Origin of the sequence: Thalassobaculum litoreum DSM 18839, from assembly GCF_900102465.1 — a bacterium.
GTDB lineage: Bacteria > Pseudomonadota > Alphaproteobacteria > Thalassobaculales > Thalassobaculaceae > Thalassobaculum > Thalassobaculum litoreum.
Window position 1 is genome coordinate 1 of sequence record NZ_FNBW01000019.1, and the last position, 56,834, is coordinate 56,834.

The 56,834-nt window shown below is 67.8% G+C and carries 48 protein-coding genes, 1 pseudogene and 1 riboswitch (1 of these 50 running past the window's edge); of the genes and pseudogenes, 25 read left to right on the forward strand and 24 right to left on the reverse strand.

Features of this window, described 5'->3' with window-relative positions:
• Nucleotides 1-222 precede the first annotated feature (222 nt).
• The 4 genes from groL to BLS34_RS22700 all read right to left on the reverse strand — a co-directional run bounded on the left by groL (nt 223) and on the right by BLS34_RS22700 (nt 3,552).
• A complete protein-coding gene (gene groL, locus BLS34_RS22685; protein WP_093154105.1) occupies nt 223-1,857 on the reverse strand; it encodes a chaperonin GroEL in 1,635 nt (544 codons plus the stop codon).
• Nucleotides 1,858-1,937: 80 nt separating this feature from the next.
• Complete coding sequence (locus BLS34_RS22690; protein ID WP_028795146.1) at nt 1,938-2,255, reverse strand: co-chaperone GroES; 318 nt, start codon at nt 2,253-2,255, stop codon at nt 1,938-1,940.
• Between the two features lie 265 nt (nt 2,256-2,520).
• Nucleotides 2,521-3,090 carry a PAS domain-containing protein gene (locus BLS34_RS22695; protein WP_093154106.1) on the reverse strand — a complete coding sequence of 190 codons (570 nt, stop codon included), beginning with the start codon at nt 3,088-3,090 and terminating at the stop codon, nt 2,521-2,523.
• 9 nt (nt 3,091-3,099) lie between these two features.
• A complete protein-coding gene (locus BLS34_RS22700; RefSeq protein WP_093154109.1) occupies nt 3,100-3,552 on the reverse strand; it encodes a hypothetical protein in 453 nt (150 codons plus the stop codon).
• A 16-nt stretch (nt 3,553-3,568) separates the two neighbouring features.
• Here BLS34_RS22700 and BLS34_RS22705 point away from each other — a divergent pair, with 16 nt between their 5' ends.
• Nucleotides 3,569-3,847 (forward strand): Usg family protein, encoded by a 279-nt coding sequence (locus BLS34_RS22705; RefSeq protein ID WP_051244929.1) that lies wholly within the window; start codon nt 3,569-3,571, stop codon nt 3,845-3,847.
• Nucleotides 3,848-3,919: 72 nt separating this feature from the next.
• On the opposite strand, the gene BLS34_RS22710 is transcribed toward BLS34_RS22705, so the two are convergent.
• The 4 genes from BLS34_RS22710 to BLS34_RS22725 all read right to left on the reverse strand — a co-directional run bounded on the left by BLS34_RS22710 (nt 3,920) and on the right by BLS34_RS22725 (nt 6,708).
• Complete coding sequence (locus tag BLS34_RS22710; protein WP_028795142.1) at nt 3,920-4,228, reverse strand: 2Fe-2S iron-sulfur cluster-binding protein; 309 nt, start codon at nt 4,226-4,228, stop codon at nt 3,920-3,922.
• Between the two features lie 81 nt (nt 4,229-4,309).
• A complete protein-coding gene (locus tag BLS34_RS22715; protein ID WP_093154111.1) occupies nt 4,310-5,302 on the reverse strand; it encodes a DUF2332 domain-containing protein in 993 nt (330 codons plus the stop codon).
• A gap of 9 nt (nt 5,303-5,311) precedes the next feature.
• Nucleotides 5,312-5,626 carry a 2Fe-2S iron-sulfur cluster-binding protein gene (locus BLS34_RS22720; RefSeq protein ID WP_093154114.1) on the reverse strand — a complete coding sequence of 105 codons (315 nt, stop codon included), beginning with the start codon at nt 5,624-5,626 and terminating at the stop codon, nt 5,312-5,314.
• The gene (locus tag BLS34_RS22725) at nt 5,623-6,708 is read right to left on the reverse strand and encodes an NAD(P)/FAD-dependent oxidoreductase (RefSeq protein WP_093154117.1); all 1,086 of its coding nucleotides are present in this window, start codon (nt 6,706-6,708) and stop codon (nt 5,623-5,625) included. The genes BLS34_RS22720 and BLS34_RS22725 overlap by 4 nt, the downstream gene beginning before the upstream one ends.
• Before the next feature lie 303 nt (nt 6,709-7,011).
• Here BLS34_RS22725 and BLS34_RS22730 point away from each other — a divergent pair, with 303 nt between their 5' ends.
• From BLS34_RS22730 to BLS34_RS22740, 3 genes are read left to right on the forward strand one after another with little or no spacing between them, the layout of a single operon-like run.
• Complete coding sequence (locus BLS34_RS22730) at nt 7,012-8,199, forward strand: amidohydrolase family protein (protein ID WP_093154119.1); 1,188 nt, start codon at nt 7,012-7,014, stop codon at nt 8,197-8,199.
• Between the two features lie 59 nt (nt 8,200-8,258).
• Nucleotides 8,259-9,314 carry a COX15/CtaA family protein gene (locus BLS34_RS22735; protein ID WP_093154122.1) on the forward strand — a complete coding sequence of 352 codons (1,056 nt, stop codon included), beginning with the start codon at nt 8,259-8,261 and terminating at the stop codon, nt 9,312-9,314.
• A gap of 51 nt (nt 9,315-9,365) precedes the next feature.
• On the forward strand, nt 9,366-10,397 hold the full coding sequence (locus tag BLS34_RS22740) for an LTA synthase family protein (protein WP_093154124.1): 1,032 nt from the start codon (nt 9,366-9,368) through the stop codon (nt 10,395-10,397).
• On the opposite strand, the gene BLS34_RS22745 is transcribed toward BLS34_RS22740, so the two are convergent.
• Complete coding sequence (locus BLS34_RS22745) at nt 10,398-13,145, reverse strand: ATP-dependent DNA helicase (RefSeq protein ID WP_093154127.1); 2,748 nt, start codon at nt 13,143-13,145, stop codon at nt 10,398-10,400.
• A 90-nt stretch (nt 13,146-13,235) separates the two neighbouring features.
• On the opposite strand from BLS34_RS22745, the gene BLS34_RS22750 reads away from it, so the two are divergent.
• From BLS34_RS22750 to BLS34_RS22760, 3 genes are read left to right on the forward strand one after another with little or no spacing between them, the layout of a single operon-like run.
• Nucleotides 13,236-14,429, forward strand: coding sequence for an adenylate/guanylate cyclase domain-containing protein (locus tag BLS34_RS22750; protein ID WP_175474351.1), 1,194 nt, complete (start codon nt 13,236-13,238; stop codon nt 14,427-14,429).
• Nucleotides 14,430-14,449: 20 nt separating this feature from the next.
• On the forward strand, nt 14,450-14,914 hold the full coding sequence (locus BLS34_RS22755; RefSeq protein WP_093154132.1) for an Lrp/AsnC family transcriptional regulator: 465 nt from the start codon (nt 14,450-14,452) through the stop codon (nt 14,912-14,914).
• On the forward strand, nt 14,907-15,548 hold the full coding sequence (locus tag BLS34_RS22760; RefSeq protein WP_093154133.1) for a LysE family translocator: 642 nt from the start codon (nt 14,907-14,909) through the stop codon (nt 15,546-15,548). Before BLS34_RS22755 ends, BLS34_RS22760 begins: the two co-directional genes overlap by 8 nt.
• 6 nt (nt 15,549-15,554) lie before the next feature.
• Here BLS34_RS22760 and BLS34_RS26700 read toward each other — a convergent pair whose 3' ends face one another.
• From BLS34_RS26700 to BLS34_RS22775, 3 genes are all read right to left on the reverse strand, one after another.
• Nucleotides 15,555-16,559 carry an energy transducer TonB gene (locus tag BLS34_RS26700; protein ID WP_093154136.1) on the reverse strand — a complete coding sequence of 335 codons (1,005 nt, stop codon included), beginning with the start codon at nt 16,557-16,559 and terminating at the stop codon, nt 15,555-15,557.
• The gene (locus BLS34_RS22770) at nt 16,543-17,388 is read right to left on the reverse strand and encodes an ABC transporter ATP-binding protein (RefSeq protein ID WP_093154242.1); all 846 of its coding nucleotides are present in this window, start codon (nt 17,386-17,388) and stop codon (nt 16,543-16,545) included. The genes BLS34_RS26700 and BLS34_RS22770 overlap by 17 nt, the downstream gene beginning before the upstream one ends.
• A gap of 77 nt (nt 17,389-17,465) precedes the next feature.
• A riboswitch (cobalamin riboswitch) is annotated at nt 17,466-17,658 on the reverse strand.
• A 66-nt stretch (nt 17,659-17,724) separates the two neighbouring features.
• Nucleotides 17,725-18,255 (reverse strand): hypothetical protein, encoded by a 531-nt coding sequence (locus tag BLS34_RS22775; protein WP_093154138.1) that lies wholly within the window; start codon nt 18,253-18,255, stop codon nt 17,725-17,727.
• A 53-nt stretch (nt 18,256-18,308) separates the two neighbouring features.
• On the opposite strand from BLS34_RS22775, the gene BLS34_RS22780 reads away from it, so the two are divergent.
• The 6 genes from BLS34_RS22780 to glgB all read left to right on the forward strand — a co-directional run bounded on the left by BLS34_RS22780 (nt 18,309) and on the right by glgB (nt 28,891).
• Nucleotides 18,309-18,734 (forward strand): hypothetical protein, encoded by a 426-nt coding sequence (locus BLS34_RS22780; protein ID WP_093154141.1) that lies wholly within the window; start codon nt 18,309-18,311, stop codon nt 18,732-18,734.
• Nucleotides 18,697-19,641 carry a fumarylacetoacetate hydrolase family protein gene (locus tag BLS34_RS22785; protein WP_093154144.1) on the forward strand — a complete coding sequence of 315 codons (945 nt, stop codon included), beginning with the start codon at nt 18,697-18,699 and terminating at the stop codon, nt 19,639-19,641. Before BLS34_RS22780 ends, BLS34_RS22785 begins: the two co-directional genes overlap by 38 nt.
• A 385-nt stretch (nt 19,642-20,026) precedes the next feature.
• Nucleotides 20,027-22,111 carry a glycogen debranching protein GlgX gene (gene glgX / locus BLS34_RS22790; RefSeq protein WP_093154146.1) on the forward strand — a complete coding sequence of 695 codons (2,085 nt, stop codon included), beginning with the start codon at nt 20,027-20,029 and terminating at the stop codon, nt 22,109-22,111.
• Nucleotides 22,108-24,084 (forward strand): 4-alpha-glucanotransferase, encoded by a 1,977-nt coding sequence (gene malQ / locus BLS34_RS22795; protein WP_093154149.1) that lies wholly within the window; start codon nt 22,108-22,110, stop codon nt 24,082-24,084. The genes glgX and malQ overlap by 4 nt, the downstream gene beginning before the upstream one ends.
• Nucleotides 24,085-24,185: 101 nt before the next feature.
• Nucleotides 24,186-26,612 carry a glycogen/starch/alpha-glucan phosphorylase gene (locus BLS34_RS22800; protein ID WP_093154151.1) on the forward strand — a complete coding sequence of 809 codons (2,427 nt, stop codon included), beginning with the start codon at nt 24,186-24,188 and terminating at the stop codon, nt 26,610-26,612.
• Between the two features lie 98 nt (nt 26,613-26,710).
• Nucleotides 26,711-28,891, forward strand: coding sequence for a 1,4-alpha-glucan branching protein GlgB (gene glgB / locus BLS34_RS22805; RefSeq protein ID WP_425441472.1), 2,181 nt, complete (start codon nt 26,711-26,713; stop codon nt 28,889-28,891).
• A gap of 6 nt (nt 28,892-28,897) precedes the next feature.
• On the opposite strand, the gene BLS34_RS22810 is transcribed toward glgB, so the two are convergent.
• Together BLS34_RS22810 and BLS34_RS22815 are read right to left on the reverse strand one after the other, a co-directional pair.
• On the reverse strand, nt 28,898-29,407 hold the full coding sequence (locus BLS34_RS22810) for a PAS domain-containing protein (protein WP_084618962.1): 510 nt from the start codon (nt 29,405-29,407) through the stop codon (nt 28,898-28,900).
• A gap of 170 nt (nt 29,408-29,577) precedes the next feature.
• Complete coding sequence (locus tag BLS34_RS22815) at nt 29,578-29,823, reverse strand: hypothetical protein (RefSeq protein WP_139189433.1); 246 nt, start codon at nt 29,821-29,823, stop codon at nt 29,578-29,580.
• Between the two features lie 197 nt (nt 29,824-30,020).
• Between BLS34_RS22815 and BLS34_RS22820 the strand changes: the two genes are divergently transcribed.
• Nucleotides 30,021-30,569 carry a PAS domain-containing protein gene (locus BLS34_RS22820; protein ID WP_084618961.1) on the forward strand — a complete coding sequence of 183 codons (549 nt, stop codon included), beginning with the start codon at nt 30,021-30,023 and terminating at the stop codon, nt 30,567-30,569.
• Nucleotides 30,570-30,701: 132 nt separating this feature from the next.
• On the opposite strand, the gene BLS34_RS22825 is transcribed toward BLS34_RS22820, so the two are convergent.
• Nucleotides 30,702-32,399, reverse strand: coding sequence for a tetratricopeptide repeat-containing sulfotransferase family protein (locus tag BLS34_RS22825; RefSeq protein WP_175474352.1), 1,698 nt, complete (start codon nt 32,397-32,399; stop codon nt 30,702-30,704).
• A 413-nt stretch (nt 32,400-32,812) separates the two neighbouring features.
• Entirely contained in the window at nt 32,813-33,769 is a 957-nt protein-coding gene (locus BLS34_RS22830; RefSeq protein ID WP_215906196.1) for a zinc ABC transporter substrate-binding protein, read from the reverse strand.
• An 89-nt stretch (nt 33,770-33,858) separates the two neighbouring features.
• Between BLS34_RS22830 and BLS34_RS22835 the strand changes: the two genes are divergently transcribed.
• Nucleotides 33,859-34,713 (forward strand): ATP-binding cassette domain-containing protein, encoded by an 855-nt coding sequence (locus tag BLS34_RS22835; protein ID WP_093154159.1) that lies wholly within the window; start codon nt 33,859-33,861, stop codon nt 34,711-34,713.
• Nucleotides 34,714-34,717: 4 nt separating this feature from the next.
• Entirely contained in the window at nt 34,718-35,515 is a 798-nt protein-coding gene (locus BLS34_RS22840; protein ID WP_028795121.1) for a metal ABC transporter permease, read from the forward strand.
• Nucleotides 35,516-35,579: 64 nt separating this feature from the next.
• Here BLS34_RS22840 and BLS34_RS22845 read toward each other — a convergent pair whose 3' ends face one another.
• From BLS34_RS22845 to htpG, 3 genes and pseudogenes are all read right to left on the reverse strand, one after another.
• A complete protein-coding gene (locus tag BLS34_RS22845) occupies nt 35,580-36,113 on the reverse strand; it encodes a hypothetical protein (RefSeq protein WP_093154161.1) in 534 nt (177 codons plus the stop codon).
• A gap of 135 nt (nt 36,114-36,248) precedes the next feature.
• Nucleotides 36,249-37,301 (reverse strand): annotated as a pseudogene (locus BLS34_RS26765) (methyl-accepting chemotaxis protein); the annotation flags it as partial.
• Between the two features lie 791 nt (nt 37,302-38,092).
• Nucleotides 38,093-39,979 (reverse strand): molecular chaperone HtpG, encoded by a 1,887-nt coding sequence (htpG, locus tag BLS34_RS22855; RefSeq protein WP_093154166.1) that lies wholly within the window; start codon nt 39,977-39,979, stop codon nt 38,093-38,095.
• 149 nt (nt 39,980-40,128) lie between these two features.
• On the opposite strand from htpG, the gene BLS34_RS22860 reads away from it, so the two are divergent.
• Genes BLS34_RS22860 through BLS34_RS22870 form a run of 3 tightly spaced genes read left to right on the forward strand, consistent with a single transcriptional unit; the run spans nt 40,129 to nt 45,137 of the window.
• On the forward strand, nt 40,129-43,482 hold the full coding sequence (locus BLS34_RS22860; protein ID WP_093154169.1) for a helicase-related protein: 3,354 nt from the start codon (nt 40,129-40,131) through the stop codon (nt 43,480-43,482).
• Nucleotides 43,479-43,913, forward strand: coding sequence for an RNA-binding S4 domain-containing protein (locus BLS34_RS22865; RefSeq protein WP_093154171.1), 435 nt, complete (start codon nt 43,479-43,481; stop codon nt 43,911-43,913). The genes BLS34_RS22860 and BLS34_RS22865 overlap by 4 nt, the downstream gene beginning before the upstream one ends.
• 33 nt (nt 43,914-43,946) lie before the next feature.
• Complete coding sequence (locus tag BLS34_RS22870; protein ID WP_093154174.1) at nt 43,947-45,137, forward strand: aminotransferase class V-fold PLP-dependent enzyme; 1,191 nt, start codon at nt 43,947-43,949, stop codon at nt 45,135-45,137.
• Between the two features lie 68 nt (nt 45,138-45,205).
• Here the strand turns inward: BLS34_RS22870 and BLS34_RS22875 are convergent, their stop codons facing one another.
• Entirely contained in the window at nt 45,206-45,919 is a 714-nt protein-coding gene (locus tag BLS34_RS22875; protein WP_245702140.1) for a DUF938 domain-containing protein, read from the reverse strand.
• A gap of 98 nt (nt 45,920-46,017) precedes the next feature.
• Between BLS34_RS22875 and BLS34_RS22880 the strand changes: the two genes are divergently transcribed.
• From BLS34_RS22880 to BLS34_RS22900, 5 genes are all read left to right on the forward strand, one after another.
• Nucleotides 46,018-46,485, forward strand: coding sequence for a tellurite resistance TerB family protein (locus tag BLS34_RS22880; protein WP_028795114.1), 468 nt, complete (start codon nt 46,018-46,020; stop codon nt 46,483-46,485).
• A gap of 45 nt (nt 46,486-46,530) precedes the next feature.
• Nucleotides 46,531-46,869, forward strand: a complete 339-nt coding sequence (gene fdxA / locus BLS34_RS22885; RefSeq protein WP_093154179.1) for a ferredoxin FdxA — start codon at nt 46,531-46,533, stop codon at nt 46,867-46,869.
• Between the two features lie 382 nt (nt 46,870-47,251).
• Nucleotides 47,252-47,749, forward strand: a complete 498-nt coding sequence (locus BLS34_RS22890) for a CarD family transcriptional regulator (protein WP_028795112.1) — start codon at nt 47,252-47,254, stop codon at nt 47,747-47,749.
• A 260-nt stretch (nt 47,750-48,009) separates the two neighbouring features.
• Nucleotides 48,010-48,867, forward strand: coding sequence for a hypothetical protein (locus BLS34_RS22895; RefSeq protein WP_051244920.1), 858 nt, complete (start codon nt 48,010-48,012; stop codon nt 48,865-48,867).
• A gap of 210 nt (nt 48,868-49,077) precedes the next feature.
• A complete protein-coding gene (locus BLS34_RS22900) occupies nt 49,078-49,962 on the forward strand; it encodes an RNA polymerase factor sigma-32 (RefSeq protein ID WP_028795111.1) in 885 nt (294 codons plus the stop codon).
• 164 nt (nt 49,963-50,126) lie between these two features.
• On the opposite strand, the gene BLS34_RS22905 is transcribed toward BLS34_RS22900, so the two are convergent.
• The gene (locus tag BLS34_RS22905) at nt 50,127-51,338 is read right to left on the reverse strand and encodes an MFS transporter (protein ID WP_175474353.1); all 1,212 of its coding nucleotides are present in this window, start codon (nt 51,336-51,338) and stop codon (nt 50,127-50,129) included.
• Nucleotides 51,339-52,036: 698 nt separating this feature from the next.
• On the opposite strand from BLS34_RS22905, the gene BLS34_RS22910 reads away from it, so the two are divergent.
• Nucleotides 52,037-53,056 (forward strand): glycosyltransferase family 4 protein, encoded by a 1,020-nt coding sequence (locus BLS34_RS22910; RefSeq protein ID WP_342740554.1) that lies wholly within the window; start codon nt 52,037-52,039, stop codon nt 53,054-53,056.
• Here the strand turns inward: BLS34_RS22910 and BLS34_RS22915 are convergent.
• The 3 genes in view from BLS34_RS22915 to BLS34_RS22925 are tightly spaced (at most 34 nt apart) and all read right to left on the reverse strand, a layout consistent with a single transcriptional unit that may run on beyond the window.
• Complete coding sequence (locus BLS34_RS22915; RefSeq protein ID WP_093154247.1) at nt 53,046-54,290, reverse strand: SAM-dependent methyltransferase; 1,245 nt, start codon at nt 54,288-54,290, stop codon at nt 53,046-53,048. The genes BLS34_RS22910 and BLS34_RS22915 overlap by 11 nt on opposite strands.
• A gap of 4 nt (nt 54,291-54,294) precedes the next feature.
• Nucleotides 54,295-55,815, reverse strand: a complete 1,521-nt coding sequence (locus BLS34_RS22920; protein WP_139189434.1) for a B12-binding domain-containing radical SAM protein — start codon at nt 55,813-55,815, stop codon at nt 54,295-54,297.
• Between the two features lie 34 nt (nt 55,816-55,849).
• Nucleotides 55,850-56,834 carry the 3' portion of a CPBP family intramembrane glutamic endopeptidase gene (locus tag BLS34_RS22925; protein ID WP_215906197.1) on the reverse strand. The gene runs 146 nt beyond the window's last position, so 985 of the gene's 1,131 nt are visible here — the last part of the coding sequence; its start codon lies off the right edge, out of view — the gene reads right to left on this strand; its stop codon occupies nt 55,850-55,852.

Here is a 56,834-nt window from a genome sequence, read left to right on the forward strand (position 1 = left end):
TAGAGCAGATCGTGCGGTGACGGGATCACTTCGTGATCGCGTCAGCGTGCGCGAATCTGCTCTATCTCATTGTTTTAGAGGCAAATTCACCGACCATATTGAATGATGAAATGATTCAATATGGTCGGATTTGGCTCTAAGGGGCTTGGCAAGCGGGGGCGCGAATAGAAACGGGCCGGGGATCGCTCCCCGGCCCGTCCTGCATCGTTAAAGAGGGCTGGATCAGAAGCCCATGCCGCCCATGTCCGGACCGCCCGCCGAAGCAGACGACTTCGGCTCCGGCTTGTCGGCGACCATGGCCTCGGTGGTGATCAGCAGCCCGGCGACCGACGCGGCGTTCTGCAGCGAGCTGCGGACAACCTTGGTCGGGTCGATGATGCCGGCCTTCACCAGATCGGTGAAGCCACCGCTCTGGGCGTCGAAGCCCCAGCTGCTGTCCTTGGACTCGAGCAGCTTGCCGACGATGACCGAACCGTCGTGACCGGCGTTGGACGCGATCTGACGGGCCGGAGCCTCCAGGGCGCGGCGGATGATGTTCACACCCATGCGCTGGTCGTCGTTGGCGTACTTGACCTTGTCCAGCGCCTTGATGGCGTAGACCAGGGCGGCACCGCCACCCGGCAGGATGCCTTCCTCGACCGCGGCGCGGGTCGCGTGCATCGCGTCGTCCACGCGATCCTTGCGCTCCTTCACCTCGATCTCGGTCGCACCGCCGACGCGGATCACGGCCACACCGCCGGCGAGCTTCGCCAGACGCTCCTGCAGCTTCTCGCGGTCATAGTCGGAGGAGGTGTCCTCGACCTGAGCGCGGATCTGCGAGCAGCGACCCTCGATGTCCTTCTTCTTGCCGGCACCGTCGACGATGGTGGTCTCGTCCTTGGTGATGGCGACACGCTTGGCGGTGCCGAGCATGTCCAGCGTGACGCTGTCGAGGTTGATGCCGAGATCCTCGGACACGACGGTGCCGCCGGTCAGGATCGCGATGTCCTCGAGCATCGCCTTGCGGCGATCGCCGAAGCCCGGGGCCTTCACGGCCGCGACCTTCAGGCCGCCACGCAGCTTGTTGACCACGAGGGTGGCCAGGGCCTCGCCCTCGACGTCCTCGGCGATGATCAGTAGCGGACGGCTGGACTGCACGACCTGCTCCAGAACCGGCAGCATGGCCTGCAGGTTGGACAGCTTCTTCTCGTGCAGGAGAATGTACGGGTTCTCCAGCTCGCAGATCATCTTGTCGGCGTTGGTCACGAAGTACGGCGACAGGTAGCCGCGATCGAACTGCATGCCCTCGACGACGTCGAGTTCGGTGTGCAGCGACTTGGCTTCCTCGACGGTGATGACACCCTCGTTGCCGACCTTCTCCATGGCCTTGGCGATCATCTCGCCGATTTCCTTCTCGCCATTGGCCGAGATGGTACCGACCTGGGCGACCTCACCGGAGGTGGTGATCTTCTTCGAGCGCTTCTCGATGTCGGCGACGACGGCCTCGACGGCGCTGTCGATGCCGCGCTTCAGGTCCATCGGGTTCATGCCGGCGGCAACGGCCTTCGCGCCCTCACGGACGATCGACTGCGCCAGCACGGTCGCGGTGGTGGTGCCGTCGCCGGCCACGTCGTTGGCCTTGGAAGCGACCTCGCGCACCATCTGCGCGCCCATGTTCTCGAACTTATCGGACAGCTCGATTTCCTTGGCGACGGTCACGCCGTCCTTGGAAATCCGCGGCGCGCCGAACGACTTCTCCAGAACCACGTTGCGACCCTTAGGGCCCAGCGTGACCTTCACCGCGTCGGCCAGAATGTCCACGCCGCGCAACATCTTGTTGCGGGCATCGATGCCAAACTTAACGTCCTTGGCAGCCATGTTATTGTTCTCCTTGGATAGGGTTAGCCCTTGTTACAAGCGGCTTCTTTCGAAGGCCCCTCGCTGAATGGGACAGCTGATTAGGCGGCCTTCTTGGACGACTTGGAGGTGCCCTCGAGCACACCCATGATGTCGCTTTCCTTCATGATCAGCAGATCGTCACCGTCGATCTTCACCTCGGTGCCCGACCACTTGCCGAACAGGACGCGGTCACCCGGCTTCACGTCGAGAGCGACGATCTTGCCGGCTTCGTCGCGGGCGCCCGGACCCACGGCCAGGACTTCACCCTCCATCGGCTTTTCCTTCGCCGTGTCGGGGATGATGATGCCGCCAGCGGTCTTCTGATCGGCGTCGATACGACGAACCACCACGCGGTCGTGGAGCGGCCGAAATTTCATGACCCTTCCTCCAATTTACACTCTGTTGAGACGTGCAGTTTGAGCAATGTCGCCGGGATTGACTCGTATTGTTAGCAGTCTCGCCCGGTGAGTGCCAGCGATGTAAGGAAGCGGGGGGAAACTGTCAAGCGGGCTGCGAGCGCGTTCGCGCAAATTTCGCGCTCCGGACCGGTCCGTTGGGGCGGTGAAGTTGTAACGGTATATGCGGTTTAGCGTCCGTCGGATCAACCATCCCGGCGACCGCGGTCCGGTGCAGGCGACCCCGTCAACTCAGCGTCCCGACCTGGGGGAAGTCGGGGATGCCGTTGCCGATGTCGATGAAATGCCGGATCGCGGTCTTCTTCTCCAGGAGATAGCGCTCCTCGCGCGTCTTGAAATCGTCCAGCCGGATATCGTCCACCTGATAATACAGCAGGGTCGCCCGCCCCGCGTCGTCGCGCATCGGCAGGCCGAAGGATTCCGAGATCCGGCCCTTCCCGTCGCCGGTCCGCACCGCCTGGCTGACGAGTTGACCGCAGGGGTGAGTGGCAATGAGCGTCATCGCTGCCCGGGTGATCGGCCGCTCCTGCGGGGTGCGGAAGTCGAGATAGTTTTGTCCGGTGATCTCGCGGCCATAATGCTCGATCACGGTGGTGCCGGCGAGCCGGACCAGGAAGTGATCCGGGGCGACGATCTCGAAGATCAGGAAGGTGTTGAGGATGCCAGCCAGTGCCCCGGGTTCGAAGTCGCGCCGGTACGGGATCAGGTCGGTCCGGGGCAGGGAAAGCCAGTAGTCGGCGAAGGCCCGCGCCCGGGGCTTCAAGGCGGCGGTGCGGATGCAGGACACCGTGGTCATGGCCGTCGGTCAGTATGTCCAGTTCGGGTCGAAGGTGACCGCGATGGTCGTGGGCGAGGTGGGCTCCACCAGCGAGTACATGAACTTGGTCGGTCCAGTATAGCCGCACTGGCCGATATCCGCGCCGGCGCGCTTGCGGAACTGGACCTCCAGGCGGAAGTGCCGGACCAGAGTGTCGATCTCCGCCTGCCGATAGGCCTCGACCGCTTCGGCCGGAAGCTCGATCGAGCGCGGCGGCGAGTAGATACCCTCGATGCAGAGCTGGTTGACGATACAGGCGGCGAGGTCGGGACCGTCGCCCTGCCCGAGGCCGGGGCAGGTGCCGGTGTCGGCCGACGCGGAAGCGGGGAGGAGTTGGCAGCAGAGTCCGATGATGGCTGCTAAAATACTGAAGTAAAACAGAATTCCTCTTGTCCGCGCGGGCTTTCTACCAGCAGAATTTTCAGCGTCAACTGCGTTCATGCGGAGGTTAGGCGCGATGCTGCATTCCGGAACCCGTCCGAGCGTCAACGACTTGTATCGATATCGGCTGACCACGGCGGAAATCCTCTATCGTCTTCCCGACTACCCCAAGCTTCTCCAAAGCTATCTCTGGCAGGAGATGGATATCGCGCCGGACTTCCCCCGGCTGACGAAGTTCCTCGACTACTGGGAGCGCAATATCGACGGCCGGCTCCACACGGTGCGGATCGCCAATGCGGAGTTGGTCCGGCCGCAGGAGATCGCGTACGCCACCCACGACTTCGCCTACCACTAGGCCGCGGGCGGGACCGAAGGGCCGGTCACGGCCCTTCGGCTTACTCAGGCACCGATGTACTCAGGCATCGGCTTATTCAGGGGCCAGGGTGACCTTGAGGCCGTCCAGGCTCTCGTCGAACAGGATCTGGCAGGACAGGCGCGAGTTCTCCTGCACCTCGAAGGCGAGATCGAGCATGTCGTTCTCCTCCTCGCCGCGCGGGTCCAGCTTGTTCCACCAGTCGGGATCGACATAGACATGGCAGGTGGCGCAGGCGCAGGCGCCGCCGCATTCGGCGGTGATCGGCAGCCCGGCCTCGCGGATGATCTCCATCACCCGCCAGCCCTTGGTCGCCTCGACTTCGTGCTCGCCGCCTTCTCGGTCGGTCACTTGGATCTTCATCGGGTCCCCTCGACTTGCATGACGTTCGGATTTTTTCCGAGGTTTAGGCGAAGGCACCGGCAGGGTCCAGCGCTTTGCGCCTCACAGGGAGAGGTCCAGACGGTCGCCGATCAGCCTCAGGGCGGCGCCGTGCGGGTCGGTCCAGGCGACCGGCATTCCGTTCACCGCCTGCATGAACATGCCGTTCGGCGGGGAAGCCGGGGCCTTCTCCGCGATCCAGGGCAGGACGCGGGTGGCCTCGTTGCAGATCCACACGTCGCAGGCAGCCCGTATGCGGTCGCAGACCTGCCGCCTCTCCTCCCCGTCGTCGATATAGGCCAGAACCGAGCTGTGGATCAGCACGCGGGTGGCGCCGGCCGGGGCGCCGTCGAACACGTCGTCCAGCGGATCGAGCAGGCTGCGCTTGCGGATCGCCATCGGGTCCTGCCGGGCGATCGCCAGGGCCTTGCCAAGACGGTCGGCCCGGTCGGTCTGCTCCGGCCAGACGAGGGTCTGCAGCCAGGCCACCTGTTCCGGATCGGTGGCGTCGAGCGGGTTGATGTCGAGGCCGCCGCGCCACGCGATGGTCGGGTAGGAGGACGGGATCAACGCCGCCGGCTCGATCGCGCAGGGGAAGACCGGCACGTCGTCGCCCGCTCCCTCGGGCATCAGCCGGACACCCCCGTAGTCGTAGCCGTATCGCTCCGGATAGAGGCAGAGACCGGCCGACGTCCCGATCTCGAACAATGCGATCGGTTGCGGCAGGCGGGCGAGCGCCGGCATCAGCAGCGCGCAGCGCCCCGGCTCGTTGGTCTGGGTCGAGTGGGACAGCATGACGGCTCGGATCGCTTCGCCCCGGCTTCGGATCGCCGCGGCCAGGGCGGTGCCGTCGGCCGGCACACCGCAGACATGGCGAACCGCGGCGAGCAGCAGGTTCGGCTGCTGCTTCGGCGCCGGCAGTGTTGCGAGGAAGGCGAGGATCTCCGGCGTCTCGGCCACCGCCAGGCCGAGCGCGACATAGATCGGCGACCTCCCGCGCACCTGCTCGTCGACAAAGTCCCGATAGCGTCTGGCGATCGCGGCCGTCCCGCTCATCGGGGCGGCCTATCTGGGCATGGGCGCGAGGGTGACGTGCAGGCCGTCGAGCTCCTCGCGCATCAGGATCTGGCAGGAGAGGCGGGAGGTGCCGCGGACGTCGAATGCCTCGTCCAGCTTCGCCTCTTCCTCCTCGCTGCGCGGCGGCAGCCTGTCGAGCCAGTCCGCGTCCACATACACATGGCAGGTGGCGCAGGAGCATGCGCCGCCGCATTCCGCGACGATCGGCAGGCCCCAGTCCCGGATCACCTCCATCACGCGCCAGCCCTCCAGCGCTTCCAGCGCATGGCGCTCGCCGTCGGGGGTGGTCACGTTGAGGATCATGCGACGCCGAGCTTCTGCTGCAGGTCGGTGGAGGAGGTTGTGTACTGGAAGCGGATCTTCTTGTCCGGATGGACGATGCGCACCGCCGCCTGGCTCATCAGCGCCGCCTCGTGGAAGCCGGACAGGATCAGCTTCAGCTTGCCGGGATAGGTGTTGATGTCGCCGATGGCGAAGATCCCGGATGTCGAGGTCTCGAACTTCTCGGTATCCACCGGGATCAGGTTCTGCTCCAGGTTCAGGCCGAACTCGGCCACCGGGCCGAGCTTCATGGTCAGCCCGTAGAACGGCAGCAGCATGTCGCAGGGCACCGACCACTCGCCCCGCTCCTTGTCCTTGAACACCACGCCGGTCAGCTGGCCGTTCTCGCCCTCCAGGCCGGAGATCTGGGCGATCTCCAGGGTCATCTTCTTCTCGGCCACCAGGGCGCGCATCTTGTTGACGCTGTCGGGGGCCGCGCGGAACTCGTCGCGGCGGTGGACCAGGGTGACGGACTCGGCCAGCGGCTGCAGGTTCAGCACCCAGTCCAGCGCGCTGTCGCCGCCGCCGGCGACGATCAGCTTCTTGCCGCGGAACTGTTCCATCTTGCGCACCGCGTAGAACACGCTGGAGCCCTCATAGGCGTCGATGCCCGGGATCGGCGGCTTCTTCGGCACGAACGATCCGCCGCCGGCGGCGATGACGATCACCTTGCTGTCGATCACCGTGCCGGTATCGGTGGTCAGCCGCCAGGTGCCGTCCTCCAGCTTTTCCAGCTTCTCGGCCATCTGGCTGAGGTGGAAGACCGGGCTGAACGGGGCGACTTGCTCCATGAGGCGGTCGGTCAGCTCCTGACCGGTGCAGACCGGGACCGCCGGGATGTCGTAGATCGGCTTCTCCGGATAGAGCTCGGCGCACTGGCCGCCCGGCCGGTCGAGGATGTCGACCAGATGGCATTTCAGGTCCAGCAGCCCGAGCTCGAACACCGCGAACAGGCCGCAGGGGCCGGCGCCGATGATGGTGACGTCGGTCTGGTGCGGACCCGCACCCTCGGCGGTGATGATGGAGGGGGCGGTGGCGGCGTCGGTGGCGGCGTCTGGGGACATGGTGCGGCTCGGGGCTCGAAGTGTCGGATGGTCGCGTCGAACATAGGCACCCGGCGGGGCGGGGCCAAGCGTTCGATTGGTTTAATGTGGCCGGCCCGCGGTGGGCCATCGCGTTCCCTGCCGTCCATCCAGCCCTCTCCGCCAACCCAACCCGTCGTCCTGATGTCGATCAGGACCTGCGCTCAGGCGGTCGGAGCCGTCCGTAGGTTGATCCTGACAGGCGTCAGGATGGCGGGAGGGGCGGATTGACGGCTTGCCTGCGTTGGCGGACCTTTCCCGAGCCGGATCAACTGGAGGCGGGCGATGACCATCATCCTCAAGAATATCAGCCCCTGGGGGCGGGCCGTCACCGACCTGGCGGTCAGCGACGGACGGATCGTCTCCGAGGCGCCCGCCGGCGCCCAGGTCATCGACGGCGGCGGCGCCATCGCTCTGCCGGGCCTGGTCGACGCGCATGGCCATATCGACAAGACGTTGCTCGGCATGGGCTGGCGGCCGTTCACGGCCGCGGCCGGGGTGCAGTCGATGATCGCTAACGAACGCCGGTTACTTTCGGAGATCGCGGATTTCTCGCCCGCCCGCCAGTCGGCGCGGGTGGTCGACCGCATGGTCGCGCGCGGCACCACCCATTGCCGCACCCATGTCGATATCGGTCCGGATATCGGACTGGCGCATTTCCACGGCGTCGCCGAGACCCGGGACGCCGTGCGCGACCGCATGGACATGCAGATCGTCGCCTTCCCGCAGACCGGCGTGATGACCCGTCCCGGCACCTTGGAGCTGCTGGACCGGGCCTGCGCCGAGGGGGCCGACGCCATCGGCGGCCTCGACCCCATCGGCATCGACCAGGACCCGAAGGGTCAGCTCGACGGGCTGTTCGCCATCGCCGACCGGCACGGGGTGGAGGTGGACATTCACCTGCACGACCGGGGCGAGGTGGGGGCCGTCACCCTCGACATGATCCACGAGCGCACCAAGGCGCTCGGGCTCAAGGGGCGGGTGGCGGTCAGCCATGCCTTCTGCCTCGGCAGTGTGCCGGACGACCGGCTGGCCGGGCTGATCGGCAAGCTGCTCGACCAGGACATCGCCATCATGACCCACGGCCCGTCCGGCGATACCCCGTTCCCGCCGGTCCGACGCCTGCACGACGCGGGTGTCCGGTTGTTCACCGGATCGGACGGGATACGGGATTCCTGGGGACCGCTGAATTCCGGCGACATGCTGCAGCGGGCCTTCATCGTCGCCTACCGCAACGGTTTCCGACGGGACGAGGATATTGCCCTGACCCTGGACATGGCGACGACCGGCGGCGCGCAGGTGATGGGGGCCGCCGGCTACGGTCTGGACCCGGACTGCACCGCCGACCTGGTGCTGGTCGATGCCGAGACGCCGGCGGAGGCCGTGGTGGAGCACCCGCCCCGCAGGTTGGTGATGAAGCGCGGCAGGGTCGTCGCCGAGAACGGGCGGCTGACGATCGAGCCGGCCGGATGACCGAACTGCGACACCCCGCCGTTTGACCGGACGCGGGCCTTGCGCCATATCCCCAAGCCATGAGCGACGCGACATTTTCACCGTCTTCTCGGACGGCTCCTTCCAAGGCCGAGCGCGCCCGTCCGGCGGTCGCGGCCTGGCTGTTCGCCTCCGCCTTCATGGTGGCGGCGATGATCGTCATCGGCGGCATCACCCGGCTCACCGAGAGCGGCCTCTCCATGGTCGAGTGGCGCCCGCTGATGGGCTGGATTCCGCCCCTGGGCGATGCCGAATGGCAGCGCGTCTTCGACATGTACAAGGCGACCCCGGAATACACGGCGTCCAACTTCTGGATGACGATCGACGACTTCAAGACGATCTTCTTCTGGGAATACATCCACCGGGTCTGGGGCCGGCTGATCGGCATCGTCTTCGCCGTGCCGTTCCTGTTCTTCCTGCTGACCGGGCGGATCGAGCGCGCGCTGGTGCCGCGGCTGGTGCTGCTGTTCGTGCTCGGCGGCATCCAGGGCGGCATCGGCTGGTGGATGGTGACGTCCGGGCTGGTCGACGAGGCGCGGGTCAGCCCCTACCGCCTGTCCGTGCATCTCTCCATGGCCTTCCTCATTCTCGGCCTGCTGCTGTGGACGGCCCTCGGCCTGGTGCGGACGCCGTCCGGCGGCACGCGCGGCCAACGGATCGGCGCCGGACACGTGCTGGCGGCGGTCTCCATCACGGTGGTCCTGGGCGCCTTCGTCGCCGGCACCGACGCCGGGTACGCCTACAACACCTTCCCCTTGATGGGCGGGCGGTTCGTGCCGGCGGAGTACTGGGACGCGGATCTCGGCTGGCGCTCCCTGATCGAGCATGTGCCGGCGGTCCAGTTCCATCACCGCTGGGTGGCGGTGCTGACCGCGCTGCTGACCCTGGTCTTCGTGATCCGCAACCGGCCGCGCACCGAAGGGGCCGCGCAGCTCGCGCTGACCTTGCTGGGGGCGATGGTGCTGGTGCAGGTCGGGCTCGGCATCGCCGCCCTGCTGGCGGTGGTGCCGGTCTGGCTCGGCGCGCTGCACCAGGCGGGTGCCGTGGCGCTGTTCAGCCTCGCCGTGTGGACGCGGTTCGCCTTACGCGCGCCCTGATTGACGGTTCCACTATCGCCTCCTTTAGCTAGGTGCCGACGGGGGCTGCGGATGAAGATCACCCGGACCGATTTCGATCAGGCCATAGAGCACAGCGGCCTGACCCCTGAGCAGGGCGCCGTCCTGTGGCGGCACATGGAGGCGTCCCGGCCGGACGTACCGTTCACCGCCATCAATGTCCTGTTCTACGCCGGAGCGCTGATCGTCATCGCGGCGATGACCCTCTATGTCGGGCAGAGCTGGGAGACGTTCTCCGGACTGGCGATCGCCGGTATCGGGCTCCTGTACGGCGCTGTGTTCCTGATCGCCGGCGACCTGCTGATCCGGCGCGCCAGCATGCACGTGCCGGGCGGGCTCTGCGTGACCGTGGCCCTGGCGATGGTTCCGATGATCGTCTACGGCGTGCAGCTCGAGGCCGGCCTCTGGCCGGATGTCGAGCCGGGCGAGTACGGCGATTTCACGCGCTATATCAAGGGAGGCTGGTTCGCCATGGAGGTCGCCACGCTGGCGGTCGGTGCCGGGCTGCTGCGCGCCTATCGCTTCCCGTTCCTGGTGTTCGTGATGGGCGTGGTGCTGTGGTTCATGTCGATGGACATCGCGCCGCTGCTGGTCGAGGAGCGGGCCGACTATTTCGAGATCCGCCGCATGGTGTCGATGGTGTTCGGCATCCCGGTGCTGATCGTCGCCTATTGGGCGGACCTGTCCTTCCGCCGGGACTACGCCTTCTGGCTCTACCTGTTCGGCATGCTGGCGTTCTGGGGCGGCCTCTCGCTGTCGGACGCGGAGACCGAGCTGGCGCGGCTCCTGTATTGCCTGCTGAATGTCGCTCTGATCGCCCTGTCGGTGTTCCTGCGCCGTCGGGTTTTCATGGTGTTCGGGGTGATGGGCGTCATGGGCTATCTGGGCTATCTCGCCTTCCGGCTGTTCGAGGATTCGCCCTGGTTCCCCTTCGCCCTCAGCGGGCTCGGCATCCTGGTACTGCTTGCCGGTTACGCGGCGCTGAAGAACCGGGAGCGGCTGACGGGCTGGGCGGAGGCGGCGATTCCGCCGGGGTTGCGCGGTCTGCGACCGGACCGCGCCTGATCAGTCCGCATTGAGGAACGCCGTGGTCTCCGCCACCGCCTCGGCGAGACCGCAGCGTCTGACCGGCACGTCGGGCGGGAAGGCGCCGAGCAGGCGGCTTGGCATGCTCGGGTCGAGCAGGACGAAGACGCCCTTGTCGTCGGCCCGGCGGATCAGCCGGCCGAAGGCCTGTTTCAGGCGCAGGCGGGTCAGCATGTCGGTATAGGCGTTGCCGCCGAAGGCCGCGCGCCGGGCGCGATAGAGGATGTCCGGACGCGGCCACGGCACCCGGTCGAACACGATCAGCTTCAGGCTGTCCCCCGGCACGTCGACCCCGTCGCGCACTGCGTCGGTACCCAGCAGGCAGCTTTCCGGCTCGGCCCGGAAGATGTCGATCAGGGTGGCGAGGTTCATGCCGTCCACATGCTGGGCGTAGAGCGGCAGCCCGGCCTGATCCATGGCGGGGGCGATGCGGTGATGCACCTGGCGCAGCCGGCTGATCGCGGTGAACAGGCCGAGCGCGCCGCCGCCGGACGCCTGGAACAGGGTGCGGTAGGCGCCGGCGACCTGGTCGAAATCGTCCTTGCGCACATCGCCGACGATGAAGACGCGGGTGCGGTTGGGATAGTCGAAGGGCGAGGCGACGGCGGTGCGGATCGCCGGCGTCGGCAGGTGCAGCGAGCCGGTGCGGGCCTCGGCCGCATGCCAGTCTAGGTCGTCGTTGCCGGTCCCGTCGCGCAGGGTGGCCGAGGTCACCACCATGCCGTGGGCGGCCTTGGCCACCGTTTCGGTGAAGGGCCGGGTCGGATCGATCCAGTGGCGGTGCAGACCGATATCGATGTCGCGGCCCTCGATCCGCTCCACCGCCATCCAGTCGACGAATTCCGCCGGGGTTTCGGCTTCCAGGCTGGAGAGCATGGAACGCCAGCCCTCCACCATGGACCCGCCGCGCCGGGACAGCGACCGGGCGGCCGCCTCGATGCGCAGGCGGGTCGCCGTCTCCAGATCTTCGGCCTGCTCGTCCAGTATGGCCAGCAGGTCCTTGCGCAGGGCCAGCATCGGCTCCACCAGCCTGCGCAGCGCCTGCTCCAGCACCCGCGCGGCGGCGGCGAGACCCTCCACCGGCGGCCGTGTCTCGCATTCCAGCCCGTAGGGCGAGCGCGGGTCGGCGGAGCGGGCATAGACCTGCTGGCGGACCATCACCAGGAAGGTCTCGGTCGGTCCCTTGGGCTGGGCGTCGGAGATCCGGTTCATCCAGCCGTCGCCGGGCAGGGCGCGGGCGGAATCCTCGATCTCCTCCATCGCCTCCAGGGCGACGGGCCGGTCGGCGATCAGCTCCTCCACCCGCCGGCGCAGGCCACGGGCTCTGCCGCCGCGCCGGGTCTCCGCCCCCAGCAGCCAGCGGCGCAGCTCGACCGATTCCAGCGCCGACAGATGGGCGGAAAACGCGCTGTCGGCGGCGTCGAAGACGTGATGGCCCTCGTCGAAGACGTAGCGGGTCGGCACATGGGCGTCGTCGACCCCGCCGAGGGCGGCCTGGATCATCACCAGCGCGTGGTTGGCGACCACGATCCGAGCCCTTCGCGCCCGGCGCACCGAGCGCTCGATGAAGCACCTGTTGTAGTGCGGGCAGGCGGAATAGACGCACTCGCCGCGCCGATCGGCGAGGCCCAGGGTGCGGCCGCGTCCCAGGATGTCGGACAGCCAGGCCGGGAAGTCGCCGCCCTGCAGGTCGCCGTCCCGGGTCGCCCGCGCCCAGCGCGCCATCAGCCCCAGCGCTGTGGCGTATTGCGGCTGCAGGGTGAGGGTGCGGATCGCCTCCTCCAGGTTCAGCAGGCAGAGATAGTTCTCCCGCCCCTTGCGCACGACCACCTTCGTCGCCTTGCCGACCGGGTCGGGATAGAGCCGGTCGAGTTCTCCGTCGATCTGGTGCTGCAGGTTGCGGGTGTAGGTGGAGATCCAGACGGCGCCCTCGTTCTTCTCCGCCCAGACCGAGGCCGGGGCGAGATAGCCCATGGTCTTGCCCACGCCGGTTCCGGCCTCGGCCAGCACGACGGTCGGCTCGTCCTCGCGCTCCCGGGGGCGGAAGGCGGCCGAGGTGGCGGCGGCATAGTCGGCCTGGGACGGCCGCGGCTCGGCCTTGTCGCCCAGCATGGAGGACAGGCGCACCCGCGCCTCGCTCTCGCCGACCGATTCGTGGCCGGCGGGCGGCTGAGGCGCGTGCTCCGACCATTCCTGCAACTCGCGCCAGACCTCCATGGTCGCCGGGCGGATCGGTGCCGGCGGTCCTGGGTCGGGCTCGTCCAGGGCCATCAGGATCAGCCGTCCCCAGCCCCAGCCGCCGTCATGCATCGCCTTGGCGATCGGCCGGGCCCAGCGGTCGCGCGCGCCGAGAGCCTGGCGCTCCGGGATCTCGGCCAGCAGAGCATCCGCGACCTCCAGCAGGGTGTCCGGCGCATCGTCCAGCGTGTGCGGGGCCGGGAGGCCCACCGCCTCGGCCAGGCCGCGTGGGGTCGGCAGGCAGAACTGCGCCGGCCGCACGAAGGCGAAGAGCTCCAGCACATCGAGGGCGACGACCTGCTCTACCCCAAGCCGGCGGGCGATGGAGCGGGCATGGCACACGACCGGCGGCGTCTCGTGGGCGCGCAGGGCGGCCCGCGACGGCGTGGGATGCTCGATCCGCCCATCGGGCAGGCGCCACGCCGTCCCCACGGGGGAGGCGTGCAGGGCGTGCATCTGGCTGATCTCGCGGGCGACGGGGGAGCGCATGGAGTTCGTCTAGCAGGCTGCCGGAATGTTTGAAAGCAAGCGTCGGTGGCGGCTAGATTTGCCGTGTCACACACCGACTGCGGAATGGCGATGGCTGATATGGAAAGCCGCGAGACAGCCCTGCGCGCGCTGGAGGAGCGGCTGGTTCAGTTCGCGCTCGCCCGCGCCGATGTCGAACCGATCACCGTCGCGCTGGGCGAGGCCCTGACCTCAATCGGCCTGCCCCTGGACGAGATCCGAGTCGGTGCCCGGACCCTGCACCCGGAGATCGATGCCATCGGCGTGACCTGGACGGCGGATCAGGCGCCGGATACCGGAGTGTGGCGGCATGCTGACGACACCCGGGACATCTGGCTGAACAGCCCGCTCTACCACATGCTGACCAGCGGCGAGCTGCGGATGCGCCGACCGCTGTGGGACCCCGCCTGCCCGATGGATTTCGCGGTGTTCGAGGAGCTTCGCGAGCAGGGCTACACCGACTACCTCGCCCATATGGTGCCGGTCGGCGGCCGGCGACAAGGGCGGCCGGAAGGGTTCATCGTGCGCTGGCTGTCGTGCCGTCCGCAGGGGTTCGAGACCGACGACCTCGCCGTGTTCGACCGCCTCGTGCCGTGTCTCGTCGCCGCCTGCGAGCCCGGGCGCGAGCGTGCCATCGCCCGGGACCTGCTCGGCGCCTATCTCGGTCCGCGCTCCGGTGCGGCCGTGCTCACCGGCGCGGTGCAGCCGGGGCACACCGAGTCGCTGGAGGCGGTGATCCTGGTGGCCGATCTCACAGGCTTCACCGCGGCGAGCGACACGATGCCGGGCGCTCGGCTCGTGGACTTCCTGGACCGGCATTTCGACGCCATGGTGCCGCCCATCGAGGCGGAGGGCGGCGAGATCCTGGCCTTCCTCGGCGACGGGTTCCTGGCGGCGTTCGACGTGGCGGGAGATCCGGCGGGCGCCTGTGCCCGCGGGGTGGCGGCGGCCCGGGCCATCCACGACCGAGTTGCCGCCTTTCGTGCGCGCGAGCCGGAGGCGCTGCCGGTCGATATCGCGCTGCATATCGGCACGGTGCGGTACGGCAATGTCGGCGCCGGCGGGCGCCAGGCCTTCACCGTCATCGGCCCGGCGGTGAACCTGGCCAGCCGGATCGAGGCCCTGTGCCGGCCGCTGAAGTGTCCGATCCTGATGTCGGCCGAGGTGGCCGCCCATCTTCCGGCCGATGCGGTCGATGACATGGGCATGCATCCGGTGCGGGGGATGGCGGTCGAAATACCGCTATTTTCCTTGAAACAGAGGTAGAGTCCGTCAATTATCCGGTCATGGATAATATTGACCGGAATATTATCAATCTTGTGCAGGCCTTTGGCCGCGCCACAAATGCGGAGATCGCCGGCGCGTGCGGGCTCTCCGTCTCGGCGGCGAACGACCGGCTGAAGCGGCTGCAGGAGCGCGGCGCGATCACCGGCTGGTCGGCCCGCGTCGATCCGGACGCGGTAGATCTGGGACTGCTCGCCTTCATCTTCGTCGAGATCGACCACACCGGGCACAACGAGCGCTTCATCGCCGCGGCGACCCTGATGCCGGAGGTGCTGGAGCTGCACCATGTCACCGGCGAGTGGTCCTATCTGCTGAAGGTACGGGCGCGCGACACCAAGGCGCTGGAGACGCTGATCACCGGGCGGCTCAAGGCCTTGCCGGGCGTCGCGCGCAGCCATACCCATATCGCCCTGTCCTCCGCCAAGGACAACGGCCCCCTGCCGGTGGACGTGTCCGGGGATGACTGACTGGGGGCTGGGGCCGTTCGGCCAGGGTTTCCTGTTCGGCCTCGCCCTGGCGATGCCGGTCGGCGCGATCGGCCTGCTGTGCATCCGCCGGTCGCTGGAGTACGGCTTCGCGACGGGCTTCGCCACCGGATTGGGGGCGGCGGTGGCCGATGCGGGCTATGGGGCCGTGGCCGCCTTCGGGCTCACGGCGGTCTCGGATTTCCTGCTGGCCTGGCAGACGGTTCTGGCGCTTGCCGGCGGGGCGGCGCTGATTTGGCTCGGCGTCCAGTCCTGGCGCACCCGGGCCCAGGGCCCGGCCCGGACGGCCTCGGTCGGCCCGCATCCGGTCATGGCGTTCGTCCAGACCGTGGGCCTGACCCTGGCCAACCCGCAGACCATCCTGACCTTCGTCGCGCTGTTCGCCGGACTCGGGGTGGTGCTGGGAGAGCGGGCCGGCTGGACACCCGCCCTGCTGCTGATCCTCGGCGTTTTCCTGGGGTCGGGGGTCTGGTGGCTGATCCTGGCCGGGGCCGTGGGCGGCGTGCTGCGACGGCGCCTGAGCGACGGGGCGATCGGCTGGATCAACTGCGGGGCCGGCGCATTGATCGTCGGCTTCGGCCTGCTGGCGGTGGCCCGGGGCCTGGGTCTGATCTGACCGCCCTCAGTTCAGCCGGAAGACGATCGGGACGAGGGTTTCGCCGGCGACCGCATGGCCGCCGCGCGTCGACGGCTGGAAGACCCAGGTCGTGATGGTCCGATGGGCCGCCTGGTCCAGCACCCCATGGCCGCTGCTTTCGGCCACGTCGATCCGGATGGGACGGCCCTGTCGGTCCACGGCGACACGCAGGACGACCCGACCTTCCCAGCCGCGCTGGCGGGCCCGGAACGGGTAGTCCGGCGCCGGATTGCCGGCCGAGCCGAGGGCGAATTCCGCCGGGCTCGAGCCGGCGCCGGCAGGCTCGGAAGCGGCGCCCCGAGAGGCATTCTGGACGGCGCTGGATGGAGCGGGAGGAGCCTCGGGCTGACCGGCCGGCAGGGCCGCGACCTGACGGGCGGGCTCGGTCCTTGAACCGGCGGCCGGCTGCGGTCGCGCGACCGGACGGGGCGGCTCGGCCACCGCCGGCGTCGGCGCCACAGGTTGTGCCGTCGCCGGTTGACTTATCTCCGGTTGAGCTTTCGGCGGCTGGGCCGTGTCGGCATGGACAACAGGGGCCTGCTCGAGCGCGATGGTCTCCGCGACGGCGGACGGGGGCGCCGTCGCCGCTGATCTCACCCGGACGGGCTCCGGCGGAGGGGGCGATCCAACCGGCGGTGCCGGGGCGGCGGCGCGGGCGCTGACCGGTCGGGGCGCCCGGACCGCCGGGGTGGCGGCGTCGGCCACCGGCATGGCCACGGCGGGCGGACCGCCCCGTTCGGCGGGGTCGGGTGCTGCCGAGCCCGGCGCCGTTCCGGGAGCAGGGGCCGGGTTCGGTCGGGTGAGGGTGACCATCACGACCTCGAATGCCTGAGGCGGCGCGGCCTCCTCGGCGCCCCACAGGCCGATGGCGGCGGCGAGCGCCACGCCATGCACGGCGACCGACGCGCATACCGCCAGGACAGCGAGGATCGGCCGCCGGGAGGGGGCGGTCGGCTCGGGGGCGAAGAGGCGGTCAGCGGCAGCCGGCATCGGAGCCTCCGCTGTTCCGCGCTCGGATCGACCAGGGCACGATCAGGGCATCGTCGCCGTCGCCGATCCGTCGGGCCTCCACCTCGAAGGCGGCGGCGATGGTCGCCGCATCCAGCGCCTCGGCCGGCGGACCCTCGGCCACCACCCGTCCCTCGTGCAGGACATAGACCCGGTGACAGAACCGGGCGGCCAGGGTCAGGTCGTGCAGCACCACCAGCGTGCCGCGGCCGTCGCGGGCGAGCCGGTCGAGCAGAAGCATGGCTTCCAGCTGGTGGCGCGGATCCAGCCCGGTCACAGGCTCGTCCAGCAGCAGCAGCGACGGCGATCCCGCCAGCACCCGGGCGAGCATCACCCGCATGCGTTCGCCGCCGGACAGGGTCGTGACGGTGCGGTCTGCAAGATGCGTGGTGTCGGTGACGGCCAAGGCGGTCTCGACCGCCGCATGGTCGGCCTCGGAGTTGCGGGCGAGGGGCGACAGGAACGGCGTTCGGCCCAGCATGACCGTCTCGCGGGCGGAGATCGGCCACTCGCTGCGCGCGCTTTGCGGCAGATAGCCGAGGGTACGGGCGGTCTGACGGCGGTCCAGCCCGGCGATCGGATCGCCGTCCAGGGTGACCGAGCCCGAGGACGGCTCGGCCAGGCGGGCGAGAATCCGCAGCAGGGTGCTCTTGCCGGACCCGTTGGGCCCGAGCAGTCCGACGACCTCGCCGGGCCGGACCGACAGGCTGACCCCGTCGAGCAGGGCGCGGCCGCCGGCATGCAGGCTGACGTCGCGGGCGCTGAGGCCCGTGGTCGGGACGGATGAAGAGGAAGCGAGAGCGGTATTCATGGGCGGCGGTCCGATCGCGATGGCGCATATCGCCACCGTTCGGGCCTCGGCCCTACCGTCGGAACACCCCGCCCGGCGGATGGTGACGTGTCGCGATCGGTCTCCTGGCTTACGGCTCGGACGCGAACCCCCGTCCTTCCCGGCGCATGTCCGGTGGCTCATCGGGGGTCGCTCGCCGCTTACAGTTGCGGGGGCAGCGCCGGTCTCGCACCGGCTTCCCTGACCGGAAATCCCTGTCGGGCACCGGTCATCACGACAGTCGCAGTCTCTGGTTTCCCGCCCGGTCTTGCAAGGGATTTCGCCGCGATCCGGGGTGCCCGGCCGCCACCCCGGTCGTCAGTGCAGCAGGGCCGATCCCTCGTGATGGGTCGCAAGCCCCTCGATCCACCAGGCCTCGGGCTGCAGGTCCTCGCGCATCGGCACGATCATATCCGCGCCGGACAGGGCCTGTCCGATCGCCGCGATGTCGTCATAGGCGCGCAGGGCGGCCGAGAGCGGCAGCCAGGTCTGAGCCACCGACAGCGCCTCGTCCCGCCTGCCGCGCTGGGACAGGGCGACCGCCTGGAGGATATCGCGCTCCCCTTCGCCGAGGGTCGGGCAGCGCACACAGCCGACATCCCGCACGGTCGTCGCTTCATGCAGGGTGATCATCAGCAGCCGGTCGACCGAGTCGGTCACGTCCTCGGCCTCGATGGTGGCGAAGCCGCAGCGCAGCAGGTCGCGTGGGTCCAGCCGCGCCTTCACCGACTGAACCCAGTGCCGGATCGCCCAGACGATCAGGGCCTCGCCGGTGGTCAACCGGCAGATCGGTGTCCGCGCCGCGGAGGGGCGGCGGTGAGCGGGTCGGAGTTCGGTGAGGTTGGCCATCGCAGAAATCCCTTGTTGCGACCGGTTCTCATTTGTAGATACTGAAATTGAGAATGAGTTGCAACAAGAAGGCGCGCCTCATGTCGATTTCCCTGATCCTGAGCCTGGTCACCCTTGCGTTGCTGCTGGCCACCGCCGGATGCGGTGTCGCCATCGCCGTTCTTGAACGAAAAGGCGCCGTCCCGGAATCCGTCGAGCGGGTCTTTATGGGCCTCGCCGGATCCGGGTCGGCGGTGCTCGTCTGTTCCGTGGTGCTGATCCATCCGGCGACCGGCGGCGATACCGCCTACCAAGTGGCCCTGCCGGCGGTGGCCGGCATCGCCATGGCCGCCGAGATCGATGCCTCCGAGCGTCCGGCATGCGTTCCCCTCGTCGACGGACCTGCCTATGATCGCGCCCAAGCCCGATTTGAAGGCGACGGCGCACAGGGAGAAAGCGGCCATGAAGTTTCTGTATTTCGATCACCCGGATCTCGGTGACTGGCGGCTGGGCGTTCTGTCCGGCGATGGCGTGGTCGATGTGACCGATGCAGTCGTGCATCTGCCCCATCTGGACAACCGGGGCCTGATCAATGCCGTGATCGCCGCGTACGACGAGACGAAGGGCGCGATCGAGTCGGCCGTCTCCTCCGGCAGGCCGATGGCGCTGGACAGCGTCACGATCCGGCCGCCGCTGCCCCAGCCGCGGCAGATCGACTGCATGGCGGTGAACTACATGGAGAACGGCACCCTGACCGAGAAGCCGCTCATCAACGGCTTCCACAAGTCGCCCAGCGCGATCATCGGCACCGGCGGCACCATGGTCCTGCCGGACGTGCCGGCCGACGTGTTCGAGGGCGAGGCGGAACTGGCGCTGGTCATCGGCAAGCGCTGCTCCAATGTCTCGGCTGACGAGGCGATGGACTACGTCTTCGGCTACATGAACTTCATCGACGGCTCGGCCCGGAATTTGCCGCCGGCCGGCAACCAGTTCTTCCAGGTGAAGTCGCGCGAGACCTTCGCGCCGATCGGTCCGTACCTGGTCACCAAGGACGAGGTGGCGGATCCCAACAACCTGGACGTTCGGCTCACCGTCAACGGCGAGACCCGGCAGTCGTTCAACACTTCCGACATGGCGCACAAGATCCCGCGCTGCATCGAGTGGCTCAGCGCCATGCATACGCTGGAGCCGGGCGATATCGTCGCCACCGGCACCAATCACCGGGGGCTCAGCCCGTTCATGGACGGCGACCGGATTGAGCTTGAGGTGGCCGGCATGGGCGTGCTGAAGGTCTCCGTCAGCGACCCGCTCAAACGCACCTGGGGCCGCGACAGCCGCCTGCAGCACAAGGAGAAGGGGCTGTCGGGCCCGTATACGCCGCAGCTCACCGGGAAATACGCGAAGTAGGGCATGGGGCGAGGGTCGCCTCTCTTTGCCTCCAGAAAAAAATCTGACATTCCCCGGCCTTGTGTCGGGGGCTACTCCCAGAATCGCATCGACGCTCATGAGTGTTCTGCACCGCTAGCCGCGCATGGCCGTAGGTCACGGCACAAGGCCGGGGAGTGAGTTTGAGGTGAGGGGGGAGAAGAACCGCTTCCCCACCTCGGAACCGCCCCGGCCCGATCGCGTTGAGTCTCACATCGACAGGCCCGTTCTTGTTCTTCGACGTGCGCGGGCCATCTCTGCCGCAGTCCCAACGCCTATCGCACCGCAGCACACGCGTGGTGGCACTTTGCTGTGGAGCCGATATGCTTGATATCATCGCGCGTTAGCCACCCTGAAGGAGTTCTCATTGGAGATCCTGGCCGGCGACTATCATCGCCTCGGCGCCCATGCCGACCGCGACGGGGTGAGCTTCGCTGTCTTTTCCGAGAACGCCGCGCGGATCGAGCTCTGCCTTTTCGATGTCGAAGGCAATGAGACCGAGAAGCTTGACCTCCCGGAGCACAGCGGGCCGGTCTGGCACGGCTACCTGCCCGGCCTGAAGGCCGGCACGCGCTACGGCTATCGGGCGCATGGCGGCTACGCGCCGGAGCGCGGCCAACGCTTCAACCCGAACAAGCTTCTTCTCGATCCCTATGCCAGGGCCCTGGACGGCGCCTTCGTACAAAGCGACGCGCTGTACGGCTTCGACGTGCGGGCGGCCGACGAGGATCTCTCCTTCGACGGCCGGGACAGCGCGCCCTTCGTGCCGAAAAGCGTGGTGCTGGATCCGGCGGCCCCGGCGGGGGGCGGGTCTCGCCCGCGCACGCCCTGGGCCGACAGCATCATCTACGAGGCCCACGTGAAGGGCCTGACCAAACAGTTCGAGGCGGTCGACGCCCCGCTGCGCGGGACCTATGACGCGCTCGGCCACCCCAAGGTGATCGAGCATCTGCGGGCGCTGGGCGTGACCGCCGTCGAGCTGTTGCCGATCCAGGGAATCCTGGACGAGGGGTTCCTGGCCGATAAGGGACTGGTGAACTACTGGGGCTACAGCCCGATCGCCTATTTCGTGCCCGATGCCCGCTATGCCGGCCCGTCCGGCGTGGAGGGCTTCCGCGAGGCGGTCAAACGGCTGCACGACGCCGGGATCGAGGTCCTGATGGACGTGGTCTACAACCACACCGGCGAGGCCGACCAGCGCGGCCCGACGGTGTCGTTCCGCGGCCTCGACAACGCCGCCTATTACCGCCTGCAGCGCGGGCGGCCCCGCTACTACGCCGACGACACCGGCTGCGGCCATACGCTGAACACCGCCCATCCGTTCGTCACCCGGCTGGTGCTCGACAGCCTGCGCTACTGGGTCGAGCAGATGGGCGTCGACGGGTTCCGCTTCGACCTCGCCACGGTGCTCGGCCGCGAGGAGAAGGGGTTCGAGGCGAGCGCCGGCCTGCTGGACGCCATGACCCAGGACCCGGTCCTGTCGGGTGTGAAGCTGATCGCCGAGCCTTGGGATATCGGCCCGGGCGGCTATCGGCTGGGCGGCTTTCCGTTCCCCTTCGCCGAGTGGAACGACCGCTATCGCGACGAGGTGCGCAAGTTCTGGCGCGGCGACGACCACGGCGCCCATGGCCTGGCGGCCCGGCTGCTGGGCTCGGCGGAGCTGTTCGACGAGGGAGGGCGCCCGGCCTGGAGCTCGCTGAACCTGATCACCGCCCATGACGGTTTCACCCTGGCCGACGTCACCGCCTATAACGAGAAGCACAACGAGGCCAACGGCGAGGACAATCGCGACGGCCACGAGGGCAATTACAGCGACAATTGCGGGGCCGAAGGGCCGAGCGAGGATCCGCAGATCCTGGCGCGCCGGGACCGGCGGCGGCGCAACATCCTGACCACCCTGCTGGTCTCGCAGGGAACGCCGATGCTGCTCGCCGGCGACGAGATCGCCAACAGCCAGGGCGGGAACAACAACGCCTATTGCCAGGACAACGAGATCGGCTGGATCGACTGGCCCAATGCCGACCGGGACCTGCTGGCCTTCGTCCAGCGGTTGACGGCGCTGCGCAGATCCCATCCCGCCCTGCGCCAGGGCCGCTTCCTGCACGGCCGCGTCCGGGCCGAGGACGGCCAGCCCGATGTGATCTGGCGGGCCTTCGACGGCGGCGCCGTCAACTGGCGCGACCCGGGGCTGGGCATCTTCTGCCTGCGGGTGCGGGGCTCGGCCGAGGCGGCCAACCCGTCGCTGATCGACGACGACGTGTTCCTGGCGTTCAATGCGGGGAACCGCGACCGCTCCCTCGCCCTGCCCGAAGCGCCGGACGGACGGGCCTGGATCCGCTGCCTCGACACGGCGGCGCCGACCGAGGAGGAGCGGCCGGTGCGCGAGCAGGAATCCGTGACCGCGGAAAGCGTCGTGATCTTTGCCTTGAACCGAAACGGGACGACCGAATGACAGACACCGCCCTGGACGCACTCGCCGCCCATGCCGGTATCTTCGATCGCTATCGCGACCTCGCTGCCGTCGAGCATGTCGCCTCGGCGGACACCAAGCGCGCCCTGCTCGCCGCGATGGGCCTGGATGCGGATCATCCGGGCGAGACCCTGGGGCACCTGCAGGCCGAGGCGGCGGTCCGGTCGCTGCCCGCCGCCGTGGTCGTCAGGGCGGGCGAGCCGGCGGACCTGAGGATTCAGGGTTGGGACGTCGAATGGCGCCTGGCCCCCGATCCCCGGACCGCCGAGCGCCTGCATGGCGGCCGTTCCCAGGAGGGTGTGATCGCCCTGCCGGCCCTGGCGGTCGGTCTGCATGTGCTCATCGTCCAGGAGCGACAGACCCTCGTCGTCGCGGCCCCCGACGCGGCTCCGGATCTGGCGGCGCGGGGCCTGGCGGCGCCGAGATGGGGGGTTACGACGGCCCTCTATGGTCTGCGGTCGGACGAGAACCTAGGCATAGGGACCTATCGCGATCTCGGGGCGGCCGCCGAGGCGCTGGGCAGGCAGGGTGTGGATTTCCTCGGCATCAATCCGGTGCATGCCCTTGGGGCGGCGTCGGGGACGATCAGCCCGTATTCGCCGACCCATCGCGGCTTCCTCAACACCAGCCACATCGCGCCCCTGGACGATGCCGAGGAGGGGGCCGATCTGCGCGCGCGGCAGCAGATCGACTACGCCGGCGGGCGGCATGCCTTGGACCGGCTGCTGCGTGAGCAGCATCGACGGATGGACACCGTGGCGGCGGAGGATTTCCGCGCCTTCCGTGCGCGGTCCGGCGCGGCGCTGCAGGATTTCGCCACCTTCGAGGCCCTGTCCCTGGTCCATGGGGCGGACTGGCGCGCCTGGCCGGAGACGCTGAAGCATCCGACCGCCTCGGCCGTGCTGCGTTTCGCCGCCGAGAACGAGCGCGAGGTCGAGTACCACGCCTATCTGCAGTGGCTCGCCGACAGCCAGCTCGCCTCGGCCCAGCGCAGCGCCAGGTCGGCGGGGATGGCGCTCGGCCTGTATGTCGATCTCGCCATCGGCGTCCGCCCGGACGGGGCCGAGGTCTGGGGCGAGCCGAATTTCTTTGCCCGGGGCGTGTCGCTCGGCACGCCGCCGGATCAGTTCAACGCCAAGGGGCAGGTCTGGGGTCTGGCGCCGATCTCGCCGCTCGGATTGCAGAACGACCTGTTCCGGCCCTTCGTCGACGCGATGCGCGCCGTGGTCGGCCATGCCGGCCTCGCGCGGATCGATCATGTGCTCGGCTTCATGCGCTGCTTCTGGGTGCCGGAGGACGGAACCCCCGGCGCCTATGTGCGCTATCCGACCGATCTCCTGCTCGCCCTCACCAAGGTGGAGGCGTTTCACGCGGGCTGCATCATCATCGGCGAGGACCTGGGCGTTCTTCCGGAGGGTCTGCGCGACCGGCTCGCCGAGTCGCGGCTCTATGGCTGCTCGGTCGCCCAGTTCGAACGCGATCCCGACGGCGACCTGACACACCCGTCCGAGTACCGCACCGCGACTCTGGCCAGCTTCTCCACCCACGATACCCCGACGGTGCGCGGCTTCTGGCAGGGGTGGGAGATCGAACGGCAGCAGGCATTCGGCCAGCTCGACGCGGAGGCCGCGGCGGGGGCCCGCCAGCGGCGGGACTGGGACCGCAGGCGGCTGCACTGGCTGGTCGACGGCGCCGCGGACGAGCCGCCGCAGGACCTGGACGCGGCCCATGTCGCCCGTCTTCACGCCGCCCTCGGGGACGGCGCGTCGGACCTGATCGCCGTGCAGCTCGACGACGTTTTCGCCCGGCTCGAGCAGCCCAATTTTCCGGGAACGGTCGACGAATACCCGAACTGGCGCCTAAAATGCCCCGTGGCGATAGGGGATCTGGAAGAAGTCCCCGCCTTGGAACCCGTGCGGCGCTCGGTGGAAAATCGCCGAGCGCGCGATAGATAGAGAAGCGGGCGGGAAACGCAGCAGAACGAGACGGGTACGGATTCCACCGGCCGGCCGGTGGGGTTTCGGATATCGCAGGTGATAGCGAAGGGATACTTCATATGCATGGATTGCAGGCCCTGGCTCGGGCGCGGACAGCGTCCGGAGATCTGGAAAACGCCATCCACGACCACCTGCTCTACTCGATCGGCAAGACCACGGCGGCGGCCTCCCTGGCGGACTGGCGCATGGCCCTGTCGCGGGCGGTGCGGGATCTCGTGGTCGATCCCTGGTTCGAGACCACGCGTCGGATCTACGCCGAAGACCGCAAGCGGGTCTATTACCTCTCGATGGAGTTCCTGATCGGTCGGCTGCTGGAGGATGCGGTTCTCAATCTCGGCATCGAGGACCATGCCCGCCGCGCCATGTACCGCTTCGGCGTGAACTACGACGAGGTGGTCGACGACGAGCCCGACGCCGCCCTCGGCAACGGCGGTCTGGGCCGGCTGGCGGCCTGCTTCCTGGACAGCATGTCGACCGTCGGGGTCGCCGCCTACGGCTATGGCATCCGCTACGAGCATGGCCTGTTCAAGCAGCGCTTCCGCGAAGGCTGGCAGATCGAGCAGCCCGAGGACTGGCTGACCCAGGTGCATCCCTGGGAGTTCCAGCGCTCCGAAAGCGTCTATCCGATCGGCTTCGGCGGCGAGGTCCGCCAGAAGGAGGACGGACGCACGGTCTGGGAGCCGGCGGAGACGGTTCTTGCGGCCGCCTACGACACACCGGTGCCCGGCTGGCGAGGCCGCTGGGTGAATACCCTGCGCCTGTGGTCGGCCCAGGCGACCCAGGTCTACGACCTCGAGCCGTTCTCGCGCGGCGACTATCTGGCGGCGGCGGCTCCGGCGGTGCTGGCCGAGACCATCAGCCGGGTGCTCTATCCCGACGACAGCACGCCCCAGGGCAAGGAACTGCGCCTGAAGCAGGAGTTTTTCTTCACCGCCGCCTCCCTGCGCGATCTGGTGCGCCGGTTCGTTGCCCACCACAAGGACATCCGCAAGCTGCCGGAAAAGGTCGCGGTCCAGCTCAACGACACCCACCCGGCGATCGCCGGTCCGGAACTGGTGCGCATCCTGGTCGACGAGCATGGGCTCGAGTTCGACGAGGCGTTCCTGGTGGCGCGCGGATGCCTGCATTACACCAACCACACCCTGATGCCGGAGGCGCTGGAGCGCTGGCCGGTCGACCTCATGTGGCGCGTGCTGCCGCGCCACATGCAGCTTATCGAGCGCATCGACGAGGCCCACGCGGTCTCGACCCATGCCGCCAACCAGCCGCGGCCGGACAGCGTGAAGATCATCGACGGCGGCAACGTGCGCATGGGCGACCTCGCCTTCATCTCCGCGCGCAAGGTCAACGGCGTGTCGGCCCTGCATACCGACCTGATGAAGCGCACCGTCTTCCGCGACCTGCACGCGCTGCATCCGGACCGGATCGTGAACCAGACCAACGGCGTGACGCCGCGGCGCTGGCTCGCCGGCTGCAACCCGGCGCTGGCCAGCCTGCTGACCGAGGCGGTCGGGCATGGCTGGGAGACCGATCTGGAACAGCTCAAGGTCATAGCACCCCTGGCCGACGATGCCGGCTTCCGGACACGCTTCTCCAAGGCCAAGCAGACCAACAAGGACCTGCTGACGAAATATCTGAAGGCCAAGCTGGACATCACCGTCGACCCGACGGCGATGTTCGACATCCAGATCAAGCGCATTCACGAATACAAGCGCCAGCTCATGAACATCTTGGAGGCGGCGGCCGCCTGGAACGAGATGAAGCGCAACCCCTCGGCCCCCTTCGCGCCGCGGGTGCGGATCTTCGGCGGCAAGGCCGCGCCCGGCTATGCCATGGCCAAGCTGATCATCAAGCTGATCAACGATATCGGCCGCACGGTGAACGCCGACGAGGAGACCCGAGACCGGCTCGCGATCGTCTATCCGCCGAACTACAACGTCTCCATGGCCGAGGTGCTGATCCCCGCCGCCGATCTCAGCGAGCAGATCTCCACCGCCGGGATGGAGGCGTCGGGCACCGGCAACATGAAGTTCGCCATGAACGGCGCGCTGACCATCGGCACCCTGGACGGCGCCAATGTGGAGATCCGCGAGCGGGTCGGCGACGAGAACATCTTCATCTTCGGCAAGACCGCCGACGAAGTCACCGAGGCGCGCGAGCAGGGATACGACCCCTCGGCGGCGATCGCCGCATCGCCGCGCCTGGCCGAGGTGGTGGAGCAGATCGCTTCGGGGCTCTTCTCACCGGAGGACCCGGAGCGCTATCGCGCGCTGGTGGACAATCTGCGGGGCCATGACTGGTTCATGGTCTGTGCCGACTTCGACGCCTATTACGCGGCGCAGCGCGAGGTCGATGCCGCCTGGGCCGACAAGAACGCCTGGGCCAGAAGTGCCGTCCTCAATACCGCCCCAATGGGGTGGTTCTCTTCCGACCGCACGATCCGCGGCTACGCGAAGGACGTCTGGGAGGTGGACGCGCGGGTGTAACGCCCGCGGCGTCGACCGTCCGCCCGCCTCGACAGGCGGAGACGTCGACCTGACAACAGACGGCAAAGCGGAGATCCATGACCGACGAGACACAGCTCATCGATCCGACCACCGCCGCCGATATCGCCCGGGGAATCTTCCCGGATCCGTTCTCGGTTCTTGGCATCCATCCGCAGGACGACGGCGTCGTCGTGCGGGCCTTCCTGCCCGGCGCCGAGCGCGTCGAGCTGATTTCCGGAACGTCCGGTAAACCGGTAGCCGACCTGGCGCCCGCCGGGGCGGAGGGGGTCTTCGCCGGCAGACTCGGCAGCCATCCCGGCCCGTACAGCCTGCGCGCCCATCGGGGCCAGGATACCTGGGAGGTGGTCGACCCCTACGCCTTTCCGCCGGTGATCGGCGAGCAGGACGAATACTACCTCTCCGAAGGCAGCCACCTGCGCCTGTGGCAGATTCTCGGTGCCCATCCGATGACACACGAGGGCGTGGACGGTGTGCATTTTGCCGTCTGGGCGCCCCATGCGATGCGGGTCTCGGTCGTCGGCGAGTTCAACGCCTGGGACGGCCGCCGGCATGTGATGCGCCGGCGCGGCGCCACCGGTGTGTGGGAAATCTTCCTGCCCGGCATCGAGGCCGGCACCCAGTACAAATACGAGATCCGCGGTCCCGGCGGGAAGCTGCTGCCGCTGAAGGCCGATCCGATCGGCTTCGGCTCGCAGCATCCGCCCGAGACATCCTCCATCGTGCGCGACCTGCGCGGCTACGGTTGGCCTGACGGGGAATGGATGCAAGCCCGTGCCGCCCGCAACCGGGTCGACGCTCCGATCTCCATCTATGAGGTTCACCTGGGATCGTGGAAGCGGCGCTGGGAAGAGGACGGCCGCATGCTGTCCTACAAGGAGCTGGCCGAGGAACTGGTGCCATACGTGGCCGAGATGGGCTTCACCCATATCGAGGTGATGCCGATCTCGGAATTTCCGTTCGACGGTTCCTGGGGTTATCAGCCGGTCGGGTTGTTCGCGCCGTCGATCCGTTTCGGCCGTCCCGAGGAGTTCCGCGATTTCGTCGCCGCCTGCCACGCCCACGGGCTCGGCCTGATCCTCGACTGGGTGCCCGGCCACTTCCCGAGCGACCCGCATGGGCTCGGCCAGTTCGACGGCACGCCGCTCTACGAGCATGCCGATCCGCGCGAGGGGTTCCACAAGGACTGGAACACGCTGATCTACAATTACGGCCGGCGCGAGGTGTCGAACTTCCTGATCGCCAACGCCCTGTACTGGCTGGAGGCGCACCACGCCGATGGCCTGCGGGTCGATGCCGTGGCCTCCATGCTGTACCGCGACTACAGCCGCGACGACGGCGAATGGGTGCCCAACATCCATGGCGGGCGCGAGAACCTCGAGGCGATCGCCCTGCTGAAGCGGATGAACGAGGTGGTCTACGGCGCCGACAGCTCGGTCATGACCATCGCCGAGGAATCCACCGCCTGGCCCGGGGTGACCCGGCCGACCAGCGAGGACGGGCTCGGTTTCGGCTTCAAGTGGAACATGGGGTGGATGAACGACACCCTGGAGTACATGAAGGAGGACCCGGTCCACCGGCGCTATCACCACTCGAAGATGACCTTCGGGCTGCATTATGCGTTCAGCGAGAACTTCATCCTGCCGCTGAGCCATGACGAGGTGGTGCACGGCAAGGGCTCGCTGCTCGGCCGGATGCCGGGCGACCGTGGGCAGCGCTTCGCCAACCTGCGGACCTACTATGCCTACATGTGGACCCATCCGGGCAAGAAGCTGTTGTTCATGGGCGGCGAGTTCGGCCAGGCCAAGGAATGGAACCACGACGCCGAGCTGGACTGGGCGGCGCTGGAGTCCGGCGATCATGCCGGGTTGAAGACACTGGTGCGCGACCTGAACCGGCTCTACCGCGACCTGCCGGCCCTGTACCGGCGCGACGCGCGCGAGGACGGCTTCGGCTGGATCAACGGCGGGGCGGAGGCTGAATCCGTGATCGCCTGGGCCCGGTACGGAGAGCAGGGGGACGCCCCGGTGGCCGCCGCGTTCAATTTCACGCCGATGCCGCGCCCGGGCTGGCGCCTCGGCGTTCCGGCCGGCGGAAGCTGGAGCCTGCGGATCAACACCGACGCCACGGCCTATGGCGGAAGCGGCGCGCCGGTGCGCAAGTCGGCGGACAGCGAGACCATCCCCTGGGACGGCTTCGCCCAGTCGATCGTCGTCGACCTGCCGCCGCTGGCGGGCGTGGTTCTGGAGCACACGGGGTGAGCGGGATCAGCGGTAGAACTGCATCACGCCGATGATGTGATCCGCCCTGCGGCCCGTGCCGCCCAGGGGCAGCAGCAGGCGGGTATAGCTTCGGATGTCGCCGAGAGAGGTCATCGCCTCGGTATTGGTGATCAGCACCGCGCAGCGGTCCTCGGCGCAGCGTCGATGCTCGTAAAGGGTCTCGTCGAGGCTGGTGCCGCCCATCAGCTCGCAGATCGACCGGCCCTTCATCCGGACGGCGTAGCGGCTGGCGATGGTCTCGCCGACCAGACGGAATCGAAAGTCGCCGTCCTCCACCTCAAGCAGCAGGATGTGCTCCAGCAGCGCCGGTATGTCGATGGGGTCGACGTCGGCGCGCTCGGGTATCGGCCGCTCGCCGCGCCACTTGTGCCAGGCCTTCAGCAGCGCCAGCGCCCTTGCATGCGTTGCCAGATCGGTCTCCGCGCTTGCGGGATCGAGGATCTGCAATCGCTCCTGACGAAAGCGTCCTGTCGCCTGTCTTATCGGTCGGGACATCGGCTTACATCCAAGGGAAAAGGGGCGGCAGGCACATCTCCGTGTCTCCGGCTAGCGGCTGGCTCGTCCCGCTTGGTCCATCGACGGACTGACGCAATCGGCGGAGCCGAAGCGTACATCCGCAAGTATGAGGGATCCGTTAAGGCTGATCGTATGTCGGTCGACCGGCCTCAGGCAATGCCCCGGGCATCGTCCTCATCGTCCACCAGGCCTTTCGCCATGGCGTCTTCCAGGTCGCGGACCCGCGACCAAAGGGCGGTCTTGGTTTCGATCGGCAGGCTTTCCAGCGTCTGCTGACAGAGGATCAGGCTGAGGTTGTCGTTGTTCTCGATCGCACTGGCGAGGTCCGAATATGCGGAGCTCTTTCGCCCGAGCACCTCTGCGATCGCCTTCAGGACAACGTTTTTTCTAGACATTCCAGGTCCCGCCCGACGCCGGAATCAGCGCGGATGAACCTTAGGTGATTCGAGGCCGAACCGTCCAGGCGGCTGGTTATCGTGTGAGAAAATTCACATCCATTCGGAGGCGGATTGCCGGGCTACGTCGCCGCTCTAGATTGTGTTTTAATCAAAAACACTAGCAGTCTCGCGTACCAGGGAGCGACCCGACCGGCATGAAGATCTTCCGACGACCTGACACGCCCTTGCCGGTGGGCGTCGCGGAACGACGCGAGGAACGGCTGGGCAAGAGGCCGAGCGTGCGACTGGAGACGTCGGACCGCGATCTCAGCCCGCTGGCCGCCGCGCTTCTTGCCTATTGGCAGTCCAGCCGACGCGATGGCGGCGTCCCGGACCGGGGCGCCTTCGACCCCCTGCATCTGACCAGGTGGCTTGGATACCTCAGCGTCTACGAGTACGAGCCGGATCGGGACGATTTCCGCAACCGGCTCGAAGGCACCTATGTCGGCAATCTGACAGGCGAGAACTGGACCGGCCGGCGCGCGTCGGAGGTCGATGCGCGGTTCGGCTCGAGTTTCCTCGCCGACCTGCGCCAGGTTCGTGACCGTCGCGAGCCGACGGCACATCTGATCAAGGTCTTTCAGAAGGATTTCAGCGTCACCGAACGGGTGCTGCTGCCGGTCTCGACACGGCCGGGCGGAGACGCCGATCAGGTCTTCGTCGCGATCTTCTCCAACGGTGTCCGGCCCGCTCAGAAGGCCTGACAGCGATCCGCATGAGTTAGAGCAGATCGTGCGGTGACGGGATCGCTTCGTGATCGCGTCAGCGTGCGTGTATCTGCTCTAACTCATTGTTTTAGAGACAAATTCACTGACCATATTGAATCATGAAATGATTCAATATGGTCGGATTTGGCTCTGGGATTCCGCGTCGATCCCGGCGGCACGCAGCCGCGCGCGCATCGGGCCGAGGTGGCGGGCGTAGCGGCGCCAGGACCCGATCGCCTGGGTATGGATCGGCTGTCGAACCTGCTCGACGCTGGCCGTGCGCACGATCCGCCGCGTGTTCGCGAAGTCGAGGCAGCGGTCGTCCCAGGGCAGGCCGCAATAGTCCAGAAGGGTCCGCGCCACCGTTTCGGGATCCGCCACGAGGGTCTCGTAGGACAGGGTGAACACGCCCCCGGGCCGGCGCTCCTCCCAATGGGTCATGAACCGGTCGTAGATGCCATAGAGTGCGGCGACCTCCTCCTGATCGTAGGCATAGTGCAGGCCCCAGCCGACAAAATTGTGCCGGAAGATCGAGAAGCAGGTGTCGAGCGGATTGCGTCGACAATGCACGATCCGCGCGCCGGGAAGCGCCGACCAGATCGCCGGGACCATCTGGAAGTTGCCCGGCGTCTTGTTCACGGTGAACGGCCGGCCGCTCGGCTCCAGGGAGGCGACGTATGCCGCGCCCACCGCGTGCCAGCCGGCGGTGTCGAGCCGCCGGGCGCCATCGGGAAAGCCGTCCTGGAGGTTGTCCCGCTCGAACCCGCGGAGCATCGCCAGGCGCAGGTTCTGGATCTCGCCGGCGCCATGCACCATCGGGTGGCTGGCGAGGATCTGCTCGACCAGCGTGGTTCCGGACCGCGGAAGGCCGACCACGAAGATCTGGCCGGTGCCGGGCCCCGAGGTCGCCGTCGCACCGGCGCCGCCGACCGCATCGAAGGCCTGCCCGATGCGGTCGAAATAGCGCTGATCGGCGTCGGTGGCGTAAGTGAGCTGGCCGCGCACCAGGGCGTTCGCCTGGGCGAGATGCTGAAAGGCGCCGTCGGTGTCGCCGAGGTCCTCGCGCACTTTGAAGAGGGCGAAGTGGACGTCGGCACGCTGGCGCGCCGGCAGCTCGGAGGTGCTGGCCAGGCGCATCAGATCTCGGACCCTGGCGTCCTCGCCGGTATGGCGGGTGATCCGGGCGAGACTGTAGTGCGCCGCGGTGTTGGTGGGCATCTGGACGATGGCCTGCCGGAACGCCCGGCGCGCCGCGTCGGCCTGCCCGGCCTCCAGGAGCCGGGTGCCGAGGCGCAGGCTCGCCGCCGGGCCGGGGGCGAGGATCGCGGCGCGGCGACAGGCGGCCACCGCTTCGCCGACCCGGTACCGGTCGATCAGCACGTCCGACAGCGCGAGCAGGGCGGGGGGGCTCGGCAGCAGCTGGATCGCGCGGCGCAGCGCCGTCTCTGCCGCGTCGAGCCGGCCGAGCTGACGCATGCCCTGGGCGAAGGTCAGCAGCGCGCGCGGGCTTTCCGCCAGGCTCAGGGCGTCGCGGTAGGCCTGCTCGCTGGCGATCAGCCGCTCGGATTCCAGAAGAAGAGAGGCGCGGGCGAAGGCGATGTCCGGTCGGGTGGGGCTGTAGGCGAGGGCCTTGTCCACCTGGCCGAGCGCCGCCGCGGTGGCGCCGAGGGCGGCCAGCACCATGGCCGACCCGAACAGCGCGTCCGTATGGGCCGGCTCCAGTCTCAAGGCTGTTTCGTATGCGGCCAGGGACGGTCTGAGCCGACCCGCCGCGTGATGGGAACGCGCCTGGGCCAGCGCATCCTCAAGGGCAGAGGCCTTAGCCATGGGGCGGCCGCACATGTCTGCCGACGGGTCGGCTGAGCGGCGATGCAAAGACTGACAGTGGCGTGCTCTCAAAAGATGCGCAGCCACGATGGTGGCTTGCGGTATCTACATAAATGGCGTCGGAGGGGGATACTCGACAGTGGCGTCTTCCGTGGCATTCCGGAACTTCTATCGTTCCGGTGGAGAGGGAAAGCGGCTGCCGGGGTCGGCTTTGACAGCCGCCGGGGGGGGGCGGTTCCATAATCGGCGGCAATGGATTCAACTCTGGGCACTGCCGCCATGCCGCATTCCGGATCTCCGAACCCTCCCCGTTCCAGCCCGCCGCTTCGGCCCCGATAGCGTCATGGCCGGCCCTATGTGGCGGAGACCCGTCGACTACTTCAGATGGCCGAGATAGAGCGGACCCGCGCGCGCTAATCGGCCAGGCAGTCGTGCAGGGTCCGGGCAATGCCGCGGATCAGCGCGGGGTACATCCCCGGGCCGTCCTCAAGGGCGCTGCCCAGCGGGTCCAGGGTGGCGATCTTCGCGTCGCTGCCCTCCACGATCACCTCGGCGATCGACGGATCGAACTGCGGCTCGATGAAGACGCAGACGAAGCCGTCCTCCTCGATCTCCTCGCGCAGCTCGGCGATCCGCTTCGCGCCCGGCTTGATCTCCGGGTTGACCGAGATCGCCTCGCCCTTTGCCAGACCGTACCGCGCCTCGAAATGACCGAGCGAGTCGTGGAAGGTCAGGTAGGGTTTGAACCAGACCGGCTCCAGGGTCGCGGTGACCTCCTCGTCGAGACGGCTGAGGGCGGCAATCGTCTCGGCGGCGTTGGCGGCGAAGGTGTCGGCGTGAGCCGGCATGGCCGCGCTCAGGGTGCTGGCGATCACCGACACCATGGCGCCGGCATTCGACGGATCCAGCCAGATATGCGGGTCATGGGCGCCATGGTTGTGGCCGTGCTCGTCCGCCTCCTTGTGGCCGTCTTCCTCTTTGTCCTCGGCGTCGTGCCCGTGGTCATGGTCGTCACCGTCGGCGAAGCCGCGCTGGGTGATGCCCGGCGCGGTCATCATCGTCTCCACCGTCGCCTTGGCCGCCAGGGTCTCCAGCGGATGCTCCAGCGCTGTCTCAAGGTCGGGGCCGATCCAGAAGACCACCCCCGCCTCCTCGAGCTTTCGGGCGTCCGAGGGTTTCAGGGTGAAGGTATGGGGGGAGGTGGTGCCCGGGATCAGCAGGGTCGGTTCGGCAACCCCCTTCATCACGGCGGTGACCAGGGAATGCAGCGGCTTGATGGTGGCGACCACAGAGGGCTCGGCCCAGGCGGGGGTGGCGAAACCGGCCAGAAGACCGGCCAGGATCGGTGCGGCGGTGAGGGGGTTCCGCATCGGACTCTCCGAAATGTTATATTATAACGTTGCGCTCATTCGTAGCCGCTGTCATATCTCCGCGCAAGAGGGAAGCGAAGGGTTCACCGATGGCTAATGCCGCCAGTCTGCCGGATGTCTCGCATGCGCCGGATGGGCCGCTCGTCCGCCTGTCGGGCGTCGGCGTGCACCGGGCCGGACGCTGGCTCACGCGCAATGTGGATCTCGACGTCCGGCCGGGGGAGATCGTCACCCTGATCGGCCCGAACGGGTCGGGCAAGACGACGACGGCCAAGGTTGCGGCGGGGATCGTGCGGGCCGATGAGGGGCGGGCGGAAACCCGTCGCGGGCTTCGGGTCGGCTATGTGCCGCAGAGGATCCAGATCGACTGGACCCTGCCGATCACGGTGCGCCGGCTGATGACCCTGACCTCCCGACAGTCCGCCGCGGAGATCGCGGCAGCACTCGACGCGGTCGGCATCGCGCACCTGGCCGAGGCCGAGGTCCAGTCGCTGTCCGGCGGCGAGTTCCAGCGCGCCCTGCTGGCCCGGGCCATGGTGCGCCGGCCCGATCTGCTGATCCTGGACGAACCGGTGCAGGGCGTCGATTTCACCGGCGAGGTGACCCTGTACGGCCTGATCAAGCGCATCCGCGACGAGTCCGGCTGCGGCATCCTGCTGATCTCCCACGACCTGCACGTGGTCATGGCGGAGACCGACACGGTGGTCTGCCTGAACGGCCATGTCTGCTGCCGGGGCACGCCGCAGACCGTGGCGGAGAACCCGGAATATCTGCGGCTGTTCGGTGGCCGCGCGGCGGGAGCGCTGGCGGTCTACCGGCACCAGCACGACCACACCCACCTGCCGGACGGCCGCATCCGCAACGCCGACGGATCGATCACCGACGGCCATGCCCATCACCATGACGGGCACCACCACGGTCATGCGCACGAGGGGCACGGATAGGGCCATGCTTGACGATTTCTTCGTGCGCGCCTTGCTGGCCGGGATCGGCGTCGCGCTGACGGCCGGTCCGCTGGGCTGCTTCGTGGTGTGGCGGCGCATGGCCTATTTCGGCGACACCATGGCCCATGCCGGCCTGCTCGGCGTCGCCCTGTCGCTGGTGCTGCAGGTCGCCCCGGTCTTCGGCGTCTTCGTGGTGGCGGCGACGATCGCCGGCGCGCTTCTGCTGCTCGACCGGCGCGGGGCCTTGTCGACCGACGCGCTGCTCGGGCTGCTGTCGCATGGGACCCTGGCGGTCGGGCTCGTGCTTGTCGCGCTAATGACCTGGGTGCGGATCGACCTGACCGCGCTGCTGTTCGGCGATGTGCTGGCGGTCGGGGTGACGGACATCGCGCTGATCTGGGCCGGGGGCGCGGTCGTGCTGGCCGGGCTGTTCTGGTTCTGGCGGCCGTTGCTCGCCGACACCGTGCATCCGGACCTGGCGGCGGCCGAGGGCATGCACCCGGAGCGGGCGCGGGCGGTGCTGATGCTGCTGATGGCGCTGGTGATCGCGGTGGCGATGAAGGTGGTGGGCGTGCTGCTGATCACTTCGCTGCTGATCATCCCTGCGGCGGCCGCGCGTCGGCTGGCGGCGACGCCGGAAGCGATGGCGGTGCTGGCGGCCCTGACCGGCGTGCTGGCGGTGGTTCTCGGCCTGTTCGCCTCGCTGCAATGGGACACGCCTTCGGGGCCGTCGATCGTGGTGGCGGCGATCCTGCTGTTCGGGGCGGGCCTGGCACTACCGGCACTCCGCCTGGGCCGGTAGGGCCGGGGAGTGCGAGTTTAGAAGGAGCGGCCGGTGCACGGGCCGACCCAGTCGGTTCCCACCATCACGACACGAAGCACCCTTCCAGCCGGCCGGTATCGGCCTCGCTGTTGTCGTCGAAATACCCCTCCCGGGTCGCCTCGCCCCGGTCCGAGGTGAAGCGGACCCGGACCCGGCCCTCGGCGATCTCGTCGGTGGAGACGACCGTCGGCGCGAAGCCGGCGGTGTCGTCCAGGTCGATGGTGAAGCCGAAGCTGTCGCCCGGCGCGAAGCGGCTGAACCGCAGGGTCAGCAGGCTGTCGCCGTCGGTGACGTCGCTGCGGTCGGCGATGACCGCCGTGCCGGTCGCCTCCTCGAACGGCTGATACACGCTGAGCCCGGCACCGCGTTCGGTGACGTCGAAGATGACCCGCCCGCGCGACGGGCCGAGATCGATCTCGACCTCGGTGACCGACCAGCCGGGATCGCTGGTGTTGGTCAGGGTGAAGCGGTCCGCCGGCGCGCCCTCGCTGAAGGTCGCCACGAGACGCGGACCGCAGGCATCGGCCAGCGCGGTGCCCGGGAGAACCAGCAGGCAGAGGCTCAGAAACAGGCGCATGCGGCCCTCGCGATCCAATCCGGCTCTCAGCTAGATGGATCGACCGGCGCGCCATGCAACCCCATTCGCGGTTATGGTAGTGCCCCGGGTATGACCGTCCGCACTACCGCCGCTCTGCCTTGGTTCGGACGCCGCTCAGCCGGCCTTGATCCGGTCGACGAAGGTCGAGACCTGCGACTTCAGGCCCTCGAACTCGCGGTTGAGCTGACCGATGGAGTCGGACACCAGACTCACATCCGCGCCGGTCTCCCGGGAGAGGCCGCTGACAGACTGGATCGTCGATACCGTGCGCTCCACGCTGGTCGCGGCCTGCTGAGCGCTCTCCGAGATCTCCCGCGTCGCCTGACCCTGCTGGTCGATCGAGTCGGCGATGGTCGTTGTGATCTCGTCGACCTCCCGGGTGGACTCGGCGATCATCCGGATCGCATCCACCGCGCCGGAGGTCGCCTCCTGGATCGAGCGGATCTGCTCGGCGATCTCCTCGGTCGCCTTCGCGGTCTGGGTGGCGAGGCTCTTCACCTCGGACGCCACGACGGCGAAGCCCTTGCCGGCATCGCCGGCCCGGGCCGCCTCGATGGTCGCGTTCAGCGCCAGCAGGTTGGTCTGCTCCGCGATATCCTGGATCAGGGCCACCACATTGCCGATCTTCTCGGCGCCGGCGGCCAGGCTCTCGATCTGCTCGTTGGTGGCCTGCGCCTTGGCGGTCGCATCCTTGCTGGTCCGGGCCGACTGCTCGACCTGGCGGTTGATCTCGGCGATCGACGCGCTCAGCTCGTTGGCGGCCATGGCGACCGCCTGGACGGCGGCGTTGGTCTCGTCGGACATGGAGCCGACGGCGTCGGTCTCCGACACCATGCGGGAATTGCTGGACACCAGCCGGTCGGCGGTGCCGCTCATCTCGTTCGCCGCCGAGGACACGCCGTTGACCACCGAGCGCACGGAGGCGTCGAACTCGTCGGACAGCTTCACCATCGCGGCACGCCGTTCGGCGGCGGCGGCCTCCTGGGACTTCTCTTGCTCCTCGCGCAGGCGCTCCACCTCCCCGGCGTTGCGCTTGAACACTTCGACCGTGCCGGCCATGGAGCCGAGTTCGTCGGTGCGGTCGGTGAACGGAATGTCGGTGTCCAGCTTGCCGTCGGCCAGCGTGGTCATGGCCGTCGACAGGCCGCTCAGGCCGCGGACGACGCTGAGGGTCACCCAGGCGATCAGCGGCAGGATCACCAGCAGGCCGACCACCGCCATGATGACGGACATGGTCCGGGCGTCGTCGACCGCCAGCTGGCTCTCTTCAAGCCGTTGTTCCAAGGCGGTGTTCGCCCGGTCATACACCGTCGTCAGGGCGGCCGCGAACCGTTCGCCGGCACCGTCGATCACATCGTCGATCTTCGCGAAGGCGGCATCGTCGGCATTGGAGGCGATCGCCTCGGTGAGGTCGACCTTGATGGCTCTCGCCAGGGCGGCGAAATCGGCGTCCAGGGTCGAGGCCTGGCCGCTTTCGCCGATCTCCCCGGCCAGGGTGGCCACCGTCGGAATGCTCTCGGTGATGAAGCCGGTCGTGTTGGCGATGATCTCGGCCCGCTCCGGCTGGATCTGCCCTTCGGCCTTGTCGATGATCGAGTCCATGGCGGCTAGAAGCAGCTCGATATTGGCGAGCCGGACATCGGTGAGCACCGCGACCTTCTCCCGCATCGCGCTTACCGCCGCCGTCTTGGTCTTTACGGTGTCGGCCGAGTTGAACTGGATCGCGCCAAGGGCGGCGATGACGATGACGACCAGCGCCGCCAGAACGACCATGCGGTTCTTGAGGGACCAGCTTTTGAGATTGAGCATGTCCACCTCCTTTCGATGAGGTGAACATGGTTAAGGGGGCATCCGTTAATATGAGATGAATTTGGTGCAAAGATTGCCGTCGGGCAAAGCCCGAAGGGGTGTCGCCGGTCGCGACACCCCTTGTGTCGGGGCCGCCTTGAGCCGCTGGGTCAGGCTCCGAGCGCCTTCACCATGACCTCCGAGAAGCGCCGGGTGAAGGCCTTCGGGTCGCTGACCGGCTCGCCTTCCAGAATACGTGCCTGCTCGAACAGCAGGTGGGCGGCGTCCTCGATGCCGTCGGTCCTGCCGTCCTGCACCAGCTTCGCCAGACCCTTGATCAAGGCGTGGTCCGGATTGACCTCAAGCACACGCGGCGCGGCCTGGTCGAGCTGCTTATGCTGGCGCAGCATCCGTTCCAGGTTCATGTCCATGTCGGTCTCGTCGGCGACGAGGCAGACCGGGCTCTCGGACAGACGGTCGGTGGTACGCACGTCCTTCACGGTCGCGCCCAGGGCCAGCTTGACCGAGACGATCAGGCCGTCGACCAAGCCGGTATCCTTCGCCTCGTCGTCCTTGGTCTCGGCGTCGGACTTCTTCTCCGCGTCGCCCGACTTGATGGCGGCGAGGTCGGCGCCGCCGCGGGTGATCGACTTGAGCGGCTTGCCCTTCACCCCGTCGAACATGGTCTGGACCCAGAACTCGTCGATCGGGTCGGTGAGGAACAGGACCTCCACGCCCTTCTTCACGAAGCCTTCCAACTGCGGCGAGGCCTTGGCGGCGGCCTCGTCCTCGGCGGCGATGTAGTAGATCGCCTCCTGGCCCTCCTTCATGCGCTCGATATAGCCGTCCAGGCTGGCCAACTCGTCGCCGGCGGTGGACTTGAAGCGCACCAGGTCGAGCAACGCCTCCTTGTGCTCGGCGCCATCGGCGTACAGCCCTTCTTTCAGTACCGCGCCGAAGTTGCGCCAGAACTCGGCATAGGCCTCCGGTTCCTTCTTCGCCTTCTTGGCGAGGTCGCCTAGCACGCGCTTGGTCAGCGCCTTGGAGATGGTGGCGACCACCGGATTGTGCTGCAGCATCTCGCGGCTGACGTTGAGCGGCAGATCTTCGCAGTCGACCACGCCCTTCAGGAAGCGCAGCCAGGAGGGGACCAGGCCTTCGATCTCGTCGGTGATGAAGACCCGCTTCACGTAGAGCTTCACGTGATGGCGGCGCTCCGGGTGGAACAGGTCGAACGGGCGCTGCGACGGCACGAAGAGAAGGCCGTGGTACTCGATCCGGCCTTCCGCCTTCCAATGCACCGTCATCCACGGGTCGTCGAAGGCGTGGCCGACGTGGTGATAGAACTCCTTGTAGTCGTCGTCGGAGATCTCGCTCTTCGGGCGGGTCCACAGGGCCGAGGCCTGGTTCAGGGTGTCCTCGTCCTCGCCCTCCACGAACACCACCGGGAACGGGATGTGGTCGGAATAGGTGCGCACGATGGTCTGAAGCCGCTGCTTCTCCAGGAACTCCTTGGCGTCCTTCTTGAGATGCAGGGTGATGATGGTGCCGCGGGTCGCCTTCTCCGCCGGCGCGACGGTGTATTCGCCAAGCCCGTCGGAGGTCCACAGCCAGCCCGTGCTCTCGCCGGCCTTGCGGGTCAGGACCTCGACCTTGTCCGCCACCATGAACGCCGAATAGAAGCCGACGCCGAACTGGCCGATCAGGCTGGTGTCCTTCTTGGCGTCGCCGCTGATCTCGTCGACGAAGGCCGACGTACCGGAGCGGGCGATGGTGCCGAGATTGTCGTGCAGCTCGGCCTCGGTCATGCCCACTCCGTTATCGGAGAGGGTCAGAGTCTTCGCCTTCTCGTCGGCGGAGATGCGGATCTTGAAAGCGCTGTCGTCGGCGGTCAGATCCGGATCGGAGATCGCCAGAAAGCGGAGTTTGTCGCAGGCATCGGCGGCGTTGGAGATCAGCTCGCGCAGAAAAACCTCGCGCTCGCTGTAGAGCGCGTTGGCGACGATGTGCAGAAGCTTCGAAACTTCGGCTTGAAAAGATCGTGTTTCGGCAGCCATGGCAGTGGGTCCGTTGTTGCTATTGTCGACTGTCAGGACGGGACCGAGATATGGCCGATGGGTGACGTCTGCAAGACCTTCTCTGTGCCGGCGCCCATATGTGTTATGCCGAAGCCTGCATAGACCCGAGCCCGTTGTAGATCTCCCCCATGGTTCTCGCCTCGCCCGCCGCATCCGTCACGGCCGTCCTCGGCCCGACCAATACCGGCAAGACCCATCTTGCGATCGAGCGGATGCTCGGTCACCGCGACGGTGTGATCGGGTTTCCGCTGCGTCTGCTGGCGCGCGAGAACTACGACAAGATCGTCGCCCGCAAAGGCCACCGCGCGGTGGCCCTGGTTACCGGCGAGGAGAAGATCATCCCGCCGGACGCACGCTATTTCGTCTGCACCGTGGAGTCGATGCCGTTGGATCGGGCCTTCGAGTTCCTGGCGGTGGACGAGGTACAGCTCGCCGGCGATCCGGAGCGCGGCCATGTCTTCACCGACCGTCTGCTGCATGCGCGCGGTCTCGAGGAGACCATGCTGCTCGGATCGGAGACGATCCGCCCGCTGCTCAAGCGCCTGGTGCCGGAGGCCCGGTTCGAGACCCGGCCGCGCCTGTCGGAGCTGAGTTATTCCGGCCTGTGCAAGATGACCCGCCTGCCGCGCCGCAGCGCGGTGGTCGCCTTCTCCGCCGCCGATGTCTACGCCATCGCCGAGGTCGTCCGCCGACAGCGCGGCGGCGTGGCGGTGGTCATGGGGGCGCTGAGCCCGCGCACCCGCAACGCCCAGGTGCAGATGTACCAGGAGGGCGAGGTCGACTATCTGGTGGCCACCGATGCGATCGGCATGGGCCTGAACATGGATATCGACCATGTGTTCTTCGCCTCGGACCGCAAGTTCGACGGCCGTTTCCCGCGCCGGCTGCGCGCCGCCGAACTGGCGCAGATCGCCGGACGGGCCGGCCGCCACATGAACGACGGCACCTTCGGCGTCACCGGCAACTGCGCGCCGCTGGACGACGAGGCGGTGATGGCGATCGAGAGCCATACGTTCGATCCGCTCAAGCAGCTTTCCTGGCGCAACACCCGCCTGGACTTCTCCACCATGCGCGATCTGAAGCGCTCGCTGGAGGTCTGGCCGGAGCACGATTTCCTCTCGCGCAAGCGCGACGGAGAGGATCACGAGGCGCTGGAAGCCCTCTCCCGGACGGAGGAGGTGGCGGCGCGGGCGAACGGTCCGGCCCGTATCCGGCTGCTCTGGGACGTCTGCCAGATCCCGGACTTTCAGAAGCACCTGACGGAAAGTCATGCACGCCTCCTCGCGCAGGTGTATCTTTACCTGACCGACGCTGAGGAGAAGCTGCCGAGCGACTGGGTCGACGGCCAGATGAGCCGTTTCGACAGGACCGAGGGCGATATCGATACCCTGATGGGACGTATCGCACATATCCGCACTTGGACCTACATTACTCACCGAGGGGACTGGATTGACGATGCCGGTCACTGGCAGTCTAGGGCGCGCGCGATCGAGGACCGGTTATCGGACGCGTTGCACCAGCAGCTCACTCTAAGGTTCGTCGATCGGCGGTCGGCGACTCTGTCGCGGAAGCTGAAGGGTGGTAAGGAGGATATATTGGCGGGCGTATCCGGCGACGGGACGGTAACGGTCGAGGGGCATCGTGTCGGGCATCTGGAAGGGTTCTCCTTTCAGCCCGACGCCGCGAATACCGAGGAAGAGAAGCAGGTGATGACGGCGGCGCGGCGCGTCCTTCCGGACGAGATCGCGCGCCGGGTCTCCCGGCTTGAGAGCGATCTGGACGAAGTCTTCCGTCTGGATGGTCATGGCGTGTTCTTCTGGCGGGGGACCCCGGTGGCCGATCTGGTCGCCGGCGACGTGCCCTGGCGCCCGGACGTGCGCGTGCGCGAGAGCGACATGCTCGAGCCGCCGCAGCGCGACCGGGTGCAGAAGCGCCTGCGCACGTGGCTGGAAGTCCATCTGGAGGCTGTTATCCCGCAGCTGCTGCAGCTCGCCCGCTCGGATCTGTCCGGCGGCGCGCGCGGCATCGTCTTCCAGGTGCTCGAGGGTCTAGGCAACGCGCCGGCCGAGGGCCTGCGGCCGATGGTCAAGGAACTGGACGATCAGGGCCGCAAGGATCTGGCCCGGGTCGGCATCCGTCTCGGCACCGAGAATCTCTACATTCCCCAACTGCTGAAGCCGAAGCCGGTCGCTCTGCGAGGCCTGCTCTGGTCCGTGTTTCACGGTCGCTTCCCCGAGGAGGGACTGCCGCCGGAAGGCCGGGTTCAGGTGGTGCGCCGGCCGGAGACGCCGACGGAATACGACATCGCGCTGGGCTACCAGCGGCTCGGCGGCCGGGCGATCCGCATCGACATGGTCGAGCGCATCGCCGCCCTGATCCGTCAGGCGGCCCGCAACGGCCCGTTCGCGATCAACCCGGACATGCTGTCGCTGGCCGGTGTCGATCACGAGACCTTCACCGCCATTCTCAACGACCTCGGCTACCGCAAGGTGGGTGAGCGTCCGGCGGAACAGCCTGCGGCGGAACAGCCGGTGGCGGATCAGAGCGCCGCGCCGGAAGATCAGGCGGCGGTCGCGGATACGGCTGCCGAGGAGCCCACACCGGGCGAAGCGGCCGAGACCCAGCCTGTCGAGACCCAGCCTGTCGATACGACCGCCGCCGATACGACCGCCGCCGATACACCGGCGGCTCCGGCCGAGGTGGAAGGGCCGGAGGCCGGATCCCAGCGCGCGGATGCCGAGGCGCCGGAAAGCGTCGGCGCGCCAACCCCCGAGGAACCCCCTGCCGGGGAACAGCCCGCGGACGCCGCGCCGACCGAGGTGCGGCCGGAAGCGGCGGAGACCCCAGCGGTCCCCGATGTGGCTCCAGCTGCGGGTCCCGAGGTCACGACCCCCGCGGAGCCGGTCGACGCGGCGGCTTCCGACGTCGCCGCCGAGTCGGCATCGCCGGACGATGCCGCGGAGGTCGCACCGGAGGCGGAAGCCGAGCCCGTGGTCATGGTGCCGCTGTTCGCGCGCCGCCGCCGCGAGGAGAACCGCCGCCCCCGTCCGAACCGGAACAAGCAGCGCCAGGGCGGCAACCGGCAGAACGCGGCCGAGGGTGCGCCTGCCGGCGAGGCCCGCGCCGACGGTAGACCTGCTCAGGAGAGGCCGGCCCAGGACCGCCAGGGGCAGGACAGGCAGGGGCAGGACAGGCAGGAGCGAAGCGGGCAGGGCAAGCGGCCCGACAACCGCTCGTCCCAGGGCAAGCCGCAGCACGGCAAGACGGCCCATGCCCGTCAGGGCGAGGGTGACGGCCAGCGCTCGGATCGCCGGCGTGGTGGCGGCAAGGGCCCGAACCGGCGGGACGGCGACCGCCGCGGCCGGGACGATCGGCCCCGGGTCCATACCGCCGAGCCGGAGCGCCGGGGCGAGATCGATCCGGATTCGCCCTTCGCCGCTCTCGCAGGCCTGCGCGACGCGATGCGCAAGAAGGACGGATGAGCGGAGACGGCGCGTCCGCTCCCGACGGCGCCGAGAGCCAGCGTCTCGACAAGTGGCTCTGGTGCGCGCGGTTCTTCAAGTCGCGTTCGCTCGCCAATGCGCTGCTGGCCGCCGGCCGGCTGCGGCTGGACGGCACGGTGGTGTCGAAGGCCCACCAGAAGGTGCGGGTCGGCGCGGTACTGACCTTTCCCCAGGGGCCGCATGTGCGCGTGGTGAAGGTTCTGTCCCTGGCGACCCGGCGCGGGCCGGCACCGGAGGCGCGCACCCTGTACGAGGATCTGGCGCCGATTCCGGAACGCAGTGCCGACCCCGCGGACGCCGCGCCGCTCAGGGCGAGCGGCCCCAGCCGGGACAGGGGGGCGGGGCGGCCGACCAAGCGGGACCGGCGGGCGATCGAACGTCTGTTGGACGATAGCGGCTCGGGCCGCTAGCCTCCGCGCGACACCGCGCCAGGGAGGTTACGCATGTCCACCACATCAGCGCCCATCGATGTCGACCGGGCCCGGGCCGAGACCCGGGGCTGCGAGGGCATGGCCCACCTGAACCATGCGGGCTCCTCGCTGATGCCGATCCCGGTCGCCGATGCGCTGATCGGCTGGCAGCGCGAGGAGGAGTTCCGCGGCGGCTACGAGACGGTCGACCGCTATCAGGACAAGCTGGAAAACTTCTATGACGCCACCGCGCGCCTGCTGAACTGCGGGCGCGACGAGGTCGCCTTCATCGAGAACGCGACCCGGGCCTGGGACATGGCCTTCTATGCCCTGGATCTCGGGCCGGGCGACCGCATCCTGACCACGGAGTCGGAATACGGCTCCAACATGATCGCCTATCTGCACCGCGCCAAGCACACAGGATGCGAGGTGGCGATCGTGCCGAACGACAGCCACGGCCAGATCGACGTGGCGGCCCTGGACCGCATGGTCGACGAGCGGGTGAAACTGATCTCGATCAGCCATGTGCCGACCGGCGGCGGGCTGGTGAACCCGGCGGCCGCGGTCGGCAAGGTCGCCCGCCGGCACGGCGTGCCCTACCTGCTGGACGCCTGCCAGTCGGCCGGGCAGATCCCCCTCGATGTCCGGGAGATCGGCTGCGACTTTCTGTCGGCGACGGGGCGCAAATACCTGCGCGGGCCGCGGGGGACGGGGTTCCTCTACGTGCGTGGCGACTGGATCGAGCGTCTCGACCCGCCGCTGCTCGACCAGCACGCCGCGGAACTGATCAACGAGCGCGAGTACGTGATGCGCGGCGACGCGCGCCGGTTCGAGAACTGGGAGTGCCATTTCGCCGGCAAGGCCGCCTTGGGGGTGGCGATCGACTATGCCCTCGGGTGGGGCGTGGAGGCCATCCGCGACCGGGTGCAGCCGCTCGCCCAGACCCTGCGCGACCGCCTGGCCACGGTGGACGGTGTCGAGGTGCTGGACGAGGGGGCGGAGAAATGCGGTATCGTCACGTTCCGCAAGGCGGGCGAGGAGGCCGATGCCATCAAGCGGCGCCTGAAGGCCCATCGCATCAATGTCAGCGTGTCCGGCGACAGCGGCGCCCGGGTGGGCTACGACCGCCGCGGGATCGGCACGGCGGTGCGGGCCAGCGTCCACTACATCACTCTGGAGCGGGAAATCGACGATCTGGTGCGCGCCCTCGGCACTGCCGGGTGACGCCCGTCAGGGCACGATCGGTCCAGATCGTAGCGATCCGAACCGATCGCGGTGATGTGCGGAACGGATCAGCCGCGCAGGACGACGCACAGATTGTTCGCCGGCATCTCGTGAATCGCGGTCGGTGCCAGGCCGGCCTCTGCCGCCGCCGGCAGGACGTCCCGCTCCAGATCGCGGATTCCCAAGCGCGCATCCTGGCGCCGCAGGTCGGCGTCGAACGCGGTGTTGCCGTCGCTCATCGATCGGCCGTCCCGGTGAAACGGGCCGTAGAGGATCAGCGGCGCACCGGGCGCAAGCCACCGCATCGCCCCGGCGAAGATCCCGAGCGCCACATTCCAGGGCGCGATATGGATCACGTTGACGCTCAGCATGCCGGTGAACGGGGCGCAATCCGCCACGGGCCAGGCCTCGACGTCCGCGGACGCGTCGAGCGCGCGGGGCGCCATCGGACGCGGCGCCGGCGGCGGCAGGACGGCCGTCCAGGCCGCGATGCTGTCACGACGCTCCCGGGTGGTCTCCGTCGGCAGCCAGCGGCGGGGATGCAGCGCCTGGATGAAGGCGGCGGCATGGTGTCCCGTGCCGGAGCCGATCTCCAGCACCGTGCCCGTCGGCGGCAATTCGGCTTGGAGGATGGCCAGGAGCGGCCGGGCGTTGCGCCGCGCCGCCGGCGCGTCCATGGCGCCATCGGGCGTCTCGGCCGCGATCACCGCATCGAACCCGATCCCGCGGGCCGGGGTCTCCCGACCTGCGTTGCCGGGTGTTGAGGGGGCTGACGGATCCATGATTGCAACCTATGTACTCACGATCCGGCAACGGGGAGCGCCGGAACCGGGAAGAGTATGACCCGGTCGCAAACTCGGAACCAGAATGGAACTCGCCCATGCTCGCGCGCCTGAAGGCCTTCATGAACAGCATCGACGCCGGCGGCGCACCCTCCGCCGCCCCGAAAGACGCCCTGGCGACGGCCGTGGCGGTCCTGCTGGCGCGGGCGGCCACCCTGGACGGCAGCTTCGAGGCGCAGGAGCGCGCGGTGGTCGCCGACCACCTCTGCAACCGGTTCGACGTGTCCCGAGAGGAGATCGACCGGACGCTGGACGAAGCCGTGAACTCCGCGGACGAGATGGTCGATCTCTACGGCCTGATCCGAACGGTCAAGGATCGTATGGACGAGGAAGGGCGGATCGATCTCATGGAAGCCCTGTGGGAGGTCGTCTATGCCGATGGCGAGCTCCACGACTACGAAGGCCAGCTCATGCGGCGGCTTTCCGGGCTGTTGTACGTGTCCGACCGCGAGAGCGGAGAGGCGCGAAAACGGGCGCTCGCAAAGCTCGGTCTTGAAGTTGGTTGACCGGCTACGCTAAAGAGCCACGTCAACCGCGCGCCGGAGACCCGCATGACCTACATCGTCAATGAGAAGTGCATTAAGTGTAAGTACACTGACTGTGTTGAGGTCTGCCCCGTCGATTGTTTCTACGAGGGCGAGAACATGCTGGTCATCCACCCGGATGAATGCATCGACTGCGGCGTGTGCGAGCCCGAATGCCCGCCCGAGGCGATTCTGCCGGATACCGAGCCCGCCGCCGAGAAGTGGCTGGCCTTGAACGCCGAGTACGCCGATATCTGGCCGAACATCACCCGCAAGACCGACCCGATGCCGGACGCCGACAAGCTTCAGGACGAGGCCGGCAAGTACGAGAAGTATTTCTCCGCCAACCCGGGCGAGGGCAGCTGACCGGCATCAATTTCCACGACGACTTTCGTCCGCGACTTTAAGACTCCGGTCACAAATATCTGATCTAATGGTGGCGTCGGTTAAGCTCGGGCCCTGCATGCGCATGCCTGCCTGTAAGCTACCATTCGCCGCGTTTTTGTGGTAAGGTTCACACGATCGCGCTGGTCGAAAAAGCCGACGAGGACCAGTGCACCCCCGCAAAACGTGGGACCATCTACGAAACGACCATATGTTTCGACCGTCTCTCGTGTTGATCGCGTGGTAATCGGCTGTTTGGGGAAGTCGATCCTTTGGATCGGCAAGTGATTGTTGTCTGTGTGTGGTGGGAGCAATTTCGGTGGCTAAAGAGGGCGGAATGGCAGAAGACGTGGAAAAATCACCCATGACAAAAAAGAACGAGTTCAACACTGGCGATTTTGTCGTGTACCCGACGCATGGTGTGGGCCTGATCAAGGGGACGGAGACCCAGACCATTGCCGGGACTGAGCTTGAACTGCTGGTGATCGATTTCGAGCAGGATCGCATGACCCTGCGCATCCCCCTGACCAAGGCCAAGACCAGCGGTCTGCGGCGCCTGAGCAGCCGCAAGCAGATGGATGCGGCGATCGCCAAGCTGAAGGGCCGGGCGCGCGTGCGCCGGACCATGTGGAGCCGCCGCGCGCAGGAATACGAGGCGAAGATCAATTCCGGCGATCCGGTGTCCATCGCCGAGGTGGTCCGCGACCTGCGCCGTTCCAGCAATCAGGCCGAACAGTCCTACAGCGAGCGGCAGATGTATCAGGCGGCGATCGACCGTCTCGCCCGCGAGTTCGCCAAGATCGAGAAGATCGACGAAGAGGCGGCGATCGACCGTCTCGAGAAGCTGATGGACGCGGCCTGATCCCGCCAAGGCAGCGCGAATCGGCCATTGTGATGCAACGGGCGGCCTTCGGGCCGCCCGCATGCGTTCCGGGGTGAGGCACATAGTATGCGAAGGCGTTCGCCCTCAACTCTGCCAGCGAAATCCTGCACTTAACTAGAATCCCGGGAATCGGAAATCGCGACTCGCGGTGGGGCTGACCGAGTGGTGCGTTGACGCGCGACTCGGAAATGGTATTGGGGTGGGATGACTCGTTCACCCGAGCGCGAGGCCCCCCGGCCGTGACAACATCCTGTCTCCCCGCCTCCGACCGTCACGTCGATCTGTCCGGCGCCAGGCGCGTCTGGGCGGTCGGCGCGATCTTCGGGGAATCCGCACTTCTCTGCGACCTGCACGACCGGATCGCCGCCCGCTTCGAGCCCGGCGACCGGATCGTCTATCTCGGCAATATCCTGGGCGGCGGCGACGTCCGGGAGACCCTGAGCGAGCTGATGCGGTTCCGGGCCCTGGTGATGGCGCAACCGCCCCTCTACCTGCCGGACGACATCGTCTGCCTGCGCGGCGCCCAGGAGGAGATGTGGCACAAGCTGCTGCAGATCCACTTTGCGCCGAAGCCGGCGGACCTGCTGCGCTGGATGCTGGACCGCGGTCTCGGCGCGACCCTCGCGGCCTATGGCGGCGAGGCCAGCCAGGGCTTCGCGGCCGCCGAGGAGGGCATGGTCGCCCTGACGCGCTGGACCAGCCGCCTGAAGGCCGGCGTGCACGCCTCGCCGGGGCACCAGACGTGGTTCGGACAGATCCGCCGCTTCGCCTGTACCGGCCCGGACGGGGTGCTGTTCGTCAACACCGGCATCGACCCGTCTCGGCCGCTGCTCGATCAGCGCGACGCGTTCTGGTGGGGCAGCAAGGGTTTCGAGCAGGCCGAGACGGCCGGATACGAGTCCTTCGCCAAGCTGGTCCGGGGCTACGATCCCCAGGGCGGCGGGCCGAAGGAAACCGACCGCACGCTGTGCATCGACAGCGGATGCGGCCGGGGCGGGGCGCTGAGCGCGGCGTGCCTGTCGACGGACGGACGCCTCCTCGACTGGGTCGAGGCGGTGCCCAGCGAGACCGTGGTCCCCCTGCGCGCGGCCCGCTGACGCGCAGAGCGCATCAATTCCGTCCCACGGATTTTCCACTCCGATCACGTTTGCTTGAGCGGCGCAGAACCTTGTGCAGCGCAGCAATTTTTTCATGTCAATCGGGTCCCGGATATGATCCGATTTCCGCTGAAGTGCGTATGTAAGGCTAAAAAGAACCGCAGTACGGGTGTCAGACACCAGCGGGTGCCAAACACACAGGGGGCGGCAATGGCCTATATCGACGACCCGGAGACCCAGCGCGCCAACATCGCCTTCATCAAGGCCTCGATGAAGGAACCGCTGCTGGAACGTGACCACGAGTTCGATCTGGCCCGCCGCTGGCGCGAGGAGGGCGACGAGCGGGCGCTGCACGAGCTGGTGCGCTCCTACACCCGGCTGGTGGTGTCCACCGCCAGCAAGTTCCGCAACTACGGCCTGCCCATAGGCGATCTCGTCCAGGAGGGCAATGTCGGCCTGATGCAGGCGGCCGCCCGGTTCGAGCCGGAGCGCGAGGTGCGGTTCTCGACCTATGCCGGATGGTGGATCCGGTCGGCCATCCAGGACTACATCCTACGCAACTGGTCGATCGTGCGCACCGGGACGACGGCGGCCCAGAAATCGCTGTTCTTCAACCTCCGGCGCCTGCGGGCCAAGATCAGCAGCTCCGCCAACGGCGGCATGACCGACGAGGGCCGCATGTACGTGGCGACCCAGCTGAAGGTCGACCGGCGCGAGGTCGAGGCGATGGAGATGCGCCTGTCGGGCCACGACCAATCCCTCAACGCCCCGATCTCCGAGACCGGCGAGGACGACTGGCAGGATTTCCTGGCGGACGAGCGGCCGAGCCCCGAGGCGGTGGTCACCGGCATGCGCGACGCCTCCACCCGCTCCAAGTGGCTGGCGGAGGCGCTGGCGGAACTGTCGCCGCGCGAGCGCACGATCATCGACCAGCGCCGTCTGAGCGAGGAGGGAGCGACCTTGGAAGAACTGGGCCGGGAGCTCGGCGTGTCCAAGGAGCGCGTGCGTCAGCTCGAGCACCGGGCGCTGATGAAGCTGCGCGACCGTCTGTCCCATCGCGTCGAGCGGACCGGCGACCTGCTGCTGGAGGCCTGATCCCGCCGCCACGAAAGCGGCCGAAGTCAGGCCAGATTGCCTCTCACGCCGAACGACGAGAGGAGGTGGGCATGACGCATCGCGCTACACGCGGCTCACCGCCGAACTGACCGCGTTCTGTATGGCATCGGCTGCGCGGTAGAGAGCGTCGTCGGCGGTGATGCCTACGTGATCGCCTGCCACCATCGGCGCGCCACCAGGATCGCCAGCAGGCCTTGCGCTGCGAGCGCCACGGTCGCCGTCTGCGCGCCAACGACCTCGGCGAGGAAACCGAGATAGAAGAAGCCGACCGGCCCGACACCGATGCACACCGACAGCAGGCCGAGCAGGCGGGCACGCATCTCGACCGGGGCATGAAGGTAGACGAGGGTGGCCTGCATGACGCTGAACCCGGCGCCGCCGATGCCAACCAGCAGCAGGGCGCCGCCGGCCAGTGCCACCAAGGGCACCGTCGCGAACGCGATCAAGCCGGCCATGAAGAGGGTGACGCCGCCGACATAGACCCGTGTGTACCAGTGGGTGCGGGAAAACGCGGCGATCGTCAGGGCTCCGAGGAAGGCACCGACACCGTCGATCCCGGCCAACAACCCGACGCCCTCCGGCCCGAGATTCAGATGGTCCTTACCGAGCACCGGGATCATGCTGAGGCACGGCCAGCCGAAAATATTGAAGATCACGGTCACCATCAGCACGCCGGTCATCCGACGGTCGCCGCGCACCCACGCCAAGCCCTCCCGGACCCGCTGCAGCACCGGTGCGGTATCCGTGACGCCGGTCCGGCTGCGGATCCGGATGCGCAGCGCCGCCACCAGCGCGATCGCGTATAGCGCTGCCCCCAGCCAGAATACCCCGGCGATCCCGGCCGTCGCCAGGATCAGCCCACCCACCGTCGGCCCCAGCATGCGGCTGGCATTGTTGGTGCCGACGTCGAGCGACATCGCCGGGCCCATCCGCTCGGGGCCGACCGTGTCGCCGATCATCATCCGCCGCACCGGGTTATCCGTCGCCCAGCCCAGCCCGTTCACGAAACTGGCGACGGCCAGGTGCCAGACCTCCAGCAGGCCCAGGGAGCCGAGGATCGCGATGGCGAGCGAACTCGCCATCATCGCCAGCACCACGAGGATCAGTGCGCTGCGCCGCTCGAGCCGCTCGGCGACGGCGCCGAGGACGGCGCCGAACAGCCCCATCGGCAGCAGCCGCAGCATGGTCAGCATGACGACCAGGAATGCCGATTCCGTCGCCTGATAGGCGAATACCCCGACGGCCAGCATCTCAAGCCAGCGGACCACGAACACCACCAGCCCGACCAGCCACAGGCGCCGATAGTCCGGCTCTGCCAGCAGCCAGCCACGCCGGCTTCCCGCGGGTTGCCCCAAACCGCTTTCCTCCACCGCGTTTCTTATCGTTGGTCCAGGCGCACGCCGGGCGGTGTCACGGCGGGTCGCGTCGGCTCGAAGTAGATGCTCTGGCGGCGTTCAGGCCAAGACCTGAATCGCTGCGTCAACGTCGATGCTGGCAACGCTCGGCACGGCTGCGTTGCTGACGCTCTCGGTCGACGTTGCCCGATCCGACGAAGACGCTCGGGCCACCGACGCCAAACCTCTTCCCGTGGCGGCGGACAAGATTTCGGCCGATGGCGGATCAATTGGGCGGTCCGAATTTCTCGTCGCGCGCTTATCGTGAACGATCAATTCGGGCTGCAAGGAGCAATGCTGCGCGTGGCCGCTATGGGTCGCAAATGTCATGGCAGGGTCCGCGCATAGTATGTGGCTGATTGCCTTTGTTGCTGCGTAAGAGCTCAATACCGGCTCTGCAGAGACCGATGCTGTTGGAGGGGACGACGCTGATAGGCGATAACTTTTCTTCAGACGCTGTGGCCTTTATCGACCGGCGTTTTGGTCTCGCCGCGACAATCGAGCCGACAGGGGCCGGATAGAGTGCCAACCGAAGCCATCTCTAAGCATCGGACGAAGCAGAGACCAACGGGCCGACGCGGTGTTGTCGCCGTTCGTGCTTTCATCCACGGTTCCGTCGCGGCAGGGGACGTTGCGCTGCGATGACATCGATCCTCATCGTGACCGATGCCTGGACACCGCAGGTGAACGGCGTTGTCAGGTCGCTGGAAAGCGTCATCGGCGAGTTGACGGCGATGGGCGTGCGCGTCGAGATCCTCTCGCCGAGTGAGTTCCCGACGATCCCGTGTCCGAGCTACCCGGAAATCCGGCTCTCATTGACCCATAGAGCCGCCGTGCGGAAGCGGATCCTGGAGCACGGGTGCGACCACCTGCACATCGCCACCGAGGGACCGCTGGGACTGCTGGCGGCCTCCGCCGCGCGGGGGATCGGCGTTCCGTATACGACCAGTTACCACACGCGGTTTCCCGAATACCTCGCGGCGCGCTGGCCGCTGCCGCTCCGATGGTCCTATGCGTGGCTGCGCCGTTTCCACAACTTCGGATCCGGGTGCATGGTGGCCACCGAGACACTCATGGAAGACCTGGAAGGACGCGGCTTTCGGAACCTGATGCGCTGGTCGCGGGGGGTGGATTCCGACCTGTTCCGCCCGATCGGCCAGTCGGTCCTGCCGGATCACCTGCCGCGCCCCATCTTCCTCACCATCGCTCGGGTCGCGATCGAGAAGAACATTGAGGCGTTTCTGGATCTGGCGCTTCCCGGCACCAAGGTCGTGATCGGGGACGGCCCCCGCCTGGCGCGCCTGCGACGGACATATCCGGACGTCGTTTTCACAGGTCAGAAGCAGGGAGCGGAACTTGCCGGGCTATGCGCCAGCGCCGATGTGTTCGTCTTCCCGTCCCGCACGGACACCTTCGGTCTGGTCCTTCTGGAAGCCCTGTCCTGCGGCGTGCCGGTGGCCGCCTATCCTGTCACCGGGCCGCGCGACATCGTCGGGGACAGCGGCGTCGGCGTTCTGAGCGAGGATCTTCGCCAGGCGGCCTTGAGTGCGCTGCGCATTCCAAGGGACCGCTGCCGCGAACACGCGCTTCGGTTCAGCTGGAGGCTGAGCGCGCGGGAGTTCCTGCAGAACGCGCTGGTCGCCGAGGCGGCGCACAGGACGGTTCCCGCTACGGTCTGACGAAGGAGATCTGGCGGACATCGATAAAGCCGCCTCGGAAGCCGCCCTCGCAATAGGCAAGGTAACAGTCCCACATGCGCCGGAAGCGGGCGTCGAAACCCTGGCGTTCGATGGCCGGCCAGTGGGCGTGGAACCGGCTGCGCCAGCAGGCGAGCGTCCGGGCGTAGTCCAGGCCGAAGGCTTCCTCGGACTCGATGTCCAATCCGTGCGCCCGGGCCAGGTCGACGAGGTGCCGCCGGGTCGGCAGCATGCCGCCGGGAAAGATATAGCGCTGGATGAAGTCCGGGTTCGCCCGATAGTCTGCGAACCCCTCTTCGGCAATGGTGATGACCTGCAGCGCGGCGCGGCCGCCGGGCTTGAGCCGATCGTGGAGCTGCCGGAAGAAGTCGGGCCAGTAGGCCTCTCCCACCGCCTCGAACATCTCGATCGAGGCGATCGCGTCGAATTGGCCGACGGCGTCGCGGAAATCCCGGACCTCGACCCTGACCCGGTCCGACAGACCGGCCCGCTCGGCCCAGCCGGCAGCATAGGCATGCTGCTCGCGCGACAGGGTGATCCCGAGCACCTGCACGCCATGCTCCTGCGCGGCATGGATCGCGAAGGAGCCCCAGCCGCAGCCTATGTCCAGAATCCGCTGGCCGGGCCGCAACCCGAGCTTGGCGGCGAGGCGGCGGTTTTTGGCCGTCTGCGCCGCCTCGAGGTCCGCCACGCCCTCCGCGAAGACGGCGCTCGAATAGGTCATGGAGGGGTCGAGCCACAGGGCGTAGAAGGCATTGCCCAGATCGTAGTGAAACGCGATGTTTCGGCTACTCCCCCGTCGGCTGTTGCGGTTCAGCCAGTGCAGCAGGCGGCGGGTCAGAATGCGCAGCAGCCCGTCCGGGTTTCCCTGGTTGAAGATATATTTGTTCCGCTCGAACAGTTCGATCACGGCGACGATGTCGGGACTTTCCACCGCCCCGTCCATATAGGCCTCGGCGAAGGCCAGGTGGCCGCCGACGAGGAACCGCTTCACGACGGTGCGGTCCCGCAGGTGAAGCACGGCGTCCGGGCCGGGGACGCCGCTGTCGAAGTCAACCCGCCGGCCGTCCGCCAGGGTCACGGACAACCGGCCGACGCCGAGGCGCTGCAACAGGCCGAACGCAGTGCGGGTCCAGGGGTCGAGCCCGGTAAGGCCGACCGAATGCGATCCTGCGGCGCTCGGCGTTGGGCCGCCTGTCGGTTGGTGCCGGTTCATGCCGTCAGCCTCCCGGCCGGCCCTGCGCGGCACGGACCGCCTGGGTGACGCGGCCCTCCCCATCGGTGACATGGAGAGGCTCGAAGTCGCGGGCGAATTTTGCGGCGAGGCGGTGGGTCGGACGATAGCTGACGCTCAACGGGTCGGTCATCGCGCAGTAGGTCCGCGGCGCTTCCCGCCATGTCTGGCGCATCTGCGACAGCGAGCCGACCCTCGGGATGCCGCCGAACCTGGTCAGCGGACCCAGCAGGCTCATCAGCGACTGTGCGGTGTCGAAGGAGGCCCGGCGCGACCATGCATGGCGCACGGCATGCCGGATGAGCGCCCGTTTCCGGCCGCGAAACCGCAGCAGATCGGCGAGATAGGGAACGACGTGCTCGAGCGGCTCCTTCGGCCATTCGACGAGCTTCTGTCCGTCGAGATCGCAGAGCCGAAGGTTCGGCATCAGGCGACCCGCGCACGCGGCTTCGTCGAAATAGGGCGTACCCAGGATCGGAATGGTGAGCGACAGCAGTCCGGGCAGCGGCGTGTCGGTATGGCCCAGCAGCGCGTCGATCTGCCCGTCCACCTCGGCAATCGTCTGCTGGGTGAAATCGAGCATCATTCCGTATTCGAAGTGTATCCCGTGCTCGGCGCAGACCCGCGAGACGGTATAGGGGTCGGACGACAGGCTCTGGCGCTTGTTATAGCTCTTCAGCACCGCCGGATCGAAGGACTCCACGCCGGAGAACAAAGCCTTGCAGCCGTTGGCTGCCACCAGGGCGAGGTTCTCCGGTCGTTTGAAGAAATCGCCGGTGACCAGCGCGCCCCAACCCCGGAACGCACCGCGCCGCCACCGGGTGCCGAGCAGGTCGACCCGCCGCTCGAAATCCTGGCGGTTGTTGCCGTAGAAATTGTTGTCCAGGACGGCCAGAAACAGGCGCCGCCCTCCCGCGTTCAACTGCCGGTCTATATCGTCGGATGAATAGGGTTCGTAGGGCCGGTTCTCGCCGGTCAGCGAACAGAAGGCGCAGTTGAAGTTGCAGTTCTTGGTGGTTTCGACATAGCCGAGACCGGAGAGGCCTGCCGCCATGTCGAAGCGGGGGGCGGGCGCCTCGGCGCGAAAGCCCGGCCCGAGCAGGTCGTCGATCAGGGTGTCGATGGACTCCACGTTGCCCTGGCAGACATGGTCGAAGACCTCCTCGCACAGAGCCGGCAGGGCACGGGCGATCGGGCCGCCGATGGCGACGGCCACATCGGGTCGCGCGTCGCGGAAATAGGCCGAGAGCTGTCGGGCGCGATCGAAGGCGACGGTGAGGCCGGTAAGAATGACCAGATCCGGCCAGCCATGGACCTTCCGGTTGAGCAGGGCGCCGTGATGGACCTCGTCGTAGACCCGCACATCCGTCCGGTCGCGGCAGAACCTGCCAGCCAGATAATAGGGAGCCATGGCGCGGGGAACGAACCCGCGGGTGGGAGCCGCCGACCGCCACGGGTCGACATAGGCATTGACGATCAGAATTCTCGGACGCCTGCTCGGTGTCATATCGCTGCCCTGTCCCCGCGCGGCGTCCCGACGCTCAGACCTGATCCAACCCAGCGAAGATGCCGAGAACGAAGATAGCGTAAACGCCTATGATCGTGTGGGAAATGATCGGCGGCACGATGCTGCCGGAGCGCATGAACAGCCAGCCCCACAGAAGCGACGGCAGAATCACGGCCAGGGAGACGAGGGGATTGAGATGGGCGTGCAGCACGGCGAACAGGAGCGTGGCGATGCCGTTCGCTATCCAGCCGGCATAGCCGACAACCCCGGTCAGGAAGCTCTGCAGCGGCGCCTGAATGGCGCATCGGACGGCGAACTGCTGGAACAGGACGGACAGCAGATAGATCCCCAGGCCGAGCGCGTAGAGCTCGACACTGTCCACCTTGGTGCCGTCGTCCAGCACGAAGAAGCTGAACAGGGGCCGCTGCGCCCCGTCGGATGTGGCGGCGAGGGAGAGCAGCACGTATTTGAAGACGGTCATCGCCACGCAGAATCCGACCGACCAGACGACGGCTTCGACGACATCCCGACGCTTGGGGCGGATCAGGCCGACCGTCTGCGACGACGGCGTGATCCAGCGGTTGATCAGGAAGGCGATCACCACGAGCGTCAGAAGCGCGATCACCGGACCGAGATCGAAAAACCGCTCCCGCGCCAGTCTCTGCATCGGCTCCAGCATCAGGGTGAACACGCTGAAGATCGTCAGGATGGCAACGATGAACCGACCGGTCGCCGCACGTTCCACCTCCCGCCTGGCGGTCCTCTCCAGGAGCTCCACGCGCTCGCTTTCGTCGGAAATCGTCACCAGGACGCCGATCCGGTCGCCGGATCCCTTCCGGCGCAGCAGGACTGCGCGGACACTCAGGTGAAGCACGCCGTCCGGGCCGTCGAGGCTGATATTGGCGACATGGGGTCGTTCGGGTTGCCGGATCGCCTCGAGCACGCAATCGGTGAAGTCGTCCAGCCCCTCGATGGGCAGAAAGACCTCGGCCACCGTCCGCCCGACCACGTCGGTGGCT

Excerpts from the sequence above, each read along its gene's own strand:
- BLS34_RS22835 (WP_093154159.1), top strand. The coding sequence starts at position 33,859 with ATGGCTAATGCCGCCAGTCTGCCGGATGTCTCGCATGCGCCGGATGGG.
- BLS34_RS22750 (WP_175474351.1), top strand. The coding sequence starts at position 13,236 with ATGGCTGATATGGAAAGCCGCGAGACAGCCCTGCGCGCGCTGGAGGAG.
- BLS34_RS22820 (WP_084618961.1), top strand. The coding sequence starts at position 30,021 with ATGAAGATCTTCCGACGACCTGACACGCCCTTGCCGGTGGGCGTCGCG.
- BLS34_RS22715 (WP_093154111.1), bottom strand. The coding sequence starts at position 5,302 with ATGAGCGGGACGGCCGCGATCGCCAGACGCTATCGGGACTTTGTCGAC.
- BLS34_RS22825 (WP_175474352.1), bottom strand. The coding sequence starts at position 32,399 with ATGGCTAAGGCCTCTGCCCTTGAGGATGCGCTGGCCCAGGCGCGTTCC.
- BLS34_RS22780 (WP_093154141.1), top strand. The coding sequence starts at position 18,309 with ATGAGTTGCAACAAGAAGGCGCGCCTCATGTCGATTTCCCTGATCCTG.
- BLS34_RS22725 (WP_093154117.1), bottom strand. The coding sequence starts at position 6,708 with ATGTCCCCAGACGCCGCCACCGACGCCGCCACCGCCCCCTCCATCATC.
- BLS34_RS22760 (WP_093154133.1), top strand. The coding sequence starts at position 14,907 with ATGACTGACTGGGGGCTGGGGCCGTTCGGCCAGGGTTTCCTGTTCGGC.
- BLS34_RS22775 (WP_093154138.1), bottom strand. The coding sequence starts at position 18,255 with ATGGCCAACCTCACCGAACTCCGACCCGCTCACCGCCGCCCCTCCGCG.
- BLS34_RS22730 (WP_093154119.1), top strand. The coding sequence starts at position 7,012 with ATGACCATCATCCTCAAGAATATCAGCCCCTGGGGGCGGGCCGTCACC.
- BLS34_RS22810 (WP_084618962.1), bottom strand. The coding sequence starts at position 29,407 with ATGTCCCGACCGATAAGACAGGCGACAGGACGCTTTCGTCAGGAGCGA.
- BLS34_RS22690 (WP_028795146.1), bottom strand. The coding sequence starts at position 2,255 with ATGAAATTTCGGCCGCTCCACGACCGCGTGGTGGTTCGTCGTATCGAC.
- BLS34_RS22880 (WP_028795114.1), top strand. The coding sequence starts at position 46,018 with ATGCTCGCGCGCCTGAAGGCCTTCATGAACAGCATCGACGCCGGCGGC.
- BLS34_RS22740 (WP_093154124.1), top strand. The coding sequence starts at position 9,366 with ATGAAGATCACCCGGACCGATTTCGATCAGGCCATAGAGCACAGCGGC.
- BLS34_RS22745 (WP_093154127.1), bottom strand. The coding sequence starts at position 13,145 with ATGCGCTCCCCCGTCGCCCGCGAGATCAGCCAGATGCACGCCCTGCAC.
- BLS34_RS22705 (WP_051244929.1), top strand. The coding sequence starts at position 3,569 with ATGCTGCATTCCGGAACCCGTCCGAGCGTCAACGACTTGTATCGATAT.
- BLS34_RS22695 (WP_093154106.1), bottom strand. The coding sequence starts at position 3,090 with ATGACCACGGTGTCCTGCATCCGCACCGCCGCCTTGAAGCCCCGGGCG.
- malQ (WP_093154149.1), top strand. The coding sequence starts at position 22,108 with ATGACAGACACCGCCCTGGACGCACTCGCCGCCCATGCCGGTATCTTC.
- BLS34_RS22845 (WP_093154161.1), bottom strand. The coding sequence starts at position 36,113 with ATGCGCCTGTTTCTGAGCCTCTGCCTGCTGGTTCTCCCGGGCACCGCG.
- BLS34_RS22770 (WP_093154242.1), bottom strand. The coding sequence starts at position 17,388 with ATGAATACCGCTCTCGCTTCCTCTTCATCCGTCCCGACCACGGGCCTC.
- htpG (WP_093154166.1), bottom strand. The coding sequence starts at position 39,979 with ATGGCTGCCGAAACACGATCTTTTCAAGCCGAAGTTTCGAAGCTTCTG.
- BLS34_RS22700 (WP_093154109.1), bottom strand. The coding sequence starts at position 3,552 with ATGAACGCAGTTGACGCTGAAAATTCTGCTGGTAGAAAGCCCGCGCGG.
- BLS34_RS22735 (WP_093154122.1), top strand. The coding sequence starts at position 8,259 with ATGAGCGACGCGACATTTTCACCGTCTTCTCGGACGGCTCCTTCCAAG.
- BLS34_RS22785 (WP_093154144.1), top strand. The coding sequence starts at position 18,697 with ATGAAGTTTCTGTATTTCGATCACCCGGATCTCGGTGACTGGCGGCTG.
- groL (WP_093154105.1), bottom strand. The coding sequence starts at position 1,857 with ATGGCTGCCAAGGACGTTAAGTTTGGCATCGATGCCCGCAACAAGATG.
- BLS34_RS22865 (WP_093154171.1), top strand. The coding sequence starts at position 43,479 with ATGAGCGGAGACGGCGCGTCCGCTCCCGACGGCGCCGAGAGCCAGCGT.
- BLS34_RS22875 (WP_245702140.1), bottom strand. The coding sequence starts at position 45,919 with ATGGATCCGTCAGCCCCCTCAACACCCGGCAACGCAGGTCGGGAGACC.
- BLS34_RS22840 (WP_028795121.1), top strand. The coding sequence starts at position 34,718 with ATGCTTGACGATTTCTTCGTGCGCGCCTTGCTGGCCGGGATCGGCGTC.
- BLS34_RS22860 (WP_093154169.1), top strand. The coding sequence starts at position 40,129 with ATGGTTCTCGCCTCGCCCGCCGCATCCGTCACGGCCGTCCTCGGCCCG.
- BLS34_RS26700 (WP_093154136.1), bottom strand. The coding sequence starts at position 16,559 with ATGCCGGCTGCCGCTGACCGCCTCTTCGCCCCCGAGCCGACCGCCCCC.
- BLS34_RS22815 (WP_139189433.1), bottom strand. The coding sequence starts at position 29,823 with ATGTCTAGAAAAAACGTTGTCCTGAAGGCGATCGCAGAGGTGCTCGGG.
- BLS34_RS22710 (WP_028795142.1), bottom strand. The coding sequence starts at position 4,228 with ATGAAGATCCAAGTGACCGACCGAGAAGGCGGCGAGCACGAAGTCGAG.
- BLS34_RS22830 (WP_215906196.1), bottom strand. The coding sequence starts at position 33,769 with ATGCGGAACCCCCTCACCGCCGCACCGATCCTGGCCGGTCTTCTGGCC.
- BLS34_RS22870 (WP_093154174.1), top strand. The coding sequence starts at position 43,947 with ATGTCCACCACATCAGCGCCCATCGATGTCGACCGGGCCCGGGCCGAG.
- BLS34_RS22800 (WP_093154151.1), top strand. The coding sequence starts at position 24,186 with ATGCATGGATTGCAGGCCCTGGCTCGGGCGCGGACAGCGTCCGGAGAT.
- BLS34_RS22890 (WP_028795112.1), top strand. The coding sequence starts at position 47,252 with ATGACAAAAAAGAACGAGTTCAACACTGGCGATTTTGTCGTGTACCCG.
- BLS34_RS22915 (WP_093154247.1), bottom strand. The coding sequence starts at position 54,290 with ATGAACCGGCACCAACCGACAGGCGGCCCAACGCCGAGCGCCGCAGGA.
- BLS34_RS22720 (WP_093154114.1), bottom strand. The coding sequence starts at position 5,626 with ATGATCCTCAACGTGACCACCCCCGACGGCGAGCGCCATGCGCTGGAA.
- BLS34_RS22900 (WP_028795111.1), top strand. The coding sequence starts at position 49,078 with ATGGCCTATATCGACGACCCGGAGACCCAGCGCGCCAACATCGCCTTC.
- BLS34_RS22755 (WP_093154132.1), top strand. The coding sequence starts at position 14,450 with ATGGATAATATTGACCGGAATATTATCAATCTTGTGCAGGCCTTTGGC.
- BLS34_RS22920 (WP_139189434.1), bottom strand. The coding sequence starts at position 55,815 with ATGACACCGAGCAGGCGTCCGAGAATTCTGATCGTCAATGCCTATGTC.
- fdxA (WP_093154179.1), top strand. The coding sequence starts at position 46,531 with ATGACCTACATCGTCAATGAGAAGTGCATTAAGTGTAAGTACACTGAC.